Source organism: Albidovulum litorale (genome assembly GCF_025751495.1).
GTDB lineage: Bacteria > Pseudomonadota > Alphaproteobacteria > Rhodobacterales > Rhodobacteraceae > Albidovulum > Albidovulum litorale.
The window spans coordinates 904227-959610 of record NZ_JAOWKZ010000002.1 but is presented as its reverse complement, the minus strand read 5'-3'; the positions used below and the strand labels follow the sequence as shown (position 1 = coordinate 959610).

Here is a 55384-nt window from a genome sequence, read left to right as displayed (position 1 = left end):
CCTGAAAGATCTTCAGAAACAGGTAGCGCGTCAGATTGAAGGGTTCGAAGAGCGTAAAAAGCGCGAAGCGCTTGCTGCCATTGAAGAAAAGGCCAAAGCCCTCGGGTTTTCGCTGAATGAACTCGTTGGCGCTTCGACGGTTCGTAAAAGAAAACCGGCCAAGCCGAAATACGCCAATCCCGCCAACAAGTCCGAAACCTGGACCGGTCGCGGCCGCAAACCGCGTTGGGTCGAAGCTGCGCTGAAGGCCGGTAAAAAACTGGAAGATCTGGCGATTTAAACGCTATCTCGCAACCAGCGGATGAACAACCGGGCCGGCCGGCGGATCGAACCGGGAGGGGTGACTATATAATATCCCGGATTGTCTTCGTCGGAGTCGAATACGACGCGCAGCGCACCGGATTTAAGGTCTTCCTCAATCAAGGCTGCGCTGGTGATGTGAAGGCCGTAGCCTTGCCGCGCGGCTGAAAGGGCGAGTTCTTCGCTCGCGAACTCAGTAATGTTCAGATCAGCCGGATTAAGGCCAAGGCAACAATCAATCCAGTTGCGCTGTTCAGGCCAGTCGGGTTCAAGAACCCATGGCAGCCCGGCCATCACCGATCGGTCGACGGAACCTGTTGCGCCGACGATCCGAGGTGCACCCACGACCACATACCGCGCAGAGGTAAGGTATTCAGCCTCCACCCCGGGCCAATTCCCCGACCCAAAACGTATTCCAAGATCGATCCGTTCGCGCCTGAGATCCAGCACCTTGGCATCCGGCCTGAGAGAGATCGGAACCTCGGCATGATTGCTCCAGAACTGGCCGAGCCGGGGCATGAGCCAGTTCGTAGCGAATGTGGGCGTGACGGTGATGGTGACAGGGCGGTCTTCGCCACCCGCCATCAGCGCCGAGATGGTCGTCTGGATCGTGCCAAAACCTTCGTTAAGTGCCGATGCGAGTTGTGCGCCCTCCGGCGTGACCGCGAGCTTGCGGCCATCTCGGTTAACCAGTGCAAAACCAAGATAGGCTTCTAGCGCGCGGACCTGCTGCGACACGGCGGCATGCGTGACATTCAGGGATCGCCCCGCAGCACTAAAGCCGCCGAGCCGTACCGTGGCCTCAAAGGCCCGGAGTGCCGGTAGTGGCGGATAGTGAAGCCAGTCTATCTGATCCATATGTTACTCAGACTTACATATATGAAATCCTTCTGACTCTCAGATTAACGAAAAAACACGTATTTTTAAGACATGAAATTCAGATGGAGACAGAAAAATGTTAACGACACTGGCAGACACCTTCAGAATCGCCACCTTCCAGAACCGGCCGACCGAAACGAAGCAGCACTGCGTGGATCCGGCCGAGGAAATTCGCAAGCTGCGCTTTGAGGTGCGGCACCTCGATGACCACCTCCTCAGGGATATTGGCCTCGATCCAAATGATTTCGACGCAGACGAATGCCCGCCGGTCTGGCGGTGGTCACCCCGGTAGGCTTTCGGCCATGAGGCCGGCATGCCGTTCAAGAAAGGCCGCGCGCACCTCCGCCGGTGCGCGCGGTGCAATTGTCAGCCCCGCAACCGCCTGTTCCGGCGCACCGAAATACTTGTCGGCTTCGCGCCGGGTAAAGCCCGCGATCTGAACCGCCTCCAGCCAGGCCGAGATACGATCCGCGCGCTTGATCTTCTTCTTGATCGCGACCGGCAGCGCCGCTGGCAGGCCAAAGCGCAAATGGATCGCCGCCGTCAGCCGTTCGTCCAGCGCCCCATAACCTGGCCCGACCGCCGCTTTCACCGGGCTAATCATATCCCCGATCACGTATTCGGGCGCGTCATGCAAAAGTGCTGCAAGCCGCCAGCGGGCCGGGGCATCGGGATTGTCGCGTGTGAAGATTTCTTCGACCAGCAATGAGTGTTCCGCCACCGAATAGGGCCAGTCCCCGACCGTCTGCCCATTCCAGCGCGCCACGAAGGCGAGGCCATGGGCGATGTCCTCAATCTCGATATCCATCGGCGTCGGGTCGAGCAGGTCGAGCCTTCGACCGGAAAGCATGCGTTGCCACGCGCGAGCGGGTTTCTTCATCGCCGTCCTCCATCAGCCGAGACCTATGCCGGACCGCCGCAGGAGTAAACCGGCCGGTTGGAACCCGGACGCAACTCGCACGTTATCAGATGCGGTCTGACCGGAAAGAGGCACAATGAAACGCATCATCATAGCGTCACTGTTTGTCAGCGCTGCCGGAATCGCGGTGGCCGCAATACCTTTGGCAAATGATCCCACAGAGTCTTTCAAAGGACCGTCCGCGCTGCCGACTGTGCCAATCAATCTGAGTGTCTACGAAATGATCGAAGCGACCGGCGACAATCAGGATATTGCCGAGCCCTATTGCGACACGCATGCCACCCTGACCGGCAAGCTTTATTACGACTTTTACGAGACACTCGAAGATACAGCCAACCTCAATGGCGGGCGCCGGCTGGAGATGTGGCGGTCGGATATGCTCGGAACATGGACTCGCGTCTACGTGCGGTCGGACGGAATTGCCTGCGTCGCCGGAACGGGAACATTCGAGGGTTCCGGGGGCATACCGATGGATATGATCGAACAGCAAGACGTGTGATGATTTCGCCGTGTTGCTCCAACGCCGTGCCGATGGTAAGCGGGCTGGCGAAGCAAAGGAGCAACGCCGTGCCCAAGGATTATATCGTCAGAGACATCAACCTCGCGTCCTATGGCCGCAAGGAGCTTGATATCGCCGAAACCGAGATGCCGGGCCTGATGGCCTTGCGCGAAGAGTTTGGGTCAGCGAAACCGCTGAAAGGTGCGCGGATCGCCGGGTCGCTGCACATGACGATCCAGACGGCCGTTCTCATCGAAACACTAACCGCCCTTGGTGCCGATGTGCGCTGGGCCTCGTGCAACATCTTCTCGACCCAGGACCACGCCGCCGCCGCGATTGCTGAAAGCGGCGTTCCGGTCTTTGCGATCAAGGGCGAGACGCTGGAGGATTACTGGGCCTATACCGACAAGATCTTCCAATTCGAGGAAGGCACCGCCAACATGATCCTCGACGATGGCGGGGATGCGACGCTCTACATCCTGATGGGCGCACGGGTCGAGGCGGGCGAGACCAGCCTGATCGAAACGCCGACGAGCGAGGAAGAGGTCTGCCTCTTCAACCAGATCAAGAAGCGCCTTGCCGAAAGCCCCGGCTGGTTCACCAAGCAGCGCGACGCGATCAAGGGCGTGTCAGAGGAAACCACGACCGGCGTGCACCGGCTTTATGACCTGCACAAGAAGGGTCTGCTGCCCTTCCCGGCAATCAATGTGAACGATAGCGTCACCAAGTCGAAATTCGACAACAAGTACGGCTGCAAGGAATCGCTCGTCGACGGCATCCGCCGCGCAACCGATACGATGATGGCCGGCAAGGTCGCTGTCGTCTGCGGCTACGGCGATGTGGGCAAGGGCTCTGCCGCCTCGCTGCGTGGCGCAGGCGCGCGTGTGAAAGTGACCGAGATCGACCCGATTTGCGCGCTTCAGGCGGCGATGGACGGGTACGAGGTCGTCGTGCTGGAGGATGTCGTCGGCAGCGCCGATATCTTCATCACCACCACGGGCAACAAGGACGTCATCCGTATCGAGCATATGCGCGCGATGAAGGACATGGCGATCGTCGGCAATATCGGCCATTTCGACAATGAGATTCAGGTGGCGAGCCTGAAGAACCACAAATGGACCAATATCAAGGATCAGGTGGACATGATCGAGATGCCCTCGGGCGCACGGATCATCCTTCTGTCCGAAGGCCGACTTCTTAACCTCGGCAACGCGACCGGTCATCCGTCTTTTGTCATGTCGGCGAGCTTCACCAATCAGGTTTTGGCCCAGATCGAGCTGTGGACCAAGGGCGCGGAGTACAAGCCCGGCGTCTATATCCTGCCGAAGCATCTGGACGAGAAAGTCGCCCGGCTGCATCTGGCGCGGATCGGTGTGAAGCTGACGGAACTCCGCCCCGATCAGGCCGACTATATCGGCGTGACGGTGGCCGGGCCCTACAAGTCGGATCACTACCGTTACTGACCCTGGTTCTCCTCCAGGGGAGTTTTCGGCGGATTTTCCCCTCGATTCTGACGCCCTGCCGGGTTTTTCTTTACCCGGCGGGGCGTTTTGTCGTTTACTTCGGCCCGTTCGGGACCGTCCACTGGGCGGCCTGCATTTTCAGACCCAGATTGTGACAGTGGAGGGACCTGTGGGCAAAAGAGACGAACTGATCGCGAAATACGCGGACGACCTGAAGAGCAAATGCGGCATGACGCCGGATATGGCGCTGCTGACCAAGGTAACGATCGGCTGCGGCCCGTCGATCTACGATGCCGACGCGCAAACCGTGGCTGCGGGGCAGGACAGCGAACTTGAGACGGTTAAGAACAACTTCCTGATCAAGAAGCTGGGCCTCAAGGACGGTCCGCAACTGATGGCCGCGATCAATTCGGTGATCGACACCTATGGCCGGTCCGAGCGCAACAAGTACCGCGCGGTCGTCTATTACATGCTGGTGAAGCATTTCGGCAAAGAGTCGGTCTATTCCTGATCCTGGAACGCGGGCCGGATATTAACGGCCCGTTTCCATAACCGGCTGATTTTGAAGAGTATTATCGGGAAGATTTTCTTGCGCGAATCCGGCGCAGGGGTTAGCGTTATCTCAACAAGGCCAGTACGGCCGAGACCTTTTCAGTTTCACGCGTGGTGCGAAGGGAGCACGTGGGGTGGCAAAGGGTCCCGGTTGGGTGGCCGGGACCCTTTGTATTTCTTCAAAAGAACGACAGGACCGTACCGATGATGGTGCAGCCAAAGACGGCATAACCGCCGTCGATAAGAGTCAATTCCTTTGGCCGGTCCGAATAGGCGTAATTCGTGACAATCCACGGCAGGGTGATGAACGCTCCCATGCCGAACCCGGCCACAAGACCGGCACCGATGGTCTCGATCCCCGCCATTCCAAAAACATGCCGCATCATGCCGGTGACGATCAGCATCGCGATCCCGGCTATAACAAACGGTGCCACGCTCTTGTTGGCAGGTTTGCCGTCGGGGTCCACCGCGATTCCCGAGGCGGCGATCCACTGCTTCGCCCATTTCATGTACCAGAAAGCTCCGAACGCATAGGCCGCAGCGCCGGCCACGATCACACTGATGAGTTCCATGGCGTTCCCCTTTGCACGTCGCAACGCAAGGCCATCATGCCGCTGATTTTCAATCCGGTCTACAGTCCGCCAAGTTCCCGGATCAGCTTCCATTCTGCTTCTGTCACTGGCTGAACCGACAGGCGCGAATTCTTCACCAGCACCATCTCTGCCAGACGCGGATCGGCCTTGATCTCATCCAGCGTGACAGGGCGTTTCAGGGGCTCCACCGCTTTGATGTCGACGCAGTCCCAGCGCGGATCGTCGGTGGTGCTGTCAGGATGGCTGAGGGCGCAGACCTCGACCACGCCGACGACTGCCTTGCCGATATTGGAGTGGTAGAAAAACCCCCGATCACCGATCTTCATCGCCCGCATGTTGTTGCGCGCCTGATAATTGCGCACGCCATGCCATTCTTCGCCTTCCTCACCTTTGGCGACCTGCTGGTCCCAGCTCCAGGTGTCGGGTTCGGATTTGAACAGCCAGTACTGCATCAGCCGATCACCTTCTTCCACTCGGTCACAGTGACGCTTTCAAAGAGCCCCGCTGCCTTATAGGGATCGCCCGCCGCCCAACCCTCGGCCGCTGCAAGGCTGTCGGTTTCCAGCACGATCAGCGATCCGCACATCGCGCCGTTCTCGATAAAGGGTCCCGCCATCGCGACAATGCCGGTCTCTTTGATATAGGCCAGATGCGCGTCGCGGGTGTCGAGACGGGTCTGAAGCTGGCCGGGCTTGTCGCGGCAGATGATCGCGTAGAGCATGTTCATTCCTTTCTGAGCGGGCGGGCCAGAAGCGTGCTGACGGCCTCTGCCACGGTTATGTTCCGGTCGACGAGGGCGCCGACCATATTGGCGATGGGCATGTCAATTCCGCGCTTTTTCGCCAGTTGAGACACTGCTTTTGCTGTCGCAGCGCCTTCCACGGTGGTTGAGGGGTCGAACGCCTCCCCCTTGCCCAGCGCATGGCCAAAGCGGAAGTTGCGGGACTGGGTGGAGGTGCAGGTAAGTACAAGGTCGCCAAAGCCGGAAAGACCTGAAAGCGTCTCTGCCCGCGCACCGAGCGCCAGCGCCAGACGGTTCATTTCGGCAAAGCCACGGGTCATCAGCGCGGCACGGGCGCTATCGCCGAGTCCCGCCCCCATGACCACGCCCGCCGCTATGGCAACGACGTTCTTCAGCGCCCCGCCCAGCTCCGCCCCGACCGTATCGGAGGTGCGGTAAAGCCTGAGCACCGGTGTGGACAGTGCCCCCTGCAACTCTTCCCCCCGCGCATCGTCGCCGCAGGCTAGGGTCAGCGCGGTCGGCAGGCCCCGTGCGATATCAGCGGCGAAACTCGGCCCGGTCAGGATTGCTGGCACTGCCTTTGGGCAGGCTTCGCCGATGATCTGCGTTGGCCCCCTGCCCGAGGCAAGGTCAATCCCCTTGGCGCAACCGATCAACGCGCGCCCGTCGAGTGCAGCCCGATGCTGGATCAGAAGCCCCGCCATCTGCTGCATCGGGACCGCCAGAAGCAGGATCTCAGCCTGTGCAACAGACGCGATTTCCGCAGAAACAGACACTGTTTCGGGCAAATCGACACCCGGCAAACGCCGCTCATTCCGGCGTTCGGTCTGAAGCCGGGCCGCCTGATCCGGGTCGCGCGCCCAAAGCCCGACCTCCTGCCCTTCGCGCGCCAGAGCAACCGCCAGCGCCGTCCCGAAAGCCCCTGCGCCCAGAACCCCGATCTTCATGCCTTGGCCCCTTTCTTGCCCGAACCGAGCAAAGCCGGTTGTGACGTATCAAGCGGCCAGCGCGGCCGGGCGGCAAGGTCCATCCCGTCGAATAGCCCCAACCGAAACCGCTCGATCCCCGCCCAGGCGATCATCGCCGCATTGTCGGTGCAAAGCGCCAGAGGCGGAGCGGTGAATTTCAGGCCCGCTTCGTCGCAAACAGTCTCTAATCCGGCCCGAATGGCGGCATTTGCCGCCACCCCGCCAGCGACGGCCAGCACCGGTTCGGCAGGGTCCAATGTCAGGTACTCGGCCATGGCCCGGCGCGATTTTTCGGCCAGCACATCGGCGACAGCAGCCTGAAAACCGGCACAAAGATCGGCACGGTCCTGCACCGTCAGCCCGCCCTTTTCGGCCATAACTCCGTCGCGGGTCCGCAAAAGAGCCGTCTTCAACCCTGAAAAGGACATGTCGCAGCCCGGCCGATCAAGCAGCGGGCGTGGAAAGGTGAACCGCGCCGGATCGCCACCCAGCGCGGCGCGTTCCACTTCGGGTCCACCGGGCTGCGGCAGGCCGAGCAGTTTGGCGGTCTTGTCAAACGCCTCGCCCGGTGCGTCGTCAATGGTGCCGCCAAGGCGGGTGAAGCTGTCGGGGCCACGCGCGATCAGGAACTGGCAGTGCCCGCCGGACACCAGCAGCATCAGATAGGGAAAGGCCAGCCCGTCGGTCAGCCGCGGCGTCAGAGCGTGCCCGGCCAGATGATTGACCCCGATCAGCGGCAGCCCGCTTCCGGCGGCAAGTCCCTTGGCGCACATGACGCCCGACAAGACCCCGCCGATCAGCCCTGGCCCCGCTGTCACGGCGATGGCGTCCATCGACGTCAGCGGCAGGCCGGACGCAGCCAGAGCCTCTTCCACACAGAGGTCGATCTTCTCGGCATGGGCGCGGGCAGCGATCTCGGGCACGACGCCGCCAAAGGCGGCATGCAAGGCCGTCTGACCATAGACGACCGACGACAGGATCTGCCCCTGCCCATCCGCCAGCCGCACCACTGCCGCTGCCGTATCGTCGCAGCTGCTCTCAAGGCCCAGCACTGTTATCGTCTCGTTCATGGCGCTGCCGGTTGCGTGAGGCTCCATGGGCAGGTAACACCGGGAAAGATGCCGCACAATCCCGGGGGGATTTTGGACCAGGCCCGCCCGACCCTTCTGCTGACCCGGCCCGAAGCGCAATCGCGCCGCTTCGCGCAGGCATTCCGGGACCGTTTCGGGGCGGATTGGCCGGTTGTGATGTCGCCCTTGACCGAAATACGCACGCGCGATCCCGGCCCCATACCGCCCGAAACCGATGGCGTCATCTTCACCTCGCAAAACGCGGTGACTGCCTATGCCGCTTTGACCCCCCGGCGCGATGCAATCGCCTGGTGCGTCGGCGACCGCACCGCAGAGGCCGCGCGCTCGGCCGGTTTTTCGGTGCAGGTTGGTCCGGGCGATGCCGCCGGTCTGGTGAATGCGATCAAGGCAAGAAACGGCGGCACGCGATACATGTTTCCGCGCGGCGTTCATGTTGCCCGTGACGTTGCGGCCGAGCTGAATTCAGCCGGAATAGAGACTGTTTCGGTTATCGTATACGAACAGCTCGCCGTTGCCCCTACCCCGCAGGCCGAAAAATTGCTGGCATCCCCGGAAGCGGTGCTTCTGCCGCTCTTTTCGCCACGTTCGGCACGGATCGCGGCGGAACGTTTTGCCGGTTGCGCCGCTCACCTCCGCATCGCTGCCATGAGCGACGCAGTGGCCGAGGCCGCCGCGGATCTGAACCCAGGGACCCTCCGGATTGCGACCCACCCGGACGGTTCATCAATGCTCGACGCACTTGCCGCGCTTATTGCCGCACCGAACATAGCTTGAGGGCAAGGGCCCCGGCGTCTAAGCTGAGTTCAAGGGGCGGCTGCTGATCCTCCATCGCGTTGACTTGAAAAAGGAATACTCCGTGGCACGTTCAGGAAAGAAAACATCCGACTCGGCCACGGATACCGAAAAAGGTGATGCGGCCGAAGAAATGGCCGTGGTTGAGGGCGCAGAAACACCCCCCGAGCCGTTGAAGTCGGATGCAGAGGGTGAAGCGTCCGACATCTCCGCGACCGGCGCTGAAGACGAGGCGCCCTCTGATGAGCAGGTTGGCCCGGACACCGATCTTACCACCGAGGATGACGCGACCGGCGCGGATGTGATCGACGCCAGTCCTGAATCCAATCCGGAACCGGTTGAGCTTGCGCCCGAAGCCGTCACATCGGCCAATTCGGAAGCGGCAGCACCGGCGTCACGCAGCGGCTTCGGGGCAATGGTGCTCGGCGGTGTTGTCGCCGCCGGGCTCGGCGCGGCGGGGTCGGCTTTCGTCCTGCAGCGCTACTGGGCGCCGACGGACACCACGACCGAGCAACTGGCTGCGATCGCGGCCGATGCAAAAGTGCAGACCGATCGCATCGCCGCCCTGAGCGCCGAGATCGAGGCCATCCGGTCAGACCCGGCCGCTCAGACCGCGGCCGATGCACAGGCCGCCTTTGCAGAGCAGACCGGGCAGGACCTGCAAGCCCTGCGCGGGATGCTGGACGACATGGCGGCCCGGCTCGATACCGAATCGCAGCGCCTTGCATCCGTCGATGATCGCCTCGCAGAGATTGAAAAACGGCCGGTCGAAGGCGGTGCCGCGTCGGCAACGGCCCTTGAGGCTTTCGGACGGGAGATGGAGGCGCTGCGCGGAGAGATTGCGGCGCAAAAGGCTGATACCACCGCTGCGCAGGAACAGATTGCCGCCGCGGCCAGTTCGGCCACCGAACGGATCGAAGCGGCCGAAGCGGAAACCGCAAGGCTGCACGCGGAAGCCGCCGATGCGGCCCGTCTTGCGCAGGCGCGGGCCGCCATCGGGCGCTTGCAGGCTGCGCTGGACAGTGGAAAATCGCTGGAAGAGGGTCTGGCCGACCTGAAGGCGGCTGGCGTCGAACCGCCACAGGTGCTCGTCGATCAGGCCCAGGGCGTGCCAAGCCTTGCCGCCTTGCGTGACGGGTATCCTCCGGCAGCTCGGGCCGCGCTTTCGTCGTCGCTCAAGGAAACGGCTGGGGGCAGCACGATGGAACGCATAACCGCCTTCCTGCGCAGCCAGTCCGGCGCACGGTCGCTCAGCCCACGGGCAGGCGAAGATCCCGATGCCATACTGTCCCGTGCCGAGGCGGCTCTGGGTGCGGGCGATCTTGCCGCTGCGGTCAGTGAGATCGGGATGTTGCCGGAGGCCGGGCAGATGCATATGGCGGAATGGCTGGCGCTGGTCGAACGGCGGATGGCTGCGGTCGAAGCGGTGGCCGCGCTTGCGAGTGAAATGAAGTGAGGGCGACATGATCTGGTCCTTCATCAAGATCGTACTTTTCGTCGCCGCGGTTGCGGCACTGACGCTTGCGGTCGGGCACCTGACCGAAACCGGCAGCGGGATCCGCATGTCGGTTGGCAATATGGAATTCACGCTCGGGCCGGTTCAGGCGATCATCGCATTTCTGCTGCTGCTCGTCTCGATGTGGCTGCTTCTGAAAGTTCTTGGCTTCCTCGTCGCCGTTCTGCGCTTTCTGAACGGCGATGAAACAGCGGTCAGCCGTTACCTCGACCGCAACCGCGAACGAAAGGGCTTTCAGGCGCTGGCTGACGGGCTGATGGCGCTGGCTTCGGGTGAGGGTCGCGTTGCCATCTCGCAGGCGACGAAGGCCGAGAAATACCTGCAACGGCCGGAGCTGACCAATCTGATCATGGCGCAGGCGGCCGAACTTGCGGGCGACAGCCGAAAGGCTGGCGAGGTCTACAAACGCCTTCTGGCCGATGACCGCACCCGTTTCGTTGGCGTGCGGGGCCTGATGATGCAGAAACTGTCCGAAGGCGATACCGACACCGCGCTGAAACTTGCGCAAAAGGCGTTTTCCCTGAAGCCCAAGCATGAGGGCGTTCAGGACACGCTGTTGCAGCTTCAGGCGTCTGCCGGTGACTGGAAGGGCGCCCGGCAGGTGATCGGGACCAAGCTGAAACAGGGTCTTTTGCCGCGCGATGTGCATCGCCGCCGCGACGCGGTTCTGGCACTGCAGGAGGCGCGGGAAGTCTTCTCTGACGAGGCGACGATCGAAGCCCGCGAGGCGGCGATCGAGGCGAACCGCCTCTCGCCCGACCTGATCCCGGCTGCGGTCCTCGCCGCGCGGAGCTACATACAGAGCGGCAAACCCAAGAACGCGGTCAGGGTTCTGAAAAAGGCGTGGGCGGCACAACCGCATCCCGATCTGGCCGCCGCTTTCGCCGAGATAGCGCCGGATGAAACCCCGGCCCAGCGCCTGAAGCGGTTCGAGACACTCCTCTCCACGACCCCGGATCATGAGGAATCCCGTCTCATGCGGGCTGAGTTGAATATCGCGGCAGAAGACTTCCCCGCCGCGCGCCGCGCGCTTGGCGATCTCGCCGAAACCCACCCGACCTCCCGCAGCCTGACCATCATGGCGGCCATCGCGCGGGGCGAGGGTGAGGATGACGCGCTGGTGAGGGGCTGGCTGACCCGTGCGTTGACGGCAAGTCGGGGGCCTCAATGGGTCTGTGACAAGTGCCACGGCGTTCAGGCTGACTGGTCTCCGACCTGCGAGAATTGCGGTGGATTCGACACGCTGAGTTGGCGCGAATCCACACAATCGTCTGCACCGATGCCGAACGGAGCGGACATGTTGCCCCTCATCGTCGGAAAACCGTCTGAACCGGAAGCGGATTTAGCCGGGGATTCGTCAGAAACACCCGACGCCAAACCCGAAGACGACATCCTGATCCTCGACGAAGAGGTCGGTCAAAAAGCCCGAAATTAGGGCTACACACCCGGGCGCGATGATGCTATCAGCCCGCCACCAGGCCGCTGTAGCTCAGCTGGTAGAGCACGTCATTCGTAATGATGGGGTCGGGGGTTCGAGTCCCTTCAGCGGCACCACTTTCCCATACAGACAAGTCCGATGACATCCTGAAATGCCGTGTATTTTAGGATCTCAGATGATCACGCTGCCCCATGAAGTCCATAGAAGTCTGGTGAAATGCCCCCACTTTGGGGGCGTTTTCTGGGGGCATCGAGATGAGCCTGAAATGGAATGCCCCCAACCATGCCCATGCGGTCGGCTCAGACCTACACCGTCCCGGAGCTTGCCCGCACGCTGGGTGTGACCGGTGCGGTGCGCGGTTGGATCAGGCAGGGCCTGCCAGCGCTCAACACGCAGCGACCGACCTTGATCATGGGTAGCGAAGCCAAAGAATTTCTGACCGAGCGTAGGCAGGCGAAGAAGCGTCCTTTGCACCCTGATGAAGTCTACTGCCTGTCCTGCAAGGCACCGCGCAAGTTCTTCGAGAATATGGTGCAGTTGGAACAGCTTCCGGGCAAACCGGTCCGCATCACCGGCTTCTGCGCGATCTGCGAGGGGTCCGCTTCGCGCGTCGTCGGAGCGGCGCAGATCGGCGAGCTGGAAAGGTTCTTCGAGGTCAGCGGCAACAAGGACGAGGCAGCCTAATGGATACCTCGAACCTCTGTTCAAGCTGTCACTTCGAAAGGAGATATCATGCCCCGTAAGGTGAATGAAGAAAACGAACGCATCAAACGCGCCTACACCACCGACCTGATCAACGCGGTCGACCAACTCGCGCGCGGCGACCGGACGGGGAGGCCCGTGTCGATTGCGGAGGGAATGCAGAAATGCCTATCCGGGCGCCATGTCATCTTCTTCCGCAGGACCGAAGCCAATCTTGTCGTCGTGCGGATCCTTCATCAGAGCATGGATGTCGAGCGGCGCCTCTGAGATCCATCTCCGAACAATCTGACTCCGACTTTCTGCGTCGAACCAGAACGGCAGCAACGCGGGCTGCGACCGCAGCATCGCTGCAAGCCGCTGGATGTCGGCAAAGGGCCGAACGCGGCCCTTGTTCCATGCTGGGCGTAGGGCGCGGATACCTGAAAGATTTGGGGTTAGTTCCATGTCGGATCCTCCGATCCGCTATGGCCTCCCACAATGACAACCCAACGTTGACAGCGCATTTCATCACTAAATGCCGCGTTTGCTCCGAGGTCGAAAATGGGTCTCATTCTGAAATGAATCGACTCTCCATTTCGACCTCTTGTCGGCGCATCAGTTTCCAAGCCGTTTCCATGTGATCGAACATGATCGAGCGTGCAGTTTCCGCTTCGCCGTCGCGAAGAGCGGTAATGAGCTGGCGTTGGTGATCGCGGCCTTGCTTCCAAAGCTCGACATTTGGGGGAGAATAAAGGCGTCGATAGACCGTCAGATCGGTCAGCAGGTTCACCATGAAATCAATCACAAATCCAAGCAGAGGGTTCTTCGCCTGTGCGGCCAAGATTGCGTGGAACCGCAGTGAGGCAACGTGCTGTTCGCGTTCTTCATTCAGGGTCTTAGCGGGTTCGGAATACGCGGCAATGTTCGCCTCAAGCTGTTCCAGAACTTCTTCGGACAATTTTCCCGCCAGCGTCGCAGCCAGTTCAGGCTCCAGCGTCAGGCGCAGCTGGTAGATGTCTCCGATGGTCAAATTCTTGAAATAGAAGTAGTTGCCCAGCAAGGCCTTGGCGCGCTGTCGGCTGACTTCGTGCACAAAGCTGCCGCCGCCTGGGCCGGTGCGGGTCTTGATCAGCCCCTGCGCTTCGAGCACACGCATGGCCTCGCGGATGGTGCCCTTGGCCATGCCAAAGCGCTCAATCAGTTCGGCTTCCCCGGGCAAACGGTCCCCGGCCTGCAAACCCTGTTCGACGACCCAGTTCTTAATCGCTTCGGCGACCTGAACCGGGCGGCTGAGCTTGGGTTCAGTCTTGGAGCGGGTGGTGGCAGGCGGCAAACTGGTCGTCTCCCATTGGCTTGAGGTCTGGCTCGATTGTACGGCACTGGTCTGAGGCGCGCGCGCAGCGGCCAGCAAAGGCGCAGCCCGGTGGAGGGTTAAGCGGATCGGGCAGTTCCGTTCCTTTCTGTTCAGGTGCCTTGAGGGGCTTGCCCACGACCGGCGCGCTGTCAGCCAGAAGTTTTGTATAAGGGTGTCGGGGGTTTGCAAAGATGCTCTCTGCTTTGCCGATCTCGACCACGGCACCAAAGTAGAGCACGATGATCCGGTCGCTGACCGCTTCGACCACCGCGAGGTCATGGGTGATGAAGAGATAGGTCAGCCCGAATTGCGATTTCAGAACGGCCAACAGGTTGAGAACCTGCGCCTGCACCGAAACGTCAAGTGCGGAAACCGGTTCGTCCAGAATGATGATCCTGGGGTTGGCGGCCAGTGCGCGGGCGATACCGATCCGCTGCGCTTGTCCCCCGGAGAATTCATGCGGATAGCGGTCGAGAAACTCCTCGCGCAGGTTCACGCTGGCGAAGATTTCGCTGATACGCCGGTCGCGCTCTGCCTGCGCCATGCCATGAAGGCGTTTCAGCGGCGCTTCCATCACCTGGCGAATGGTCTTGCGCGGGTTGAGCGAGCTTTGCGGGTCCTGAAAGACATATTGGATCAGCTTGCCGAACTCCGCCGGATTGGCGTTATCGAGCGCGCGGCCTTCGATCTGGATTGCTCCTTCCGACGGCTCCAACAGCCCGACCAGCATCCGCGCCAGCGTGGACTTTCCGCAGCCGGATTCGCCGACGACGCCCAGCGTTTCGCCCGCCGCCACTTCGAAACTCATCGGCCGCACGGCACGCACACCGGGTGGGGTAGGGCCGAAGAACCGTGGTTTCATAGGGAAAGTTTTGGCGAGGTTGGTGACCTTTAGCGCGGGCATCAAATGGCCTCCTCCGGATAGAGGCACCGGACGGCGCGCGGTTCATTCCCCAGCAGCACGACTTCTGCTGCCCTGCAATTGTCCTGTGCCTTGTCGCAACGTGGAGCGAAGGCACATCCCGGCGGCAGGTCATCGACAACCGGTGGCAGGCCGGGGATGGCTGCCAGTTCGCGCCGTCCGCCTCCCAACTCCGGCACGCAGGCGATCAGGCGTTTGGTGTAGGGATGCGCGGGTGCGTCGAGTACGGCCTTGGTGGGACCTTCCTCGACGATCCGGCCCGCATACATCACCGCCACCCGGTCGCAAAGCTGCGCCACGACGCCGAAGTCATGAGTGATGAAAATGATCGCCAGCCCCCGGTCACGGCGCAGGTCGTCGAGGAGCGAGAGGATCTGGGCCTGCACGGTGACATCCAGCGCGGTGGTAGGTTCGTCGGCAATGATCACATCGGGTTCATTCGCCAGCGCCATGGCGATGCCGACTCGCTGTCGCATGCCGCCCGACATTTCGTGGGGAAAGTTGTCCACCCGAGCCTCCGCATTGGGGATGCGCACATCTTTCAGCAGCCTAATGGCGCGGGACCGGGCCTCGGCAGAGCCGATCTTGTGGTGCGACTGGATTGCCTCGGCGAGTTGCTGCCCGATGCGATAGAGGGGATGCAGGGTAGAAAGCGGGTCCTGGAAGATATAGGCCACCCGGTCACCGCGCTTCCGGCGCAGGGTTTCGTAGGGCGCGCCGATCAGGTCCTCGCCCTGGAACCGCACCGCGCCGCCGGTGATCACTCCGGGTGGCGAGGCGACAAGCCCCATGACCGAAAGTGCAGTGACGGATTTGCCTGAGCCGCTTTCGCCGATCACGCCCAGACATTCTCCGGACTTCACTGCCAGTGAGACGCCCCCCACAGCGCGGTAGATGCGGTTACCCACGTGGAACTGGGTTTCTAGCTCTTGAATGGCCAGAAGATCGTCGGTTGCGGCGGGGATGTCGCCCTGACGCTCCACAAGCGTGGTTGCCCGCGGCCGCGACAAGGCGCCCGAACGCAACCGGGGATCGAGCGCATCGCGCACGCCGTCGCCCAGCAGGTTGATGGACATGACGATGAGGAAAATCATCACCCCCGGCACGATGGAGGTGTGTGGATGCGAGATCATCGCTGAACGTGCCTCACCCAGCATTGAGCCGAGATCGGCTTGGGGGGGTTGTGAGCCAAGGCCAAGGAAGCTGAGACCGGCGGTTTCCAGAATCATCCAGCCCACCGTCGTCGACATGGCGATCACAATGACGGGCAGAACATTGGGCAGGAGTTCGGTCAGGATGATCCGCGTGTGCCCCATACCCGCCAGCCGCGCCGCGTCGATGAATTCATGTCCCGCAAGACCGACGGTGATGCCGCGAATGTTGCGGGCAAAGAAGGGCACGTTGACGGCGGCCACGGCAATCAAGGCGTTCATCAGCCCGGGGCCGAGGGCGGCAACGATGGCCAGTGCCAGCAGGATGTAGGGAAAGGCCATCAGCATATCCACGCCGCGCATGATGATATTGTCGGTGCGTCCGCCGAAATACCCCGCAACAATGCCGATGGCCGAGCCGATGGTGGCGGCAATCAACGCAGCGGCGACACCGATAGCAAGAGAAAGCCTCGTCCCATGCAGCAAACGGCTGAGCAGATCGCGGCCAAGATGATCTGTGCCCAGAAGGTGGCCTTCGGTGAACGGTCGCTTGAACCGGTCGGCGGTGGCGGTGATGTCGGGGTCGTGCAAGGGCAGGATCGGCGTGACGAGCACCAGAAGCAGGATCGCCCCCAGCACCACCGCGCCCATGGCGGCCAGACGATTGCGGAACAGGAGTTTCAGAAACGTGCTCATGTCTTGATCCTTGGATCAAGCAGGCTTTGCGCCACGTCCACCGCGATATTGAACATGACATAACAGGCCGCAACGAAGACAACGCCGCCCTGAACCAGCAAGAGATCGCGCTTCAGGATTGCTTCGACCAGCATCCGCCCCACACCGGGCCATTGAAACACGATTTCAATGTAGACCGCCCCCGACAGGACGAACCCGGCCTGAATGCCGAGAACCGGGATGATCGACACCATGGCCGCACGCAGCGCGTGACCCATGATCACGCGGCGTTCCGGCACACCCTTGGCGCGCGCCGTGCGGATATAGTCCTGCCGCAGGACCTCCAGCATCGCCGAACGTGCAAGCCGCGCAATGACGCCCGTCGCCACCGCCGCCAACGCGAGCGCAGGCATGATCAGGTGGTTGAGAAGATCGGGCAGGTCCCCGCCGCCATAGATCGCGTACATCCCCGATACGGGCAGCCAGCGCAGGTTCACCGCGAAGAGCAGGATCATCATCATGCCAAGGAAAAAGGACGGCACCGAGATGCCGATCAGTACGATGAATGTGATTGCCTTGTCTGCAAGGCCATACTGGCGCGCGGCCGATACCACACCCGCCAGCACGCCAAGAACCGAACACAACACAAACGCCGTGCCGGCCAGAATAAGGGTTGCAGAGAAACGCTCGACGATCTCGTCCAGAACGGGGCGGTTGAGCGAAAAGGAGCGCCCGAAATCGCCGGTCAGCATGTTGCCGAGCCAGATGAAATAGCGCTGGACCATCGGCTTATCGAGGCCAAGGTCACGGTTCAGCTTTTCGACATTTTCAGGGGTGGCGTATGAGCCGAGAATTGCGGTGGCCGGATCGCCCGGAATGAGCGACATGATCAGAAAGACGATGATCGTGATGCCCAGAAGGACCGGGACCGCAGAGATCAGACGTTTCAGGATGTAGCCGCCCATCATTGCCCCGCGCATGGTTTCTCCGGGGCCGACAGGACGGCCCCGGAGCGTTTAGCTTCAGTTCTTTACCACGCCTTGCAGGTGCAGCAGGAACGACGGCTCAAGCCCGAAGTTCTCCACCCGGTCATTGGTTACCGCGTTCTGCTTCCAGTTGGCGACAAAGACCCAGGGCGCATCTTCCTGCACAATCTCCTGCATCTCGCGGTAAAGCCGTGCGCGTTCATCCTGATCCGTCGCCGTACGGGCGGCGTCCAGAAGTTCATCGACCTTCGGGTTGGCGTAGTAGCCCGAGTTGAAGCCCCCCTTGTCAGGCCAGGCCTCGGACCGCAGCGCCAGATAGGGCAGCGTGTCGGGGTCATTGGTCATCCAGGCCATTTCAGCCATGTCCGCCTTGCCCTCCAGCCCCGGGTTCACTTCGCCCAGGAAGGTGTTCCACTCGTAGGTTTCGATTTTCACGTCAAAGCCAACGGCCTGAAGGTCCGCCTGGATCGCAGTGCCCATCGGCACCGGATCAAGCATACCGGAACCGCCCTCGGTGACATAGAAGGTCAGCGTTGCCCCATCAGCCCCGGCTTCAGCGATCAGCGCCTTGGCCTTTTCGGGATCGTAGGGATAGGGATCGAGCGCTTCGTTATAGGCCCAGGCAAAGGCGGGAGGAGTCGGACCAGCCGCCACGCTTGCCGTGCCTTCCAGCACGTCGTTCACGATCGCTTCCTTGTTGATCGCATAGTTTGCGGCCTGACGTACGCGCTTGTCGGCAAACGGGCCTTCCTTGGCGTTCAGGATCAGGAACCATACGTGCGGCCCGGCCTGTTCCGCAACGCTGAAGCCACCGCCCGAAAACTGGCCCAGCGATGTCGGTGGCACTTCAACCATCATGTCGATACCGCCCGCCAGCATTTCGGCCACACGGGTGTTGGCGTCGGTGATCGGGCGGAAGACGACGGCTTGCGTACCAGCGGCTTCTCCCCAATAGCCGTCATTCCGTTCAACGACTACGGCCTCGTTCGAGCGCCACTCGGCGAACTTGAAAGGACCGGTGCCGGACGGGTTGCGGCCGAACTCCTTGCCGTGCGCCTCGACGGCGGCAGGCGACACGATCAGACCGGTGGGATAGGCAAGGTTCGACAGGAAGGGTGCGTAGGGCGCGTTCAGCGTGAACTTCACTGTCATGTCATCAACGACCTCGGTCGACTGAACCGCACCAAAGAAGAACGACAGCGGGAAAGGCCCCGTGTCGTGATAGGGGTGATTCTCGTCCAGCATCCGGTCAAAGTTGAACTTGACTGCCTCGGCGTTGAAGGGCGTCCCGTCGTGGAACGTCACGCCATCACGCAGGGTAAAGGTGTATTGGGTGCCGTCCTCGCTGATGTCCCAACTGGTCGCCAGCGCCGGCTCCACCTCCAGTGTGCCCGACTTGTAGCGGGTTAACCCCTCGTAAACATTTACGAGAATGCGGAAATCGTTGACGGCCGTCACGGCCGCGGGGTCGAGCGATTTCGGTTCTGCAATCTGGCCGACGATCAAGACGCCGGGCGGGGTTTGTGCAACGACCGGCCCACCCAGACCGCCGATCAAGAAAGCGGCCCCAACGGCCGCGACGAGGCCCCTTCGGGTCCAGGAAAGCAGTGGCATTTCTTATTCTCCCTGTTGGTGTTCTGGTCGCATATTTATCATGATAATTTGCAATCGTCAATTTATCATGATAAATGGATGACTCCAGTTTAAGGTGCGATATGACGTTCTCGATTCTAGCGCGCGACCAAAAGACAGGTTCCATCGGAGGGGCCGCTGCAACAGGCAGTCTTTGTGTTGGTGGATGGGTTTTGCGCGGAGAACTCGCCGCAGGCATGTCCGCCAGCCAGGGCGCCGCGCCCTCGACATTCTGGGGGGAGGAAGTCTTGCAGCAGATGCGCAACGGCTCCGCGCCCGAACAGGCGGTTAACGACGTGACGTCCCGCGACAGAGGGCGGGCGTATCGGCAACTTTCGGCGATGGACCTAAGCGGCAACGTCGCCGCCTATACCGGGGACAAGAATGAGGATGTGAAAGGCAGCCTGACATTTCCGGGCGGAATTGTATCAGGAAACATGTTGGGAAGTGACAGTGTACTGAGCGCGATGGAAACCGCGTTCACCAGTTCTGGCGATGCATTCGAGCGCCGATTGATCAATGCCTTGAAGGCCGCCCATGACGCGGGCGGCGATTTTCGGGGTCTTCTCTCGGCTGCGATACTCGTCCTCCATCCTGATCGTCCTCCGTTGACCTTGAGGATCGACTACCATGCCACGGACCCGATTGGTGCGCTGGAGCAGCTCTGCCAAAAGGCTACGTCCGGCGACTATTACGATTGGGCACAGCAAGTTCCCGTCACATCCGACAAGGAGCGCATCCTTGACTGATTGGGGGGCACGCGCCGAAAGCCTTCTGAACGAACTCGCAACCTGCTCTGAGCCGGGTCCGGGTGTGACGCGTCTTCCCTTCACGCCAGAACACCGGGCGGCGATTGATCTCCTTCAGATGCATATGGAGGCGGTGGGTTTGACCGTTGCGCTTGACCATGCCGGAACGCTGATTGGCCGACTCGAAGGTCCACCCGGATCGAAAACGCTGCTGATGGGATCACATCAGGACTCAGTACGCGAGGGCGGCGCCTACGACGGGATCATGGGCGTCGTGCTGCCGCTTCTGGCCTTGGCAAAGCTTCGGTCAGACGGGATCAACCTGCCATTCACGGTCGAGATCCTGGCCTTCGCCGACGAAGAAGGCGTGCGGTTTCCAACGGCCCTGATCGGCTCGCGCGCCCTGGCGGGGACGTTCGATGCCGCTGTGCTGACCATGACGGATTCGCAGGGGGTAACGCTTCAGGAGGCGATGACAGGCTTCGGGCTGAACCCCGAAGTAGTGGGAACGCTCGTACGCAATCCCGATGACGTGTTGGGTTTCGTCGAAACTCACATCGAACAGGGACCCGTTCTTGAGCGCGACGACCAGCCCCTTGGCGTCGTCACGGCGATTTGCGGCATTGAACGGCATCAAATTGAGATAACAGGCGAAACCGGCCATGCGGGCACGCTGCCCATGTCCGGACGGCGTGACGCGCTTGTCACCGCAGCCGCCATCGTTACCGAGGTTGACCGGCTGGGACAAACCACCCCCGACCTCCGCGCAACCGTCGGCGCTCTGACCGTTGAACCGAATGTCGTCAATGCGGTGCCGCGCCGAGTGACCATGACAGCCGAGTTTCGTTCGCCGGACGACGCGTCCCGCTACGCCGCGGGCGAAGCACTTCACAACTTCATGCAGAAACTGTCCACAGACCGAAGAACTGCGATCAAAGCCAAGAAGACCTATTCCCAGATAGCGCAGCCTTGCGACAACTCATTGTCCGCCCAACTGGCTGCCGCTGCAAAGAAATTCGGCGCGTCCGGCCTTGTCCTGCCGTCGGGCGCTACACATGACGCATCGGCCATGGCGGATCTGTGCCTCATTACAATGCTTTTTGTCAGGTGCCGAGACGGTGTAAGCCACACGCCTGAAGAATTCGCCACCAAAGATGACATGGGCGCGGGAATCCTTGCTTTGACATCGTTCCTGACGGAATTGGATCACTATAATTGCCAAGAAAACTAACACCAGCCCACGCTGCTTATCGCTGTTGAGACAAGCATTTGCATTGAAGCGAATGTCAGACTTCAGGTTGCAAGCGCAGCATAGCGACCCCCACGGCGAAGGTTCGAAATGGGCCGGAAGCGTCAGTGCAAAGGTCTACGCGGAGCCTAGATACGCCGGATCTTAAACCAGATCGGATAGTGGGAGAATTTCGCGCCAACGCAACGATTGGGGGCATTATTGGGGGTCTTTTTATCTGACCGCATTTTTTACGTACACTAAATCAATACCATAGCGTTGCAATCAAAGTCCCTTAAGCGCACCAATTCTCTCCGGAAAACTTCGGCCATAGGTGGTGGAACTTGGGCCCACAGAGCTGGATATCCAGCTTTCTCACACCCAGGTGTTATAGCTTTCACATTCCGACCCATTGACAGACAGCCGCCCGTTTGATTGCAGCTCAGTGCCGAAGCCATGGAGTCATACGCGGTCGAACCGAACGGTTGCGTATCTCGCAGTTCTCGCAACGCCGAAAGCGACCGCGGAACTGTCGCACGTCCTATTAGTCAATCCGCCCCTGGAAGTCTGATCAACGGCGCAGACTTCACAGCACCTTGACGCGCAGCCTCGACAATGCGCTCCGCCGCCAGATCCACTCCGTTTTCCGGAACCATGCGACTCTCGTTATCTTTTAGCCTGCCGCACATCTCCCTATCCTCAAGCGCTGACTGCATCGCTGCTGTCAATTCATCCGCCGTCCAGTGCGCGCGATGGAGCCGCCTGCCGGTCCCGGTTTCCACTGCACGGCGTGCATTGTCGTGGCCGTCCCAGCAATAGGGCATGATGAGCGACGGGACGCCGTAATAGAGCGCTTCGCAAAAGCTGTTGTTGCCGCCGTGGTGGATGAAGAGATCCGCCTCGGCCACGACGCTCGGTTGCGGGAACCATTGATCGAGAATGACGTTGTCGGGTACGGCCCGGTAGGCGTCCCGGAATGCCCCGACATTGACGAGGAAACGGGCAGGGAACTCGGCAAAGACGACGATCAGCCGCTTGATGAGTTCGGTGTCCAGCGCCCCGAGGCTGCCGAAGGATACATAGATCAACGGCCCCTCACCCGCAGCGAATTCCGGCACCTGGTAAGGCGCTTCCTGTCGCACGCAGCCTTCGAGGAATGTAAAGCGCGCCGGGTCGAGCTGGTGCTGTCGGTCATAGCGCAGGACTGAAGGGGCAAGCAGCAGATTGTGCCATGGCGAGGGCTCGAGGAACTGACCTTGGTCGAGCGGCGGCAAACCATGGCGGGAGCGGAACTTGTTATAACGGTGATGAACGGGCCCGACCGCTGAATTGTAACGCTCGACGAAGGTTTGCCAGTGCAACCGGTCATCCGCCGGGAGACCGGATAAGTAGGGCGGTACATTCGGGTCGGGCAGCTCTGTTTCAGCGCAGGAGATCACCCGCACCCACGGACATCCCGCGCGCACGATGGCCGGAAACATCACGACATTATCAAGAACCACCGCATCGGGTCTGAGCCGTTGCAGGAGGGCGAACAGCGGCGCCTCGGCCTGTTCTGCGGTTTCCACGATCGCATCCCAAGTGGGCGCGACATAGGTCTCGATCTGGTCCGCCGGGTCGAGATTGAAATGCGGCTGGTGGCGACTGATGAAATCTTGCCAATAGGTTTCCGGCACCGGGGCGTCGGCCAGCGGCAGATGGTATTCCTGAAAGCCGTATTCAGCGAAGACGCCCGAAAATCCCGCGTGGCAGATAAAGACCGGTCGAGCGCCGCGCGCCTTCAGCGCCCGTGCGATGCCGACGCAGTTCAGCGCGGCGCCGAAACTTGCTTCGGGGAAAAGCGCGATTGTGGGACCGATGCTCATTCCATCACCCCTCGCGCGGCTTGGCGCGGATGGCAAGCGGCGGCACGCCGCGGTTTGCGGCTCTCGGCCGCTGGTTGCGCGACAGGCGCAGGTGCACGCGCAGCAGATCGGCGGCGACTGCGACCTGATCGCTTTCCAGATGATCGAGAATATGAAGGTGTTCCAGCATCGCCTGCCTGAGCCGTACGACATTACTGCGCACTGCCGCGCCCGGCAAACCGCGCAGTCGATGATGGGCCGCCAAAGCGTCGCTGACGAAGCGGTTTGAGGCCCCGCGCGCAATCAGCATGTGGAACTCCAGGTCAAGCTGGCGGAAGCGGTTGCCATCCAGACGGTCGTCCGGCTCTGCCAGAAGCGCCACCATCGCACGGCGCAACGCGGCGGCGCGGTCGTGATCGAGCGAGAAGCCTGGCGTCGTCAAGGCGGCGGGTTCGAGAATCAGCCGGAAATCGAGACTGTCGGACTGCGATTCCAAGCTGTCAGGAAGGTTTGCGAAAACCCAGGACTGGCCCGGTGCGCGCGAAACAAGGCCGTCCTCGGCAAGGGTGCCAAACGCCTTTAGGACCGTGCGGCGGTCCGAGTCATAGCGGCGCATCACCTCGCCCACCGTCACGGTTTCGTCCAGTCGACGCGCGGCGCGGTCGCGGATGATACGTGCGGCAAGCTCTGCTTCTTTGGGGTCGGGCAGTGGCTCAGCGAAGGCGCCGGTCAGCGACACCCCCTTTGCCAGCCTGTAGCCCTGATCTGCCTCATGTTCGACAAGCCCCTGTTCTGTCAGGAGTTTCAAGGCGGCACGGACAGGTGTCCGCGAGACGTTGCACTGCGTGGCGAGATACTGTTCGGGAAGATGCGCGCCCGGTCCCAAGCCCCGTTCGCGTGCGACATCGAGAATCCGACGCGCGAGATCAAGGTGGTTCTGGCGCGGTCGTGGTGAAGCGGTTTTTCCGCCGTTGCTCTGCATCATTCTTTCTTCCCGACGGGCAGCATCAGCGCCGCCTTGGGTATTGACGTATTTTTTCGCTCAATAATACTATCGGGTCAAGGCGATCAGCCAAGAGTCGTCCTGAATTGGTTCAAAATCGAAAAATAATACCGACTGATCTCGGTCGGCATCCAACAGAAGAGGACCTGAAATGACACAACAGACCCCTCATTTCCGGCTATTGCTGGCCGGTGTGGCCGCCGCTGGTCTTTCCGCCGCCGGCCCGGCTTCGGCCGAACTCGTGATCTCGAACTGGGATGGCTACATGGCGCCCGACGCGGTTACGGCTTTCTCCAGCGAAACCGGCGAGGCCGCCGAGATGGTCGTCCACGCCACCAACGAAGAGATCATGGGTAAACTGATCGCCTCAGGCGGCGCGGGTTATGACGTAGTGTTTGTGTCTTCGCCTTTCGCGGAAGTGCTGCACAACCTTGACCTTCTGGAGCCGATCGACGCGGGCAAGGTGCCGAACCTTGCAAACCTCTATCCCGAGGCGGCCGCCTTGCCGCACGATCCGGGCAACAGCTTCTCGGTGCCCTATGCCTGGGGCACGACGGGGCTGTGCTACCGTTCCGATCTTGTATCGCCGGAGCCGACGTCCTGGAACGACCTGCTCCATCCGGCCGAGGCGCAGGCGGGCAAGGTCACGCTGCTTGGCACCGACCGCTGGCTTCTGGCCGCCGGGTTCCTCGCCAAGGGCTATTCGGTGAACGAAACCGATCAGGCCAAACTCGATGAGGTCGAGGCCGACCTGATCGAGGCAAAGAAGACGATGCTCGCCTTCGACGACACGACCTTCTATTCGAAGCTCGTCTCGGGCGAGGCGACGCTGGTCCATGCCTGGGATGGTTGGTGCAACTACGGCATCGCCGAGAACCCGGACATCAAGTTCATGATCCCGTCAGAGGGCTCCGACCTCTGGGTCGACACGATGGTGGTGATGAAGGCGTCCGAAAACAAAGATGGGGCGTTCAAGTTCATCAACTACATTCTCGACGCCAAGAACCACGCCTGGGCGGCGGAGAACATCCTCTACAAGGTGCCAAACAAGCCGGCGATGGAGAGCCTGTCGCCTGACATGGCGGGGGCTTTCCCCAATATGGGCATGGCGCCAGCTGATCTCGTCGCGCTGGAGCAGCTCCGCGACGTGGGCGAGGCGAGCCGCGCCTATGCCAAGGCCGTCAGCGCGATCAAGGCCGCGCAGTGACCTGAGGGGCGGGGCCACCCGGCCCCGCCCCCTTTCCCAAAAAAGACCCCTCGCGTGCAAAGCCCGAATACCCGCTCGACCCTTCTGATGGCGCCAGCCTTGATGTGGCTGACCGCGCTCATGGTCGTTCCCTGCGGGTTGATCCTTGCGCTCGGCTTCTTCCGGCGCGGGCTTTATGGCGGGATCGACTACACCTTCACGCTGGAAAACTTCGCGCTGATCGTCGATCCGCTCTATGCCGGAATCTTCCTGACCTCAGCGCGGATCGCGGGGCTTGCCACGCTGATCGCTGTCGTCATCGGCTACGGCGCCGCCTACGCGATCGCCGCCGCGCCGCGTCACCGCCAACCTCTCTTGCTCTTCCTCGCTGTGCTGCCCTTCTGGTCGAACTACCTGATCCGCACCTATGCCTGGATCGTGCTTCTGAACCGCGAGGGGCTGATCACACAAGGCTTGCGGATGCTGGGATATGAGGGCGAGCCGCCCTCCATGCTCTACACCGAAGGCGCGGTGATCACCGGCCTTGTTTACAACTACCTGCCCTTCGTGATCCTCGCCTGCTACGCGCCGCTTGCCCGGCTGAACCCGGAACTTGCCGAGGCGTCGCGCGATCTCGGCGCCTCGGCCTTTACCACGTTCCGCCGCGTGATCCTTCCGATGACCGTTCCGGGGATCGCAGCAGGCGTGGTCTTCGTCTTCGTCCTGTCCATCGGCAACTTCATCACCCCCGCGCTTCTTGGCGGCGGGCGGTTCCAGATGATGGGCAACCTGATCTACGCTCAGTTCCTGACCGCGAACGACTGGCCCTTCGGGGCGGCGATCTCGATGGTGCTGATCGCGATCATGATGGGGCTTCTGACGCTTCAGGCCATCGCCGCCGAGAAGGGCGCGGGCGAAAGGCGGGAGGGCACCGATGGCTGACCGTTCGCCCGCAACCCGCCGAAGCCTTGCCGTCGTTCTCGTCGCGGTCTTCGCCTTTCTCTACATCCCTATCGCGACCCTTGTCGCGCTCAGCTTCAATGAGGGTGGCCTGCCCACCGCCTGGACCGGATTTTCGGTCAAGTGGTACGGCGCATTGATGGCGAACCGCGACATCCTCTCGGCCGCTCTCAACACGCTGATAGTCGCGATGATCTCGACAGCCATCGCGGCGGTTCTCGGCACGCTGCTCGCGCTTGGGATCGAAACCCGGCGGCGAAAGGGCCGCGCCTTGGAGGCGCTGGTCTTCGCGCCGATGATCATTCCCGACATCGTGCTCGCCATCGCGCTTCTGAGCTTCTTCTCGCTCCTGAAAGTGCCGATGGGGCTGCACACGATCATCCTTTCCCATGTCGTCTTCAACCTGGCCTTCGTCTCGGCGGTAGTTCGGGCGCGGCTCAAGAGCTTCGACTGGTCGGTGACGGAGGCCTCGGCGGACCTCGGCGCATCGGGCTTCACGACGTTCCGCCGGGTGACGCTGCCCCTGATCCTGCCCGCCGTGATCGCCGGCGCGCTTCTCGCGTTCACGCTGTCGGTCGACGAATTCATCATCGCCTTCTTTACCGCCGGTGCCGGTCGCGCCTCCACCACCCTGCCGATGCAGATCTTCGCCATGATCCGCTTCGGCGTGACGCCCGAAATCAATGCGTTGGCAACCTTGGTGATGATTGTCTCGGTCACCGCACTGACTCTGTCGCAGCGGCTGAACAGGGGGGTGATCGCACCATGACCGCGCTTCTTTCGATCAACGGTGTGACGAAGCGGTTCGGTGCGGTGACGGCCGTCGACGGATTGTCGCTCGACATCATGGAGAATGAGTTCTTCGCGCTTCTCGGCGCGTCCGGGTCGGGCAAGACCACGCTGCTGCGGATGCTGGCGGGGTTCGAGACGCCGGACGCGGGCGCGATCCTGCTGGACGGTAGGGACATTTCGCGCGTACCGCCCAACCGTCGGCCGGTCAACCTGATGTTCCAAAGCTACGCGCTCTTCCCGCATATGACGGTGGAGGGGAACATCGCCTACGGGCTGGAAATGGAACGTCTACCCCGGTCCGACATCGCGTCGCGCGTTGGCGAGATCATGGAGATCACCGAGCTTTCGCCGATGGCGAAACGCAAACCCGACCAGCTGTCGGGCGGCCAGCGGCAGCGTGTCGCGCTCGCCCGCGCGCTGGTGAAACGGCCGCGGCTCGTGCTCCTCGACGAACCCTTGGGCGCGCTCGACAAGAAGCTGCGGGCGGCGATGCAGCTCGAACTCAAGCGGCTGCAGCATGAGGTTGGCATCACCTTCATCGTCGTCACCCATGATCAGGAGGAGGCTTTGGTCATGGCCGACCGCGTGGCAATCCTGAAGGACGGGCGGCTGTTGCAATGCGGCACCCCGCATGAGGTGTACGAACATCCCGCGAACCGCTTCGCCGCTGATTTTATCGGCGTGATGAATTTCATTGAAGAGGGCGGCCGCACGCTCGCCATCCGCCCCGAACGCATCCACCTTTTCCCCGACAGCGCCGACCGCACGGTCGAGGGGCGCGTTGCGGCGCGGGCCTATCACGGGCTCGACCTGCAGCTTCACGTCGCAACCCCTTTGTCGCCGAAACCGCTTCTCGTCCGCCTCACGGCCAATGCCGCCGACCGGAGGCCGGTGGCCGAGGGCGATACCGTCACGCTCGGCTGGAACGACGCCGATACACGTCAATTCAACGATTAGAACAGGGAGACAACCATGGCCCAGAAAACCTTCGCCTTCTTCCCCGAAGCCGCCTTTGGCCCGGCGCTGAACTCCGTTGGTATCGCGCAAGCGGTCGAAGCGCTCGGCCACAAGGCCGTGTTCCTCTCCGATCCGGGTTTTGTCGAAGTCTATCAGGGTTACGGGTTCGAAGCGCATCCCGTGGCCTTGTCCGAACCGATGCCGCCCGAGCAGATGGCGAAGTTCTGGGAGGACTTCATCAACGGCCACATCCCGAATTTCCGCAAGGCGCCGATCGACCAGATCGACAACTATGTGAAGGATTGCTGGGAGGCGATCGTCGACAGCGCAAAATGGGCGCAGAAAGACCTGCCGGGCGTGCTGGCCAAGGTGAAGCCCGACGTCATTGCCGTTGACAATGTCATCCTCTTCCCGGCGATCAAGCAGTACGGCGTGCCATGGGTCCGCGTCATTTCCTGTTCCGAAAACGAGATCGAGGAGGAAGGGATCCCGCCGCACCTCTCGGGCTGCGGCGAGAATGACACGGCCTGCCACAAGGCGTTCCGAAACAAATTCAACAGCGTGATCAAGCCGATCCACGACGATTTCAACGCATTCCTCGCCGAATGCGGCGAGGATGCCTATCCGATCGGCCAGTTCTTCGAAGCCTCGCCCTATATGAACCTCCTCCTCTACCCCGAGCCGGTAAAGTTCCACCGCGACGTGCCGCTGGACCCAGGGCGGTTCCAGTATCTCGAAGGCTGCGTCCGGAAAGAGGAACCCTATGAGGTTCCGACATTTGCCAAGAACAACGACGGCCCGCTTCTCTACGTTTCCTTCGGCTCGCTCGGTGCGGGCGACACCGACCTTCTGAAGCGGATCATCGCGGCGCTGGCGAAGTCGCCGTACCGGGCCCTCGTGAACATCGGCGACTATGCCGCCGAATATTCCGACCTGCCCGGCAACGTGCAGGTGGCCGGCTGGTTTCCGCAGCCCTCGGTCATTCCGCAAGTCGATGCGGTGATCCATCACGGCGGCAACAACTCGTTCACCGAATGCCTCTACTTCGGCAAGCCCGCGATCATCATGCCCTATGTCTGGGACGGCCACGACAACGCGACAAGGGTTCAGGAGACAGGTCACGGCTTCAAGATGCCGCGCTACGACTGGACGGACGCGGAGCTTCTGGCGAAGATCGAGACCTGCCTGACCGACAAGGCGATGGCGGCGAAGCTTTCCGCAACATCCAAGCATATGCAGGCGCAGAGCGGTCCGGCCAAGGCTGCGAAGCTTCTGGAAGGGCTCGCGAAGTGAGTTCGGCGCCGCATCTTCACGACGCCTCGACAAGGGCCGATCTGGTCGACTGGGGCGCCCAGCCTGACGCCATTTCAGGCACCTCGCGATCCTCGGGCAAGCTCGTCCACAAGGGGCCGGGGAACCGCCCCGAAATCGGCATCTGGGTCTGCACCCCGGGCCACTGGCGGCTCTCCATACCGCGGGACGAGTTCTGCAATTTCGTCGCCGGTCGGGCCACCTACCGCTCCGATACGGGCGAGGTGATCGAGGTCACGCCGGGCACCGCCGTGATGTTCCCCTCCGGCTGGACGGGGGAGTGCGAGGTGCACGAAACCATGCGCAACACTTATTACCTTTCGGATCGCGAGGCCAACGAATGACAACGCCCAACTGGCCCGACGCGGCCGAAGTCACGCTCGACGACTGGGGGCCGAGCAAGAACGTGATTGAAGGCGCGCCGCACCTTTCGGGCAAGGTGATGCATGCCAACCCGGACAGGTCCAGCGAATGCGGCCTCTGGTCTTGCACGCCCGGCAAGCGGCGCGTCACCATCCCCTCGGACGAGTTCTGCTACTTCGTCTCGGGGCGGGGCATGTATGTCGCCGACGACGGGCAGGAAATCCCCATCGCCCCCGGTGCAATGGTCTTCTTCCCCGCCGGCTGGACCGGCCTATGCATCGTCACCGAAACCGCCACCAAGGCTTTCATGAGCCGCTAGGAGCACCATGACCACCACACCTTTGATGCGCAAACCGCTGGACCAGACCGACCTCGTCGACTGGGGCGTCATCCCGACGATGATCGAGGGGGAATCGCGGATCTCGGGCCGGCTCATCTCGCGCAATCCCGACGGGTCGAGCGAATGCGGCCTCTGGATCTGCACGCCCGGCAAGTGGTTCTGCCACGTCACGAAGGACGAGTTCTGCCACTTCCTCGAAGGCCGCAGCACCTATGTTCATGAAAGCGGCGAGGTGATCGAGATCACGCCCGATACCGCCGCCTTCTTCCCGCAGGACTGGAAAGGCACCTGTACCGTCCACGAGACCATCAAGAAGGTCTACATGATCCGCTGAGGTTCCGATGCCGTTCGATCCCACCCGCCCCGCCTTCTTCGTCACGCCCGGTTTCCGCCCCATGGCGGGTGACCCTCGCGAAGTGATCGACCCCGCGACTCTGGAGGTCGTCGGCCGGATCGCGGAGGCGGGCGACGACGAGATGGCCTCGGCCCTCGACGCCGTCGGCGCGGCGCAGGCGGCATGGAAGCGGGTCGACGCGAAGACCCGGGCGAGGGTCCTGCACCAACTCGCCAACACGATCGAGACGGCCGACCACCGCCCCGCCGCAATCCTGATGAGCCGCGAGATGGGCAAGCCCTATCCGGAGGCCATCGGCGAGATTGCGAACTGCGCGCCGATCTTCCGTTATTATGCGGAAATGGCGCGGGACGAGGCCGGAAAGGTCGCGGGCACAACGCAAGCCGGATCGTTCCAGTATGCGCGTTACGAACCGCTTGGCGTGTCGGTCCACATCATGCCCTTCAACTTCCCCGTCCTTCTCATGTGCTGGACGGTCGCGGCATCCCTCGCCGCCGGGAACGGCTGCATCGTCAAACCGGCGCCTGTGACCACGCTTTCAACGCTTGAATTCATGAAGTGCTTCCGGGACCTGCCCGAAGGCCTTGTTGCCTGTCTGCCGGGCGGCGCTGCTCTGGCGGAGAAGCTCATCGCCTCGTCCCGCACACATGCCGTCGCCTTCACCGGCTCAGTCGCGGCGGGCAAGGCAGTCGGGATGGCGGCGGCCGCTGCGATGAAGCCCGCGGTGATCGAGGCGGGTGGCAGCGACCCGATGATCGTCTGCGAAAGCGCGCCGCTGGATGTTGCGGCGGCCGGCGCCGTGACGGCTGCATTCCACCTTTCGGGACAGGTCTGCACTTCGGCCGAGCGGCTTTACGTGGTCGATGCCGTTCATGACGCTTTCGTTGAGGCTTTTGCTGAAAAGACGCGCACATTGCGGGTCGGCAATGGCCTGATGAAATCCGAGATCGGACCGCTCGTTTCCGAGGCCGCGCGCGACCGGGTGGCGGCGCTTGTTGAAGACGCAATCGCGAAAGGCGCGGAGGTCGTCACCGGCGGACGCGTGCCGCCCGATCAGAACCGGGGCTGGTTCTACGAACCGACCATACTTACCGGCTGCAAAGAGGATATGGCGCTTCTACAATCCGAGTGTTTTGGCCCCGTCGCCGCCGTCGTCCGCGTCCGCGACTTCAACGACGCCGTCGCGCGTGCCAATGCCTCCCCCTTCGGACTGGGCGCCTCTGTTTTCACCACCAACTTAAATGAGGCAATGGACTCCGCCGAACGGCTGGACGCCGGGATGGTCTGGGTCAACAACCCGCTCATCGACAACGACGCCCTGCCCTTCGGCGGCTGGAAGGCCTCCGGCCTCGGTCGCGAACTCGGACGACAGGGGCTCGACGCCTTCAGACGCACGAAGATGGTCATCATCGACCACAAGCCGGTTATTCAGGACTGGTGGTATCCCTATCCCGATGATTGGTTTCTGGACGGCGGCGGCCGATCCTTGGGTTGATGATGACTTGTCGGTGGAAGAATTCGCACCCGCCGAAAACTGTGATCGGATAACTGGGCCCGAAACGCTACACTAGCAGCGACCAATCGGGAGATGTCTTATGGGTTTCAAGCCGTTTGTTTTCAGCGCTGCGCTTCTGATCGCTACGCCCCTTTGTGCCCAGGATGCCGCGCTCGTGATCGGCAACGAGAATTACCGAAATGCCTCGAACATATCCGCCGCCGATGATGCGCTGGATGCCGCCGTAGCGCTCGAGGAAACGGGTCTGGTCGTGCGCAAGGGCAGCGACCTCGACACAGCCGCGATGCGCGCGCTTCTGTCCGAGCATTATGGCGATACAACAGCGCCGGGACGCACCGTGATCCTGCTGGCAGGGCACTTCGTCCATGCAGTCGGTGAAACCTGGTTCCTTGGGACCGAGGCACGGCTGCCGGGTCTGGCTTCGGCCGATGGCGCGGGTTTGCCCCTGTCGACCATTCTTGCCATTGCGGCCGAACGTCCCGGAAAAGCGGTGGTGTTGCTGGGAACGGAGGAGCGCCGCATTGACCCCGGTCGCGGGCTGTCGCCGGGAATTGGTGCGCTCGACATTCCGCAGGGTGTTACGCTGATCAGTGGCGAGGCTGACGATATCGCCGAATTCGCAGGCGACGTCGTTGCCATCCGCGGCCTTACGCTGGCCGCGCTGGCCGAGCGTGCACAGGGCCTGCGGGTCGAAGGTTATCTTGGGGACACGGCACCGTTCCTGCCTGCGGCGGAAGTCGCCGGGCCACCCGCGCCTGCCACGACCTCCACCGCGGCGGAAGCCGGTTTGGAAATCGAACGCGAATTGTGGGAAACAACGCGTGAGATCGACACGAAGCTGGCCTACGAATCCTATCTGCGCCGCTATCCAGACGGGCTCTTTGCCGATGCGGCGCGCCGGGCGATCACCGAGGCCGACGATCCGGTGGCGCAGGCCCGCGCGGCCGAGGAGGCGCTTCGTCTGTCGCGAGATCAGCGCCGTCAAATCCAGCGCGATCTTTCGATCCTGGATATCGACCCGAAGGGCATAGACGGACTGTTTGGTCCCGGCTCGCGCAATGCGATCGGGACATGGCAGCGTCGGAACGGACACGAAACGACCGGCTATATCACCGCTCCGCAGATGGCGGCCCTTGCCGCGCAGGCCGAAAAGCGCGCGGCCGAACTGGAAGCCGAGGCGACCGCACGTCAGGCCGAACAAGAACGGCTCGACCGGCTCTACTGGGACCAGACCGGCGCGGCGGGTGACGAGGCGGGGCTCAGGGCCTATCTCAGGCGCTACCCCGACGGGCTTTTCGCTGAACTGGCGCAGGAGCGACTGAAGGTCTTCGACGATGCCCGGCGGGAACAGGCCGCCGCCGCAGATCGCGCGGCATGGGATGTTGCCGTGCGGACCAATACGGCAGCAGGCTACCGCCGGTACCTTGCAGATTATCCGCAGGGCGCCTTCGCCGACGAGGCAAAGCTGATGCTGGCAGAACCCGACACGACGGCAGCAGACACGGCGGCGCAGGAGCAGGCTGCGAGGACCGAACAGGCGCTTGGGCTGAACGGGGTAATGCGCTCAATGGTAGAGCAGCGGCTCGCCGCGCTTGGGCTGAAACCCGGCAAGGCGGACGGTGTCTTTGACGACGATACAAGGCGCGCGCTCAGACGGTATCAGCAGGCCCGGAACCTGCCAGTCACCGGCTATCTGACCCAGCAGACTGTTGCCCGGCTTCTGGTCGACTCGCTCTGATTAAAGCCAAAAACGTTTGCTCGGGGCAGCAGCGTATGGGACGCTGTTGGCAGAGGGGTGCGCCATGCTCAAGACCATTCGGACCATCTGCCTTGTCTACCTCATCGCGGCTCCTGCGGTCGCGCAGGAGACCGTATTCATCATCCGCCACGCCGAAAAGGAGCTTTCCGGCGATGACCCCGCCTTGACCGAGGCCGGTCGTTTGCGAGCTGCGGCCTGGGCGGAAATGCTAGGGTCTGCAGGGATCGGTATGATTGTCACATCGGATACGCGCCGCGCGCGCGAAACCGGGGGCCTGATCGCCAACATTCTGGCCGTTCCCGTGACCGAACACGACTGGAGGGATACTGCAGGGCTAATCGACATTCTTGGCTTTGACCACGAAGACGACATCGTTCTGGTCGTCGCCCATACCGAGACGATCCCCGGGATCCTGTCGATGCTCGGCGTGTCTGATCCTCCGGAGATCCCCAAGGACGATTTTGCGAACCTTTTCGTCGTCCGGCCTGTGGGCGGCGACACAGCGGCATTGACGCATCTGCGTGTGCCGTGACATGGGCGGCCGAGACCCATGGCCACCAAAGGAAAAAGCCGCCGGACTACCGGCGGCTTTTCACAAAGCTCTTGTGCCACTCAGCCCTGACGGGCCTTGAAACGGCGCTGCGTCTTGTTGATCACATAGACGCGGCCCTTACGGCGCACGATCTGACAGTCGCGATGGCGCAACTTCAGCGAGCGGAGCGAGTTCTTGACCTTCATCGGTCTTCTCCTATTCGCGGCGCGCGTCGCGCCTGTTGAAACTCAAATGCCCCCGAATCGGGGGCGGATGGTGGGCGGTACTGGGATCGAACCAGTGGCCACTACGATGTCAACGTAGTGCTCTACCGCTGAGCTAACCGCCCGTTCCGTCAACGATTCCGACGCGCTGGCCCTATTGGGTGCGCGGTCGCAACCGCTTCGGTCCCGGGTCTATAAAAGGAGTCGGTGCGGCTTTCAAGGGGTTTCGGCGTGCAGTTGTTTGTCGCTATAGTCGGCCTATTCGCAAGGAGCGGCCATGACCGGTTCGCCACATGATTTGACCCTGCCCCTACGACGCCTGACCAGCGTCGTGTTCGCCTCGCCGCATTCAGGCCGCGACTATCCGGCAGGTTTTCTCGAAACGTCGATACTTGACGAACATTCCATCCGATCGTCCGAGGACGCTTTCATCGATCAGCTTCTCGACGGCGTGGTGGCGTTCGGGGCGCCGCTGCTTACCGCGCGTGCGCCGCGGGCCTATGTCGATGTGAACCGCGCCGCGGACGAGATGGACCCGGCATTAATCGAAGGTGTGAGAATCGCGGTTCATAATCCCCGCGTCGCCTCGGGTCTTGGAGTCATTCCTCGCGTTGTTGCCGGTGGTCGTGCCATTTATCGCGGCAAACTGCCCCTGTCCGAAGCCGCCACGCGGATCGAACAGGTCTGGCATCCCTATCACGACTGCTTGCGCCGCCTGCTTGACGACGCCCGTGCGACCTTTGGTCAGTCAATTCTGATCGACATGCACTCAATGCCGCATGAAGCGATGGATTCCATCGCCTCGTCCGGCATTAAGCGCCCCGAAATCGTCCTTGGCGACCGGTTCGGTTCGGCGGCGGCCCCTGACATCGTGGACCGGATCGAGGCGGCTTTCGAATCGGCGGGTTTCCGCACCCAGCGTAATGCGCCGTTTGCCGGGGCATACATTACCCAGACCTATGGCCGCCCCTCGCGCGGGATGCATGCAGTTCAGATCGAGATGGACCGGTCCCTCTACATGAACGAGCGCGAAATCCGGCCGAACGGCAACTTTCTTGGCTTCAAGCGGATCCTGACCGGGATACTCGCTGAGATCGCCGAGATCGGTCGCGGCAAATCGTCCACGATGCCGCTGGCGGCGGAATGATCACCTGAGCGACCGGCCCTTGACGATCGCGTCGGGGCCGAACCTTGCCCGGATCGCATCGGTGGCACGTTCCGCACCCGCCCGTTTCGCCGCCTGAGGGTCGAGCAGGTCGGGCGTCAGATCCGCCTCACCCGCAGACACGATATCCGACAGGCCGACACCGATCAGCCGGTAGGCATCCCGCCCCTTGACCTGCGCCAGAAGGTCGGCCGCCTCGCGGTAGAGCCGGTCGGCGATCTGGGTCGGCTCGCGCAGGGTATGGCGCCGTGTGATCGTGGTGAAATCGGCGCGCTTCAGCTTCAGCGTCACGGTCCGCCCTGCCAGCCCTTTGGCCTTCGTCCTGTCGGCGACCTTCTCGGCCAGTCGCCAGATGTGACCATCGAGAAGATCACGGTCGGCGATATCCTCATCGAACGTGGTTTCGGCCGAGATCGACTTCATCGGCTCATGCGGATTGACGCGCCGGTAATCCTCGCCCCGCGCGAGATGCCAGAGCCGGTCGCCGATCTGGCCAAAACGGTGGTGCAGGTCCTTGCGGTCCCATCGGGCGAGATCGTCGAAGGTCCGGATACCCGCCGCGTTCAGATGTTCCTGGGTCGCAGCACCAACCCCCCAGATCATGCGCACCGGCTTGCCCTTCAGGAACGCCGCAGTGTCACCTTTGCCGATGATCGAAAAACCGCGCGGCTTGTCGAGGTCCGAGGCGATCTTGGCGAGGAACTTGTTATGGGACAGGCCAACCGATCCAGTCAGCCCCAGTTCCGACTCCATCCGTTTCAGAAGGCGGCACAGGAGGACCGCAGGGGGCGCCTTGTGCAGCCGCTCGGTGCCGGTCAGATCGAGGAACGCCTCATCCAGCGACAGGGGCTCAATCACCGGCGTCAGTTCGTCCATCAGCGCGCGGATCTGGCGCGACACGGCGGCGTAGTGACTGCCGCGCGGCTTGACCACGACCGCCTCGGGGCAAAGTTTCAGCGCTTGAAACATCGGCATCGCCGACCGCACGCCCTTGATCCGGGCGAGGTAGCAGCAGGTGGAGACGACCCCCCGCTTGCCGCCGCCGACGATGACCGGCTTGGCGCGGATCTCGGGATTGTCGCGTTTCTCGACCGACGCATAAAAAGCGTCGCAATCCATGTGCGCGATGGAAAGCGAGAAAAGTTCAGGATGCGACAGGATGCGCGGTGACCGGCAGGCCGGGCAGCGCGTGCCGGTCTCGAACATGTGCAGGCAGTCGCGGCAAAGGGCTTGCATGATGGCGCGATTATGCCCCAGTCGCACGCGCGGTTGAACAGGTCTTCACATGACCCCTGCCGAAAGGAAATCCTGCAGCCGGGTGCGCAGATAGGGAACGGCACGGGCATGGGTCACGAAGACCCCGATCTCCATCATCTGCCATCCCTGCCCCTCATCCCCGAAAACGACCCTGTCAACCTCGCCGGGTTCGATCCGGCCACCGAAGAACGCAGCGCGGCCACCGGGCTCGTGTTTTGACGCATAGTCGCGCCGCCAGATCAGCCGGGATTTCGGCAAGACCAGCCCGAATTCCTCGCGCAACTCGCGCAGAACGCAGTCTTCGGGGCCTTCAGATCCTTCACGCCCGCCGCCGGGCAGATCCCAGAACCCGGGAAAGGCAATCCCCTCCCGGTCGTCCCTGAGACAGGTCAGCACCCGTCCGGCCCCGATCAGCGCAAGCTTCGCGCCGACGAAGCCGGAATCAGTTGTCATTGATGTCGCTGTCCCAGACCCTGATCTGGCCACGCCGCACGCCCACGACCTTGCGCAGGAAGAGCCATGCTGCAAGCGATGCCACGGCGAATACGAGCAGCAGCACCGCGAGCGAACCGCCGAGGATTCCGGCCCAAAGAAGAAGTCCGGTCAGCGCCGCCCCGATAGCAAAACCCAGAAGGATAAATCCGGGGATTACCACTTCGAGAATGCCGAGAATCGCCCCGGCGATCATCCAGACCCACCATAGCTGCCAGAGCATTACGACCGTCCCTTCAGCATCTTAAACGCATCGCCAAAGGCCTCCAGCGCATTGGCGGGCACGATCACGGTCTGCTTGCCTGCCCCCTGCCCGACCGCCGTCAGCGCTTCCACCTGCTTCAGAGCGACCTGATACTGTGCGGCCTCGATCCCGTTTTCACGGATCGCCTTTGCCACCACCTCGGTCGCATAGGCCTCGGCCTCGGCCGAGATGCGGCGGGCCTTGGCTTCCTGCTCGGCCGCGTAGAGGTCGGCATCGGCGGCCAGTTCGACTGCGCGCTTCTTGCCCTCGGCCTCGGTCACATGCGCGCGGCGAGCGCGCTCGGCGTTCAGCTGTTGCAGCATCGCGGCGCGCGTCGCCTCATCAAGGTTCACGTCCAGCACTTCGGCCCGCGTGACCTCGATCCCCCAGTCATCGACCATCGCCGCGACCTGCTCACGCACCTTGGCGATCAGGTCGGCGCGGTTCGACTGGACCTGGTCAAGTTCCATCTTGCCGATCTCGGACCGAACGATGCCGGCGACCGTCGTGGCAATGGCGCCATCCACATCGCGGATCCGGTAGACGGTCTTTTCCGGTTCGATGATGCGGTAAAAGACCGACGTTTCCACCTTCACCAGCACGTTGTCGGAGGTAATCGCATCCTGCAACGCATTCGGAAGCTGGCGTTCAAGAATAGAAATCTTGTGCGCCACGCGATCGAGGAACGGCACGATGAAGTTGATCCCCGGCCCGAGGACGGCGCGCAGCCGCCCGAACCGTTCCACGACATGCTTTTCCGACTGCGGCACGATCCGCACGCCAAGCATGACGCAGATGATGATGAATACCGCCAGAGCGATCAGCACGCCGTTGCCGCCGATCAATTCTCCCAGAACCTGCTCTAAATCCATTTCCGTCCCCCGGATCAAATGTCCCGCGGACGTGACTATGCCCGCAGGACCCGCCGGTGAAAAGCCCTTGCAGCCGCGTACGGAGTCAATCCGGCTAGCCGAAAGCTGTTCCAGTCAGTCAGGATGTATTGCCCGACATCTTAATCGCCGCTTTTCCAGCCCTGATCGCGGTGGCTGCCGTCGCAATAGGGTTTGATACCCGATTTGCCGCAACGGCAAAGCACGTATTTGCGGCGGCACGCGCCTTCGCCAGGATGGGGTTCGGCAATGTCGGCCTCGCGCACGTAGTAGGGGCCATTGCGGGCGACCTCAATCCGGGCCCGGTCGGCGACGAGATGGGTGACCGCATCGCCCAGCGCCAGTGCCAGCGCACCCGAGGGGCAATGGGCAATCACCGATTCCACCGCATTGCGGCTGCCCTTGTCAGGTTGAACCCATGGCTTCTGCGCTGGGTTGAAGACTTCGGGCGCGATGCGGCCGCATTCGGCGGCGTGGGAACAGATGAGCGGGTTGTAGGTGACCGTCACTTCCTGACCTGCGTACCGCAGGATGCGGTTCACCCCGGACGGCGTGCCGCCCGAGCTTTGAAACCCATTGGTCTTGTGACTGCCATCGCAAAAGGGCTTGGTCTTGCTGCCGCCACAACGACAAAGCGCGACGACCGGCTTCACCTCCAGCGGTTGACCGTCGGGGCCCGTGAGTTCATCCAGCCCCTTGATGACCAGCGGGCCGTTTTCCCGCGTTTCGATTACAACCTTGACGTCATCGTCCATACCACCCTCCACGCCTGACGTGTCCCCACCGTCGGGCGGATGGGGAGGCAGGTCAAACAAAAGTTGCGTGAGCGGGCCGGGTCACCAGATCTGCGGGAAGGCTACCGGCGTGCCCGGGCTCCAGGTCAGGTCCCGCGCCGAAAGCTCCACCTCGAACCCCGCAGAAAGGCCTGCAACGGCTCGCAAACCCGCCAGAAGCGCGCCGGTGCTAAACGCACCAAGGATCTCCATCATGTCGTCGGTCAGCCCGGCGGCAACGGCCGCATCCGCAATGCGCAGATGCGCCGCGGTCTGGCGGGCAAGGCGTGCCTCATGCGCCTCGAATACTCCGGTGGCCCGGCCCAGCGCCTCGGGGCCGAGTAGCTGCATCAGATACATCAGCCGCTTGGCTTCCTGCACCGCTGAGCGATGCGCCTCATGCGCCTGCGAGACAAGCGAGACAGTGTCGGTATTGCCGCTGACCGCCTTGCGGAGGTCCATGAAACGGTGGGATTCGCCGGTCGTCAGATAACGGTGCGGGCCGTATTCCGGGGGAATAGTGGATTGGCCGAGAAAGACCGGGGCAAAAGGCGCGGCGATGGCGCCGGTCGCGGCATGCCACATCATGTAAAGCGCCGGGTCAGACGGGGACAAAAGGGGTACGACCTGACCGTAACCGGCGGTGTCGCCGGTCAGCTTTTCGGTCCTGACCGCCCATATGACATCAGCGAGGTCGATCTTTTCGGGTCTTGCGGCGCGGGCCTGCATTTCGGCCTCGATCCACCGGACACCCTCCCACCGGCCCTTGCTGTCGCCATAGATCGTGTTGGCATTGAAGGCGCCGTCGTCATACCAGCCCATCTCACGGGCGAAGCTGACGAAGTTCGGCGACCAGAGGAAATCGGGGGGATCCGGCTCATTCACCGGCACTTCCAGCACGTAGCCGGGACGCGAGGCGCGGATGCTGTCGGGACCCAGCCGTTCGGCCACCCAGAGCCCCTTGCCCCCCGCGAACTGGATCATCACCCAGGCCTCATCGGCATCGGCGAAGAGGTGCGAGTTGCCACCATATGTCGCCTCGCCATGGTCGGCGATGAGGGCGGCGCAAATCTCCACCGCCTCACGCGCCGATGTGGCGCGTTCCATGACGATCCGCGCGAGGTCTGAATAGTTCAGGCCGGTCTGGTCTTTCGGCGTCATCGCGATCAGTTCGGCCCGCGAGGTCGACCAGACATCGCGCACGGCTACGCCCGCTGCGTTCAACCCGCCATTGGTGATGGGGGCCGGCACGCCGAGATAGTAAGAATAGCTGACCCGCATATGCCTGAGCGTGCGCTTGACCTGCGGGATCTGTGTGCGTCGGCCCGGCATGTCCGCCTCCGGTCCCACGCCCACCTCAATCATCGTGCCCGGGCCATGATCGGCTGCCGGAATGATTTCCAGCCAGTGCGAGGACGGTTCGTCGCCGTAACCGCCAAGCCAGGCATGGCCGGTGGCCGAGTGGTTCTTGCCGATATAGATGGCGTAACTCACACCAGTGCTCCGACCTTCTTGTTTTCTACCTGATAGACCCGCGCGCCCCGGCGCCAGGTCTGTTCCACTCTGATCGTGTCGATCCTGTCGGGTCGGTCAAGGGGGCTGGCGTCCAGTATGACGAGGTCAGCGAGTTTGCCGGGTTCGATAGAGCCACGCTCATCTTCCTGAAAGACCTGCCAGGCCGCGTCGATCGTGTGGGCGCGCAGCGCCGAAAGGGCGCTGATCTTCTGTTCCTCGCCCAGTGTGCGGCCACCATGCGTCACACGGTTTACCGTCGTATGGATCAGGTGGAGCGGTCGGGTGGGCGTGACCGAGGCGTCGTTGTGGATGGTAAAACGCACACCGGCCTTTTCGGCCCAGCCTGTGGGCGAGATATTCTGCGACCGCTCCGGTCCGAGCAATTCGGAATAGTGCTGGTCGCCCCAATACCAGACATGGGCGGGGAAGAAGCTGACCGTCACGCCGAGTTCGGCGCAGCGCTCAAGTTGGTCTTCGCGCATCACCTGCCCGTGGATGATTGTATGGCGGTGATCGGCGCGCGGATTGGTTGCCAAAGCCGCCTCGATCGCATCGAGATACATGTCCGACGCTGCATCGCCGTTGCAATGGGTGTGGATCTGATAGCCCATGTCGTGGAGCTTCCGAACCTCGGCGAACAGCGTGTCGCGCTCCATATAGGCGAGGCCTTTGTCGGGCACCTTGCCGGGCGCCCCGGTATGGTAGGGTTTGGTCAGCCAGGCCGTACGCATCAGGAACGAGCCGTCGGTCAGCAACTTGCGGGGGCCAAGCGATATGTTGGCGCCCGGCCAGTTGCGGCAGAGGTTCGAGGTTGAAAAACCCGGCTCTATCTCCGCGACCGGCAACAGAACGAGGTCGATGCCGGGATCTCCCTGACTTGCCACATCGGCGAACAGCTCCAGAAGTGGCAGGGCTGTCCAAGAGTTTTGCGCGAGCGCGACACCGTGGGCGAGGTACTCCTCGCGGGCGGCATCGAAGCTGCGTCGAAAACTTTGTTGGTTGATCAGGAAATGGGTATCCCCCATCTCGCCCATCGCGCTCAGGCCCTCTATGCCACCGGTCAGACGGCCTGCCGTATCGCGCAGGAACCGTCCGCCTGCCGGGTCGGGCGTGCCTTCGCTGATCCCTTGATGCGCCAGAGCCATCGAATTCGCGACACCGCAGTGGCCCGATGTGTGAATGACCCACACCGGATGGTCCCGCGAAACTGCGTCCAGCTCATCGCGGGTTGGCATGCGGCCTTCAGCCAGCAATGTCTCGTCCAAAGCTGCGCCCATGACCCATTCGCCTTTCGGGGTCTGGGCGGCCTTGGCGCTGAGCCGCGCGAAGACATCAGCGAGAGATCGACACTCCCCGCGCGGGGGCGATGCAAGATCGGCCCGCAGGAGCGTGACAAAGGCCGAGTCCGGGAAGTGCCCATGCGGGTCGATGAAGGCTGGGATGAGGGTGCGGCCTGCAAGGTCCACCTCATCCGCCCCGGGCAGGGCTGCACGGACATCGTGCAGGTGTCCGACCGCAACGATCCGCTCTCCGTCGATCCCAACCGCTTTGGGCGTGGAATTGGCATCGTCCAGCGTCAGGATCGTTCCATTGGTGAAGATCGTGGCACTCATGACGCGGCGGTTTCTTCCTGGACCCAGATTTCCGGGAAATGGCAGCGATGGGCACCCATAGCCCGCGCCGTCCACACGGGCATCTCTATGGAACAACGCGGCTGCACGAAGGGGCAGCGGGTGTGGAATTCGCAGCCCTTCGGGCGACGCAGGATCGAGGGCGGTTCGCCCTGCAATTCCACCCGCATCAGTTGCGCGTCGGGATCAGGCTCGGGGTTCGCGGCCAGCAGGGCCAGCGTGTAGGGGTGCTGCGGGCGGGCAAACACCTCTTCGGTTGGGCCTTCCTCCACCAGCTTGCCCAGATACATGATTCCGACCTTGTCGGTGATGTGGCGCACGACATTCAGGTTGTGGGTGATGATCATTATGGCCAGGCCGAGTTCATCCTGAAGACGCGCCAGAAGGTTCAGCATCTCACCCTGAATCGACACGTCGAGCCCGGCAGTGGGTTCGTCGGCGATCAGCAGTTTCGGATCGAGCGCCAGTGCCCGCGCAACACCCACCCGGCGGGCCTGACCGCCGGAAATCTGATAGGGGTAGCGCGCCGCGAATTCCGGCGGCAGGCCGACCATGGTCAGCAGGCGCTTCGCCTCTGCCTCAAGGTCGCGGTCGCCCATGCCCTGAATGCGGAAGGGTTCGGTGATCAGAGACTTGATCGTCAGGCGGGGCGACAGCGATCCGATCGGGTCCTGAAACATCATCACGATTTCGCGGCGCAGCTTGCGGAACTCTGCCTCCGGCAGGTCGACGAGTTCCTGCCCGCGATAGAGGATCGAGCCTTCGGAGGCATGGTGAAGCCCCGCGACAGCCCGGGCCAAAGTGGTCTTGCCCGACCCGCTTTCGCCGACGATGCCATAGGTCTTGCCCTCTTCTATGTCGAGGCTGACACCTGACACCGCGTCTATGGTTCCGGCGGAGGAAAAAACACCACCGCGGAGGCGGAAGCGGACGAAGACGTCACGGATCTGAAGCAGCGCGCTCATGCGGTCACCCTTTCTGCAATAAGGTGGCAGGCGGCATGATGGCCGGGGCTGGCGGTTCCCATCGCGGGCCGCGTTACACATGCGTCATGGCGCTTGTCGCAGCGCTCGGCGAAGATGCACCCCTTCGGCAGGCTGACAAGGTCGGGGATATTGCCGGGGATCGTCGGCAGGTTGCGGGTCCTGACCTTGATATGTCCGGGGTCGCATTCCAGCAAAGCGCGGGTGTAGGGATGCGCGGGATTGTGAAAGACGTCGCGGACGCTGCCGCTTTCCACCACCTCGCCCGCATACATCACCACCACCTCGTCACAAAGCTCGGCAATGACGCCGAGATGGTGCGAGATGAAGAGGATCGAACAGCCGATCTCATCCTGCAATTCCCGCAGCCGCTTGATGATCTGCACTTCCAGCGTGGCGTCGAGCGCGGTCGTGGGTTCATCCGCGATCAAGAGCGACGGTTTCGCCATCAGCGCCATGGCAATCGCGATGCGCTGGCGCATGCCGCCGGAAAACTCGAACGGATACTGGTTCAGCCGTGCCTCCGGGTCGGGAATGCCGACAAGCGCCAGCATCTCGGCCGCGCGTTTCAGCTTGTCCGCCTTTGACAACTTGTCGCGATACTGGATGTCCACCATCTGCCGGCCCACGGTCAGAACCGGGTTGTGGGTCTGCATCGGATCTTGAAAGACCATGGAAATCTCGGTCCCGCGCAGGGCGCGCATCCCGGCCTCGGACCGGCTGAGAAGGTTTTCGCCCTTGAACCGCACCTCGCCCGAACCGACCTTTGCGTTCGGGGCCATCAGCCGGATGATCGAGGAAATCAGCGTGGACTTGCCGCAGCCGCTTTCACCGACGATGCCAACGATCTTGCCCTCGGGGATCGTCATCGAGACATTGCGCAGGGCCTTCAGCGCGCCGCGCGGGGTGGCATAGCTGACCGATAGGTCACGGATGTCGAGAACGGCCATCACTTGCCCCCCTTGCCACGAAGCTTCGGATCGACCACGTCGCGCAACGCCTCACCAAGGAAGGTGAAACCCAGCGTCGTCAGGATCAGCGGAATGCCCCCGGCGACAATCAGCCATGGCGTGTTGCGGATGAGCGAATAGCCGTCATTCAAGAGCGAACCCCAGGACGGCGTGGGCGGTTTTACCCCCATACCGAGGAAGCTCAGGCCTGCCTCAAGCCCGACGACCGTCGGGATGTCCATCGCAGCCAGGACCGCGAGGGGCCCGAGCACGTTCGGAACGATGTGGATCGTCATGATCCGTGCGGTGGAAGCGCCCAGCGATTTCTCGGCGGTGATGAACTCGGCTTCCTTTAGCGACTGCGTCAGCGTGCGCACCACGCGGCCATAGGTCGGGATCGATGTGACCATGATAACAAGGATCACGGTATTCAGGCTCGGCCCCACCAGCGCGACAACCGCCAACGCGAACATGACGGTCGGGAAGGACCGGACCGTATCGAAAAAGAGCACGATCAGGTTGTCCAGCCATTTGGGCCCGTAGCCCGCGATCATGCCAAGGATCAGGCCGATGGCGATGGCCCCCGCGATTGTAGGCAGGGCGACCTGAAGGGCCACGCGCCCGCCCCAGATGACGCGGCTGAACGTGTCGCGGCCGATCTGATCGGTGCCCATAAGATGGGTAAGGTTCGGGCTTTGAAGCCGATCGGGAATGTTCATCGCGATCGGGTCATAAGGTGCGATCCATGGCGCGAAGAGCGCGGACGCGACGATCAGCGTCACGATAATCAGCCCGGCAAGACCCAACGGGTCACGAACGAGGTGATGAAAGATCTCGCCCAGTTCGGAACGGGGCTTCGGCAATGATACGGCTGTGTCTGTCATGATCCCGGCCCCCTATTTCCCGGCCCGGATACGCGGGTCGAGGATGGCATTGACGATGTCTGCTAGCGTCGTGGAGGCCACGAAGATGAGGGTGGAGAAAAGCACCGATCCCATCACCACCGGGTAATTGCGGGTGGTGATACTGTCGATCACCAGCTTGCCAAGTCCGGGGCGGGAAAAGACGATCTCGGTGAAAACGGCGGCAGACAGCAGGAAGCCCATGCCGACGCCGATCACGGTGACTGTGGGCAGGATGGCAAGCCGCAGCGCATAGCCGAAGGTGATCCGCCGCTCCAGCAGGCCGAAGGCGCGGGCGGTACGGATGTGGCCTTCGCCCATCACCTCCAGCATAGAGGCACGGACAAGCCGCGCGATATAGCCGACCCAGCTGAGGCCGATGGCAAGACTGGGCAGGACGAGGTGGTGAAGCTGATCGCCAAAACCGCCGGGCTCCCCCGCGCCGATGGCCGGGAACCATTGCAGTTTCACCGCGAAGAGCAGCAGCGAGTAAAGCGACACGACGAAGGCGGGCACGGCGATGACCGATACCGACAGGACGCCGGTCAGCCGGTCGCCCAGCGAATTGCGGTTGACCGCCGAGTAGCAGCCGAGCGCGATGCCCAGCACCGCCGACCAGAGGATCGAAACGAAGATCAGCGTCAGCGTGTAAGGAATCTGGCCGAATACGATTGTCGTCACCGGACGGTTCGAAAACACATCCATCCCCAGATCGCCGCGCAGCATGTTCAGAAAGAAAAGACCGATCTGGACAGGCAACGGTTTGTCGAGCCCCATCCGGCTCTCAAGCGCCGCCCGCATCTCGGGCGTGGCCTTGGGACCGAGCATGGTCGAAACCGGATCGCCCGGGATCATGTGGATGATCAGAAACAGAAGCGTCACGGCCAGCACGGTGATCACCGCCGCCAATCCGAGGCGCCTGATAATGTAGTTCAGCATGATCTCCTCCCCGCGAGACAGCCGATTCCTGAAGGGTGGAAGGGGCGCGGGCGAACCCACGCCCCCTCCGTCCGCAGGGAGGTGTTATACCGCGCCGAAGTAGCGGTAGAGCGGCAATCCATCCGGCCGCAGCGCCGGGACGACGCCGTTGCGATAGATGACCGGCGTCGATTCATGAGTGATGAACTTGTAGGCGCCGCTTTCTTCCATCAGGTCCTGGGCGCGGGCATACATCGCCGCGCGCTTGGCCTGATCGCCTTCCGACTGGGCGGCAAGGTGCAGTTCGTCGAACTCTTCGTTCTTGAACCGCTCCCAGTTCCAGATGCCTGCCTGTTCAGTGATGAACCACGAGGTCGCGTAGTACGGGTCCGGCGTCATCGAATAGCGGTTCAGCACCAGTTCGACGTTCTCGTCGTTGCCCAGTTCCCAGAACGTCGCGCCTTCGTGCAGGCTGATGTCCAGGGTGATGCCGATAGCGGCGAGGTTGGCCTGAATGATCTGCGCCGCCGTGACGTTCGCGGATTTGTTCAGGACGCTGATGGTCAGCGAGACGTTGGTTTCGCCCGATTCCGCCATCAGAGCCTGCGCCTTCTCCAGATCAGCAGCGGTACCCGTCAGCGAGGCTTCGCGGTGGCCCGGCAGACCCGGCGCGATGATGCCGGTCGACGGCTCGGCCGCGCCGAAATAGGCGCCCGCCATGATCGAGGGCACGTCGATGGCATACTGGATCGCCTGACGGAGTTTCAGGTTCGCCATCTTCGGGTTGTCGAGGTTCATGCCGACCCAGACATAGTAGAGCGACGGGTATTCATCGAGCGTCGCGCCGTCGATGGGCGAGGATTTCAGGCGTTCGACGGAGTCGAGGCTGACGCGCGTGAAGTCGATCTCACCGGCCTCGAACGCGATCTCGGCGGCCTTTTCATCGTCAATGTGGTAGATCTGAATCTCGTCATAGACGGGCGCTTCGCCCTTCCAGTCCGGGTTGCGCTTCAGCGTGGTCTTCTGCTTCGGCTCCCAGCCGGCATGCAGGTAGGGACCCGAGGTCGCGACCGGCTGGGTGTCGATCTTGCCGCCGACGCTTTCGAAAGCGGCCTTCGACACGATATTGCCCGCGATATAGGGCAGCGTGATCGACCAGAGCGGCTGGAACGCGTTCTTCAGCACGATGGTGCCGGTGCGTTCGCCCGTAACTTCAACGTGGTCCAAGGGGCCCCAGTCGGGCTTGTTGGTGGATTCCAGCGCGTCGTCGATGATGCGCTCGAACGAGAATTTCACGTCTTCGGCGGTCATTGCGCCAAAGCCGTTCGTAAACCCGATATCGTCCCGCAGCGCGAAGTTGATATGGGTGTCGTCCACCTGTTCGACCATCGTGGCGGCGTCAAGCTGCCATCCCCATTCGCGGCCCGGCTTGTACTGGATCAGCTTGTTGTAGATCGCGGCGTGAATCTCTTCATCCACCACACCCTGGCTGAAGGCCGGGTCCATGGAGCGGATGTCGGCATAGGTGCGGGTCTTCAGCGTGCCGCCGGCGGCGAATGCCGGACGCGGCAGGGCAAGCCCGGTGGCGGCCATCGCGCCAAGCGCGGTCGCGCCTTTCAGGAACGCGCGGCGGGGCAGGCCCACGCGGCTCCAGGAGATATTCTGTTTCGTCATGTCGTCCTCCCTGAGTTAAGTTGGCGGTCACTCAGCGCACCAACTTTCTCCTCGATTCTAAATCCCGGAAGGACGTCCGGAACAATTTCGCGCCACTACGCGATATGACGCGATTTTAAGCTTTTATAGCTTAAAGTCGCGAACTAAACTGGCCATGTCATGTTGACGGGGAGTGTGATGACGGAATCCGTGCTGGCATCCAATCTGCGCCTGCTGTGTTCGACCGAATCGTCGATATCCGAGACCTGTCGTCGCATTGGCATCAACCGGCAGCAGTTCAACAAGTACCTGAACGGTTCATCGCAACCCTCGGCAGCCAATCTCCGGCGCATTTCGACCTACTTTGGTGTCCGCCCGGCTGAACTGCTGTTGCCGCCGGATGAGTTCGAGGTGCATCCACTTGTCCAGCCGCGGCTGAAAACCGCACCGATGGATACCCAATTGCGCGGCTTCGACAGTGCCTTTGCCGGGCAAACACTGGGACTGCGCCGATATCTTGGCTACTACCTCAGCTATTTCGAAACCGAGAGCTGGGCCAACTCGGTCATTTGCGCGCTTGTCCGGCTGAGCGTGAAAGACGGCATCGTGCATTGCAAATCGCTGGAGAGGTCCGTCGATGACAAGGACGGGACACTTTACCTGTCGAAATATGATGGCCGGGTCGCGCTTCTGGGCAACCGCATCTTCGTGATGGAGTTCCAGGAACTCGCCCGCGATGCTCTGGTGGAGACAGTGCTGCATCCGATCGGGCGCGGCCAGCTGTCCTATCTGCGCGGCACGACATTTGGTATCACAAGCAGGCACCGCACCCCCTTCACCGCCCCCATCATCTGGCGCTATCTCGGCACGAATATCGACCTGCGGGCAGCAATGAAAAAAGTCGGGCGATATGACATCGGCTCTGCCCAGCTTGACCGGCGGGCGATGACGATCCTGGCTTCGGGTCAAGATTGAGGCCGTGCCCCTAAGCTGGATTGTGATGACCAAAAAAGCCCATCAGACGGCCGCGAGATGTTTCAGACAGCGGATTAGAACCGCCTGATCCTGTTCGGAAAGAGTGCGCGTCAATTCGGCGTTGAACCTTTGCGCCGACCGGGAAAGATCGGCATAGGCCGCCTGTCCCTTCTTCGTCAGCCCAAGAAACTCCTGCCGCCGGTCGGCTTCGTTGCCGGTACGGACGAGAAATCCGAGCTGTTCCAGACGCACCACGGCGCGGGAAATCTTGGTCTTGTGCACCCCAGCCCGCGCGCCGATCTCGGTCGCCGTCATCGTGCCGAAGCGGCCGAGATGCGCCAGCACCCGCCATTCAGTCCGCAGCATGCCGTAGCGGTCCTTGTAGATCTTCTGGAATTTCAAGCCCGTCTCTTCCGCGGCGCGGTTCAGAAGGTAAGGCAGGAAGCTGTGCAGGTCGAATTCGGTATCTGGGGTCATCGGCAAATCTCCTGTTGTTAGTTACAAAATCAACTATTACGAATGCAACCATTATCTGGAGGGCCTTGCCATGACCGACCATACCCAAGCCGGGTTCCACCAAGCCGCGACGCCTTGCGGTACGACCGAAGGCTACATGCCGGGCTTTGGCAATGATTTCGAGACGGAGGCGCTGCCCGGTGCCTTGCCGCAGGGCATGAACAGCCCCCAAAAATGCAATTACGGGCTTTATGGCGAACAGCTTTCCGGCACCGCTTTTACCGCGCCTTCGCATCAGAACGAGCGGACCTGGTGCTACCGCATCCGCCCCTCGGTCAAGCATTCTGCGCGGTACGAGAAGATCGCGCTTCCCTATTGGAAGACCGCGCCGCATGTCGTGGAGGATGTGATCTCGCTCGGCCAGTACCGCTGGGACCCTGTCGCGCATTCGGACCAGCCTTTGACATGGCTGACGGGGATGCGAACGATGACGACGGCGGGCGATGTGAACACGCAGGTCGGCATGGCCAGCCATATCTATCTGGTGACCGCCTCGATGGAGGACGCCTATTTCTACTCCGCCGACAGCGAGCTTCTGGTCGTGCCGCAGGAGGGGCGGCTCAGGTTCTGCACGGAACTCGGCATCATCGATCTGGAGCCGAAAGAGATCGCCATCCTGCCGCGCGGATTGCTTTATCGCGTGGAACTGATCGACGGTCCCGCGCGCGGCTTTGTCTGCGAGAATTATGGCCAGAAGTTCGAACTGCCCGGCCGTGGCCCCATCGGCGCGAACTGCATGGCCAACCGGCGTGACTTCAAAACGCCCGTCGCGGCCTTCGAGGACCGTGAGGTGCCCTCGACCGTCACGATAAAGTGGTGCGGCCAGTTTCATGAAACCAAGATCGGGCATTCGCCGCTCGATGTCGTGGCATGGCACGGCAACTACGCCCCGGTGAAATACGACCTTCGGACCTATTGCCCGGTAGGTTCGATCCTTTTTGACCACCCCGATCCGTCGATCTTCACTGTACTCACCGCACCCTCGGGCGTGCCCGGCACCGCGAATATCGACTTCGTCCTGTTCCGCGAACGCTGGATGGTGATGGAGGATACGTTCCGCCCGCCCTGGTACCACAAGAACGTGATGTCGGAACTGATGGGCAACATCTACGGCCAGTACGACGCCAAGCCGCAGGGTTTCGTTCCGGGCGGAATGTCCTTGCACAACATGATGCTGCCGCACGGGCCCGACCGCGAGGCGTTCGAGAAGGCGTCGAACGCGAACCTTGGGCCGGACAAGCTCGACAACACCATGTCCTTCATGTTTGAGACACGCTTTCCCCAGCACCTGACCGAATTCGCCGCGAAAGAAGCGCCGCTGCAGGACGACTACATCGACTGCTGGACCTCGCTTGAAAAGAAGTTCGACGGCACGCCGGGCCGGAAATGAGGCTCTATTCCTACTGGCGATCAACCGCGTCCTACCGCGTGCGGATCGCCCTGAACCTCAAGGGCGTGGCTTTCGACACCGTTCCAGTGAACCTCGTCGCCGGGGAACAACGCAGCGCGGACCATACCGCACGGAACCCCGCCGGGCTGGTCCCCGCGCTGGAACTGGCGGACGGTACTGTCCTGACCCAGTCGCTGGCGATCATTGACTGGCTGGAGACGACGTGCCCCGAACCGCCCCTCCTGCCCGCCGATCCCATTTTGCGGGCGCGGGTGATGGCGGCGGCGCATCTGATCGCGATGGATATCCATCCGGTCAACAACCTGCGTGTCGTCCAGCATCTGGGCGCAACCTTCGATGCAACACCCGAGGACAAGGCCGCATGGATGTGCCACTGGATGGCGCTTGGTTTTGACGCGCTGGAACGTATGGTCGATCCGGCAACGCCCTTCGCCTTCACTGATGCCCCAACGCTCGCCGATATTTGCCTTGTCGCGCAGATTTACAATGCGCGGCGCTGGGGGTTGAACCTTGCCCCATGGCCGCACCTGACCGAGATCGACGCGATGGCAAGCGCCCTGCCCGCCTTCGCCAAGGCCGCGCCCGAGGCGCAGCCCGACGCCATCCAGACCTGAGGACCGACATGACACTGATGAAATCCTGGATCGAAAGCGCCAACGCCCCCGACGGAGAGTTTCCGCTGAACAATCTGCCCTATGGCGTGTTTTCAACGGAAGGAACCGAGCCCCGCTGTGGCGGCGCTATCGGCGACATGATCGTCGATCTCACCGCTTTGGAGGAAGAGGGCATCCTGACAGCGACCGATGACCCGGTGCTGGACGTGCCCTTCTGGAACGACTTCATGGAGCTGGGGCCGGAGGTCTGGGACGCCTACCGGGCGAAATTGCAGACGCTGCTGGCCGACGGCACCGACCGGGTGGCGGAACCCTATCTTGTGCCGATCGCAGAGGCGCAGATGCACCTGCCCTTCCTCGTCTCGGAATACACCGATTTCTATGCCGGGCGGCATCATGCCGAGAATGTCGGCACCATGTTCCGGGGCAAGGAAAACGCGCTGCCGCCGAACTGGCTGTCGATCCCCATCGGCTATAATGGCCGCGCTTCTTCCGTCGTCGTCTCGGGCACGCCGGTCCGGCGGCCTTGGGGGCAGGTGAAAGGCCCGGATGACGACCTGCCCCGCTTCGCGCCCTCGGCCCGCTTCGATATCGAACTGGAATTGGGCGCAGTCGTGGGACTGCCCTCTGAAGGGCCGGTGACAGTGGCTGAGGCCGACCGGATGATCTTTGGCTATGTCCTTCTGAACGACTGGTCGGCCCGCGACATTCAGGCCTGGGAGTACCAGCCACTCGGCCCGTTTCAGGCCAAGGCGACGGCCACGACGATATCCGCGTGGATCGTCACCCGCGCCGCGCTGGAACCGTTCCGTGTGACGACCCCGGACCGCACCCGCCCGCTTCTGCCCTACCTGACAGAGCCCGGGCCAATGCTTTATGACATCGACCTTGCCGTGACACTGGCCCCCGAGGGCAAGACGCCCACCACGATCGCGCGGACCAATTACCGCGAGATGTACTATTCCGCCGCCCAACAACTGGCGCATCACACCACATCGGGTTGCCCGATGAACACCGGCGACCTGTTGGGCTCCGGCACCATTTCGGGCCCAACGAAAGAAAGCCGCGGCAGCCTGCTGGAGCTGAGTTGGGGCGGGAAAGAGCCGGTTTCACTCGAAACCGGCGGCACCCGCAGCTTCATCGAAGACGGCGATACGCTGACCCTGACCGGTCACGCGCAGGGCGACGGCTACCGCATCGGTTTCGGCCGCTGCGAAGGTCAGCTCCTGCCCGCGCTGAAAGATCCCTTCGCCCGGTCATAGCCCGACAGTCGATCAAAGCGGCGGGAGCCTTGCCCTTTCGCCGTGACCCAAATACTGCTGCCAAGGGCTTTCCCGTTCGCGCAACCGAGGCAGGCATCATGACCAAAGACCGCCGCAACCGGGCCTGGTATGGCAAGCACGACAAGGATGGGTTCATCCACCGGTCGTGGATGAAGAACCAGGGCTTTCCCGACCATGTCTTCGACGGCCGACCGGTCATCGGCATCTGCAACACATGGTCGGAACTGACCCCCTGCAATTCCGGCCTTCGCGAGCTTGCCGAAGGCGTGAAGCGCGGCGTGTGGGAGGCCGGCGGCTTTCCGGTCGAATTCCCGGTCATGTCACTGGGTGAGACCCAGATGAAGCCCACAGCAATGCTCTTCCGCAACCTTCTGTCGATGGATGTGGAGGAATCGATCCGCGCCTATGGCATGGACGGCGTCGTCCTTCTGGGCGGCTGCGACAAGACCACGCCGGGGCAGCTCATGGGGGCGGCCTCGGTCGATCTGCCGACGATCGTGGTGTCGTCCGGCCCGATGCTGAACGGCAAGTGGCAGGGGCAGGACATCGGTTCGGGCACCGATGTGTGGAAGTTTTCCGAGGCGGTGCGCGCGGGCGAGATGACGCTTAAGGACTTCATGGCCGCCGAGTCGGGCATGAGCCGGTCGAAGGGCGTCTGCATGACGATGGGCACGGCCTCCACCATGGCGTCGCTCGTCGAGGCGATGGGGATGAGCCTGCCGACGAATGCCGCCCTTCCGGCGGTGGATGCGCGGCGCATGGCGCTCGCCCATATGACCGGACGGCGGATCGTCGGAATGGTCGAGGAGGATCTGGTCCTGTCAAAGGTCCTGACCCGCGAAAGCTTCGAGAATGCAATCCTCGCCAACGCCGCCGTGGGTGGGTCCACCAATGCGGTCATTCACCTCTTGGCGCTGGCCGGACGGGTCGGCGTGCCGCTGGTGCTCGACGATTTCGAAGTCGGCTCCGACATCCCGCTTTTGGTCAACTGCATGCCGTCGGGCAAATACCTGATGGAGGATTTCTGCTACGCAGGCGGGATGCCGGTGGTGCTGCGTGAACTCGGCGCAAAACTGCGCCCCGCCAAGACCGTTCTGGGCGGCGATATCTCGGCCTATGCCGAAGGGGCGGAGTGCTGGAACCGCGACGTGATCCGGAGCTTCGCCGACCCTGTGAAGCCTGCGGCGGGAATTCGGGTTCTGCGCGGCAATCTCGCCCCGAAGGGCGCCATCGTGAAACCCTCTGCCGCGACGCCTGCGCTGCTGGAACACGAAGGGCCCGCCCATGTCTTTGAATCGATCGAGGAGATGAAAGCCAATATCGACCGCGACGACCTGCCTGTGACGGCCGATACGATCCTCGTGCTGAAGGGCTGCGGCCCGAAGGGTTATCCCGGCATGCCCGAGGTCGGCAACATGCCGATCCCCGCTGCGCTTGTAAAACAAGGCGTGCGCGACATGGTGCGGATATCGGATGCGCGCATGTCCGGCACCGCCTTTGGTACCGTGATCCTGCATGTCAGCCCCGAGACTCAGGCGGGCGGGCCGCTCGCGCAGGTGAAAACCGGTGACCGGATCCGCATCTCGGCCAGCCGGGGGGAGCTGACGCATCTGGTGGAAGAAGACGAGCTGAAGCGGCGGCAGGCGGCATGGTCCCCCGCGCCCCCGCATTACACGCGCGGTTACGCAAAGCTTTACACCGACAGCGTCATGCAGGCCCATGAGGGTGCCGATCTCGACTTCCTCGTCGGCAAGGATACAAGACCGGTCACGAGGGAAAGCCACTGATGTGGGATACGGCGCAAAAGCTCTCGACAGCGGACGGAAGTGACGCATGAAACCTTCGGCGATCTATCCTGATCTGAAAGATGCATCGGTCTTCATCACCGGCGGCGGATCGGGGATCGGCGCGGCCCTGACAGAGGGCTTTCTGCGGCAGGGCGCGCGGGTGGCCTTTGTCCAGCGGTCGGACGGTGCGGGTTTTGCCGGGCAGATGGAGGCCGAAACCGGCATCCGGCCGCTTTTCATCCCGTGCGACATTACCGATACCGGGGCGTTGAAAGCGGCCGTCGCCGCGGCGAGTGAGGCGCATGGGCCGGTGACGGTTCTGGTCAACAACGCCGCCAACGACCAGCGCCACGCGACCGAGGATGTCAGCGAGGATTACTGGGACCGCGCCATCGCCATCAATCTCAAGGCCTGTTTCTTTGCCGCACAGACGGTCCTGCCGGGTATGCGCGCGGCGGGTGGTGGGGCAATCATCAACATGACCTCGATCAGCTACATGATGGGCAATGCGGGCTACCCGATCTACACGACTGCGAATTCCGGCCTGAACGGCCTCACGCGCTCCCTTGCCCGGGAATTCGGGCCCGACGGCATCCGGGTCAATGCGCTCGCGCCGGGTTGGGTGATGACGGACAAGCAGAAAGCGATGTGGGTGACACCCGAGGGGCTCGCCACCCATCTCGACCGGCAATGCCTGAAAGAGACGCTCGCGCCCGAGGACATCGTTGGTGGCACGCTGTTTCTGGCGTCATCGGCATCGCGGATGATGACCGGGCAGGCGTTGGTGATTGACGGCGGCGTGGTGGTGACGGGATGAGCGGGGATATCGCATGGATCGGCCTTGACTGGGGCACGACGCATCTGAGGGCCATGCTGGTCGGCAAGCCGGGAGAGGTCCTGCATGAACTCGCCTCTGCCGACGGTGTCGCAACCCTTGGCCCCGACGGATTCGAGCCTGCGCTTCTGGCACTGATCGGACCCTACCTTCCGCCCTCCGGCAGCGTGACCATGATCGCCTGCGGCATGGTCGGCAGCAGCATCGGCTGGCGCGAGGCCCCCTATCGCCCGGTGCCCTGCGCGCCGCTCGACGCCGCCGCGGCCGCCACCGTACCGGTGAACGACCCACGCCTGAGCCTGAAAATCCTTCCGGGCC

At 62.4% G+C, this 55384-nt stretch carries 59 protein-coding genes and 2 tRNA genes (2 of these 61 only partly in view); 32 read left to right on the top strand and 29 right to left on the bottom strand.

Annotated elements, in window-relative coordinates:
* Positions 1-280, top strand: the 3' portion of a protein-coding gene (locus tag OEZ71_RS10595; protein ID WP_263739912.1) for an H-NS histone family protein. The gene continues 35 nt to the left of window position 1, outside the view; the window shows 280 of its 315 coding nt (coding positions 36-315); its start codon lies off the left edge, out of view; its stop codon occupies positions 278-280.
* Here the strand turns inward: OEZ71_RS10595 and OEZ71_RS10590 are convergent.
* The gene (locus OEZ71_RS10590; RefSeq protein WP_263739911.1) at positions 277-1158 is read right to left on the bottom strand and encodes a LysR family transcriptional regulator; all 882 of its coding nucleotides are present in this window, start codon (positions 1156-1158) and stop codon (positions 277-279) included. The genes OEZ71_RS10595 and OEZ71_RS10590 overlap by 4 nt on opposite strands.
* Positions 1159-1255: 97 nt before the next feature.
* Between OEZ71_RS10590 and OEZ71_RS10585 the strand changes: the two genes are divergently transcribed.
* On the top strand, positions 1256-1471 hold the full coding sequence (locus tag OEZ71_RS10585; protein ID WP_263739910.1) for a hypothetical protein: 216 nt from the start codon (positions 1256-1258) through the stop codon (positions 1469-1471).
* On the opposite strand, the gene OEZ71_RS10580 is transcribed toward OEZ71_RS10585, so the two are convergent.
* Positions 1460-2059 (bottom strand): HD family hydrolase, encoded by a 600-nt coding sequence (locus OEZ71_RS10580; protein WP_263739909.1) that lies wholly within the window; start codon positions 2057-2059, stop codon positions 1460-1462. The genes OEZ71_RS10585 and OEZ71_RS10580 overlap by 12 nt on opposite strands.
* Before the next feature lie 115 nt (positions 2060-2174).
* Between OEZ71_RS10580 and OEZ71_RS10575 the strand changes: the two genes are divergently transcribed.
* The 3 genes from OEZ71_RS10575 (at position 2175) to OEZ71_RS10565 (ending at position 4571) form a co-directional block, all read left to right on the top strand.
* The gene (locus OEZ71_RS10575; protein ID WP_263739908.1) at positions 2175-2597 is read left to right on the top strand and encodes a hypothetical protein; all 423 of its coding nucleotides are present in this window, start codon (positions 2175-2177) and stop codon (positions 2595-2597) included.
* A 68-nt stretch (positions 2598-2665) separates the two neighbouring features.
* Positions 2666-4060 (top strand): adenosylhomocysteinase, encoded by a 1395-nt coding sequence (ahcY, locus tag OEZ71_RS10570; protein WP_263739907.1) that lies wholly within the window; start codon positions 2666-2668, stop codon positions 4058-4060.
* A 169-nt stretch (positions 4061-4229) separates the two neighbouring features.
* Positions 4230-4571 (top strand): DUF2853 family protein, encoded by a 342-nt coding sequence (locus OEZ71_RS10565; RefSeq protein ID WP_263739906.1) that lies wholly within the window; start codon positions 4230-4232, stop codon positions 4569-4571.
* Between the two features lie 220 nt (positions 4572-4791).
* On the opposite strand, the gene OEZ71_RS10560 is transcribed toward OEZ71_RS10565, so the two are convergent.
* Genes OEZ71_RS10560 through tsaD form a run of 5 tightly spaced genes read right to left on the bottom strand, consistent with a single transcriptional unit; the run spans position 4792 to position 7985 of the window.
* Positions 4792-5184, bottom strand: a complete 393-nt coding sequence (locus OEZ71_RS10560; protein WP_263739905.1) for a DUF1761 domain-containing protein — start codon at positions 5182-5184, stop codon at positions 4792-4794.
* A 59-nt stretch (positions 5185-5243) separates the two neighbouring features.
* A complete protein-coding gene (locus OEZ71_RS10555; protein WP_263739904.1) occupies positions 5244-5657 on the bottom strand; it encodes an EVE domain-containing protein in 414 nt (137 codons plus the stop codon).
* Positions 5657-5926 (bottom strand): YciI family protein, encoded by a 270-nt coding sequence (locus tag OEZ71_RS10550; protein WP_263740003.1) that lies wholly within the window; start codon positions 5924-5926, stop codon positions 5657-5659. Before OEZ71_RS10550 ends, OEZ71_RS10555 begins: the two co-directional genes overlap by 1 nt.
* A gap of 2 nt (positions 5927-5928) precedes the next feature.
* Positions 5929-6894: an NAD(P)H-dependent glycerol-3-phosphate dehydrogenase gene (locus OEZ71_RS10545; RefSeq protein ID WP_263739903.1), complete on the bottom strand. Its 966-nt coding sequence runs from the start codon at positions 6892-6894 to the stop codon at positions 5929-5931.
* On the bottom strand, positions 6891-7985 hold the full coding sequence (gene tsaD, locus OEZ71_RS10540) for a tRNA (adenosine(37)-N6)-threonylcarbamoyltransferase complex transferase subunit TsaD (RefSeq protein WP_263739902.1): 1095 nt from the start codon (positions 7983-7985) through the stop codon (positions 6891-6893). Before tsaD ends, OEZ71_RS10545 begins: the two co-directional genes overlap by 4 nt.
* 72 nt (positions 7986-8057) lie before the next feature.
* Between tsaD and OEZ71_RS10535 the strand changes: the two genes are divergently transcribed.
* The 6 genes from OEZ71_RS10535 (at position 8058) to OEZ71_RS10510 (ending at position 12721) form a co-directional block, all read left to right on the top strand.
* Positions 8058-8780: a uroporphyrinogen-III synthase gene (locus OEZ71_RS10535; protein WP_263739901.1), complete on the top strand. Its 723-nt coding sequence runs from the start codon at positions 8058-8060 to the stop codon at positions 8778-8780.
* 82 nt (positions 8781-8862) lie between these two features.
* Complete coding sequence (locus tag OEZ71_RS10530; protein ID WP_263739900.1) at positions 8863-10254, top strand: COG4223 family protein; 1392 nt, start codon at positions 8863-8865, stop codon at positions 10252-10254.
* Positions 10255-10261: 7 nt separating this feature from the next.
* Complete coding sequence (locus OEZ71_RS10525) at positions 10262-11749, top strand: heme biosynthesis protein HemY (protein ID WP_263739899.1); 1488 nt, start codon at positions 10262-10264, stop codon at positions 11747-11749.
* A 43-nt stretch (positions 11750-11792) separates the two neighbouring features.
* Positions 11793-11868: transfer RNA gene (locus tag OEZ71_RS10520), tRNA-Thr, on the top strand.
* A 166-nt stretch (positions 11869-12034) separates the two neighbouring features.
* On the top strand, positions 12035-12436 hold the full coding sequence (locus OEZ71_RS10515) for a helix-turn-helix domain-containing protein (RefSeq protein ID WP_263739898.1): 402 nt from the start codon (positions 12035-12037) through the stop codon (positions 12434-12436).
* A 48-nt stretch (positions 12437-12484) separates the two neighbouring features.
* A complete protein-coding gene (locus OEZ71_RS10510) occupies positions 12485-12721 on the top strand; it encodes a type II toxin-antitoxin system RelE/ParE family toxin (protein WP_263739897.1) in 237 nt (78 codons plus the stop codon).
* Positions 12722-13001: 280 nt separating this feature from the next.
* Here the strand turns inward: OEZ71_RS10510 and OEZ71_RS10505 are convergent, their stop codons facing one another.
* Genes OEZ71_RS10505 through OEZ71_RS10485 form a run of 5 tightly spaced genes read right to left on the bottom strand, consistent with a single transcriptional unit; the run spans position 13002 to position 19135 of the window.
* On the bottom strand, positions 13002-13766 hold the full coding sequence (locus OEZ71_RS10505) for a FadR/GntR family transcriptional regulator (protein WP_263739896.1): 765 nt from the start codon (positions 13764-13766) through the stop codon (positions 13002-13004).
* Entirely contained in the window at positions 13735-14694 is a 960-nt protein-coding gene (locus OEZ71_RS10500) for an ABC transporter ATP-binding protein (protein WP_263739895.1), read from the bottom strand. The genes OEZ71_RS10505 and OEZ71_RS10500 overlap by 32 nt, the downstream gene beginning before the upstream one ends.
* Positions 14691-16556, bottom strand: coding sequence for a dipeptide/oligopeptide/nickel ABC transporter permease/ATP-binding protein (locus OEZ71_RS10495; RefSeq protein ID WP_263739894.1), 1866 nt, complete (start codon positions 16554-16556; stop codon positions 14691-14693). The genes OEZ71_RS10500 and OEZ71_RS10495 overlap by 4 nt, the downstream gene beginning before the upstream one ends.
* The gene (locus OEZ71_RS10490) at positions 16553-17500 is read right to left on the bottom strand and encodes an ABC transporter permease (protein ID WP_263740002.1); all 948 of its coding nucleotides are present in this window, start codon (positions 17498-17500) and stop codon (positions 16553-16555) included. The genes OEZ71_RS10495 and OEZ71_RS10490 overlap by 4 nt, the downstream gene beginning before the upstream one ends.
* Before the next feature lie 57 nt (positions 17501-17557).
* Positions 17558-19135, bottom strand: a complete 1578-nt coding sequence (locus OEZ71_RS10485; RefSeq protein ID WP_263739893.1) for an ABC transporter substrate-binding protein — start codon at positions 19133-19135, stop codon at positions 17558-17560.
* Positions 19136-19209: 74 nt separating this feature from the next.
* Between OEZ71_RS10485 and OEZ71_RS10480 the strand changes: the two genes are divergently transcribed.
* Entirely contained in the window at positions 19210-19902 is a 693-nt protein-coding gene (locus OEZ71_RS10480) for a DUF1028 domain-containing protein (protein ID WP_263739892.1), read from the top strand.
* Positions 19895-21133, top strand: a complete 1239-nt coding sequence (locus OEZ71_RS10475) for a Zn-dependent hydrolase (protein ID WP_263739891.1) — start codon at positions 19895-19897, stop codon at positions 21131-21133. The genes OEZ71_RS10480 and OEZ71_RS10475 overlap by 8 nt, the downstream gene beginning before the upstream one ends.
* A 545-nt stretch (positions 21134-21678) precedes the next feature.
* Here OEZ71_RS10475 and OEZ71_RS10470 read toward each other — a convergent pair.
* Positions 21679-22995, bottom strand: coding sequence for a glycosyltransferase (locus OEZ71_RS10470; protein WP_263739890.1), 1317 nt, complete (start codon positions 22993-22995; stop codon positions 21679-21681).
* A 4-nt stretch (positions 22996-22999) separates the two neighbouring features.
* Positions 23000-23959 carry a GntR family transcriptional regulator gene (locus tag OEZ71_RS10465; protein WP_263739889.1) on the bottom strand — a complete coding sequence of 320 codons (960 nt, stop codon included), beginning with the start codon at positions 23957-23959 and terminating at the stop codon, positions 23000-23002.
* 169 nt (positions 23960-24128) lie between these two features.
* Here OEZ71_RS10465 and OEZ71_RS10460 point away from each other — a divergent pair, with 169 nt between their 5' ends.
* The 11 genes from OEZ71_RS10460 to OEZ71_RS10410 all read left to right on the top strand — a co-directional run bounded on the left by OEZ71_RS10460 (position 24129) and on the right by OEZ71_RS10410 (position 34048).
* Positions 24129-25184 carry a polyamine ABC transporter substrate-binding protein gene (locus OEZ71_RS10460; RefSeq protein WP_263739888.1) on the top strand — a complete coding sequence of 352 codons (1056 nt, stop codon included), beginning with the start codon at positions 24129-24131 and terminating at the stop codon, positions 25182-25184.
* An 87-nt stretch (positions 25185-25271) separates the two neighbouring features.
* Positions 25272-26105, top strand: coding sequence for an ABC transporter permease (locus OEZ71_RS10455; RefSeq protein WP_263739887.1), 834 nt, complete (start codon positions 25272-25274; stop codon positions 26103-26105).
* Positions 26098-26892 (top strand): ABC transporter permease, encoded by a 795-nt coding sequence (locus OEZ71_RS10450; protein WP_263739886.1) that lies wholly within the window; start codon positions 26098-26100, stop codon positions 26890-26892. Before OEZ71_RS10455 ends, OEZ71_RS10450 begins: the two co-directional genes overlap by 8 nt.
* Positions 26889-27872, top strand: coding sequence for an ABC transporter ATP-binding protein (locus OEZ71_RS10445; protein ID WP_263739885.1), 984 nt, complete (start codon positions 26889-26891; stop codon positions 27870-27872). The genes OEZ71_RS10450 and OEZ71_RS10445 overlap by 4 nt, the downstream gene beginning before the upstream one ends.
* 15 nt (positions 27873-27887) lie before the next feature.
* Positions 27888-29165, top strand: coding sequence for a glycosyltransferase (locus OEZ71_RS10440; protein ID WP_263739884.1), 1278 nt, complete (start codon positions 27888-27890; stop codon positions 29163-29165).
* The gene (locus OEZ71_RS10435; RefSeq protein ID WP_263739883.1) at positions 29162-29527 is read left to right on the top strand and encodes a cupin domain-containing protein; all 366 of its coding nucleotides are present in this window, start codon (positions 29162-29164) and stop codon (positions 29525-29527) included. Before OEZ71_RS10440 ends, OEZ71_RS10435 begins: the two co-directional genes overlap by 4 nt.
* Positions 29524-29865 (top strand): cupin domain-containing protein, encoded by a 342-nt coding sequence (locus OEZ71_RS10430; RefSeq protein ID WP_263739882.1) that lies wholly within the window; start codon positions 29524-29526, stop codon positions 29863-29865. Before OEZ71_RS10435 ends, OEZ71_RS10430 begins: the two co-directional genes overlap by 4 nt.
* Positions 29866-29872: 7 nt before the next feature.
* Positions 29873-30220 (top strand): cupin domain-containing protein, encoded by a 348-nt coding sequence (locus tag OEZ71_RS10425; RefSeq protein ID WP_263739881.1) that lies wholly within the window; start codon positions 29873-29875, stop codon positions 30218-30220.
* Between the two features lie 7 nt (positions 30221-30227).
* Positions 30228-31736 carry an aldehyde dehydrogenase family protein gene (locus OEZ71_RS10420; protein ID WP_263739880.1) on the top strand — a complete coding sequence of 503 codons (1509 nt, stop codon included), beginning with the start codon at positions 30228-30230 and terminating at the stop codon, positions 31734-31736.
* Between the two features lie 100 nt (positions 31737-31836).
* Positions 31837-33495 (top strand): peptidoglycan-binding domain-containing protein, encoded by a 1659-nt coding sequence (locus OEZ71_RS10415; protein ID WP_263739879.1) that lies wholly within the window; start codon positions 31837-31839, stop codon positions 33493-33495.
* 64 nt (positions 33496-33559) lie between these two features.
* A complete protein-coding gene (locus tag OEZ71_RS10410; protein WP_263739878.1) occupies positions 33560-34048 on the top strand; it encodes a phosphoglycerate mutase family protein in 489 nt (162 codons plus the stop codon).
* Positions 34049-34128: 80 nt separating this feature from the next.
* Here OEZ71_RS10410 and ykgO read toward each other — a convergent pair whose 3' ends face one another.
* Positions 34129-34254, bottom strand: a complete 126-nt coding sequence (ykgO, locus tag OEZ71_RS10405) for a type B 50S ribosomal protein L36 (RefSeq protein ID WP_263739877.1) — start codon at positions 34252-34254, stop codon at positions 34129-34131.
* A gap of 68 nt (positions 34255-34322) precedes the next feature.
* A tRNA-Val gene (locus OEZ71_RS10400) sits at positions 34323-34397 on the bottom strand.
* A 152-nt stretch (positions 34398-34549) separates the two neighbouring features.
* On the opposite strand from OEZ71_RS10400, the gene OEZ71_RS10395 reads away from it, so the two are divergent.
* Positions 34550-35419, top strand: a complete 870-nt coding sequence (locus OEZ71_RS10395) for an N-formylglutamate amidohydrolase (protein WP_263739876.1) — start codon at positions 34550-34552, stop codon at positions 35417-35419.
* Here OEZ71_RS10395 and OEZ71_RS10390 read toward each other — a convergent pair whose 3' ends face one another.
* From OEZ71_RS10390 to OEZ71_RS10335, 12 genes are all read right to left on the bottom strand, one after another.
* Entirely contained in the window at positions 35420-36673 is a 1254-nt protein-coding gene (locus OEZ71_RS10390; protein WP_263739875.1) for a DNA polymerase IV, read from the bottom strand.
* 45 nt (positions 36674-36718) lie between these two features.
* Entirely contained in the window at positions 36719-37147 is a 429-nt protein-coding gene (locus OEZ71_RS10385; protein WP_263739874.1) for an NUDIX hydrolase, read from the bottom strand.
* The gene (locus OEZ71_RS10380) at positions 37137-37409 is read right to left on the bottom strand and encodes an NfeD family protein (protein ID WP_263739873.1); all 273 of its coding nucleotides are present in this window, start codon (positions 37407-37409) and stop codon (positions 37137-37139) included. Before OEZ71_RS10380 ends, OEZ71_RS10385 begins: the two co-directional genes overlap by 11 nt.
* Positions 37409-38302 (bottom strand): SPFH domain-containing protein, encoded by an 894-nt coding sequence (locus tag OEZ71_RS10375; protein WP_263739872.1) that lies wholly within the window; start codon positions 38300-38302, stop codon positions 37409-37411. The genes OEZ71_RS10380 and OEZ71_RS10375 overlap by 1 nt, the downstream gene beginning before the upstream one ends.
* A gap of 140 nt (positions 38303-38442) precedes the next feature.
* On the bottom strand, positions 38443-39075 hold the full coding sequence (locus OEZ71_RS10370; RefSeq protein WP_263739871.1) for a CDGSH iron-sulfur domain-containing protein: 633 nt from the start codon (positions 39073-39075) through the stop codon (positions 38443-38445).
* Positions 39076-39156: 81 nt separating this feature from the next.
* Entirely contained in the window at positions 39157-40587 is a 1431-nt protein-coding gene (locus tag OEZ71_RS10365; RefSeq protein ID WP_263739870.1) for a C69 family dipeptidase, read from the bottom strand.
* On the bottom strand, positions 40584-42221 hold the full coding sequence (locus OEZ71_RS10360; RefSeq protein ID WP_263739869.1) for an amidohydrolase: 1638 nt from the start codon (positions 42219-42221) through the stop codon (positions 40584-40586). The genes OEZ71_RS10365 and OEZ71_RS10360 overlap by 4 nt, the downstream gene beginning before the upstream one ends.
* Positions 42218-43204: an ABC transporter ATP-binding protein gene (locus OEZ71_RS10355; RefSeq protein WP_263739868.1), complete on the bottom strand. Its 987-nt coding sequence runs from the start codon at positions 43202-43204 to the stop codon at positions 42218-42220. Before OEZ71_RS10355 ends, OEZ71_RS10360 begins: the two co-directional genes overlap by 4 nt.
* Positions 43201-44172 carry an ABC transporter ATP-binding protein gene (locus tag OEZ71_RS10350; RefSeq protein ID WP_263739867.1) on the bottom strand — a complete coding sequence of 324 codons (972 nt, stop codon included), beginning with the start codon at positions 44170-44172 and terminating at the stop codon, positions 43201-43203. Before OEZ71_RS10350 ends, OEZ71_RS10355 begins: the two co-directional genes overlap by 4 nt.
* On the bottom strand, positions 44172-45056 hold the full coding sequence (locus OEZ71_RS10345) for an ABC transporter permease (RefSeq protein WP_263739866.1): 885 nt from the start codon (positions 45054-45056) through the stop codon (positions 44172-44174). The genes OEZ71_RS10350 and OEZ71_RS10345 overlap by 1 nt, the downstream gene beginning before the upstream one ends.
* Positions 45057-45068: 12 nt before the next feature.
* Positions 45069-46013 carry an ABC transporter permease gene (locus OEZ71_RS10340; protein WP_263739865.1) on the bottom strand — a complete coding sequence of 315 codons (945 nt, stop codon included), beginning with the start codon at positions 46011-46013 and terminating at the stop codon, positions 45069-45071.
* Positions 46014-46097: 84 nt separating this feature from the next.
* The gene (locus tag OEZ71_RS10335; RefSeq protein ID WP_263739864.1) at positions 46098-47666 is read right to left on the bottom strand and encodes an ABC transporter substrate-binding protein; all 1569 of its coding nucleotides are present in this window, start codon (positions 47664-47666) and stop codon (positions 46098-46100) included.
* Between the two features lie 177 nt (positions 47667-47843).
* Here OEZ71_RS10335 and OEZ71_RS10330 point away from each other — a divergent pair, with 177 nt between their 5' ends.
* Positions 47844-48620: a helix-turn-helix domain-containing protein gene (locus tag OEZ71_RS10330; protein WP_263739863.1), complete on the top strand. Its 777-nt coding sequence runs from the start codon at positions 47844-47846 to the stop codon at positions 48618-48620.
* Positions 48621-48662: 42 nt separating this feature from the next.
* Here the strand turns inward: OEZ71_RS10330 and OEZ71_RS10325 are convergent, their stop codons facing one another.
* The gene (locus OEZ71_RS10325) at positions 48663-49097 is read right to left on the bottom strand and encodes a MarR family winged helix-turn-helix transcriptional regulator (RefSeq protein ID WP_263739862.1); all 435 of its coding nucleotides are present in this window, start codon (positions 49095-49097) and stop codon (positions 48663-48665) included.
* Between the two features lie 70 nt (positions 49098-49167).
* Here OEZ71_RS10325 and hmgA point away from each other — a divergent pair, with 70 nt between their 5' ends.
* From hmgA to OEZ71_RS10295, 6 genes are all read left to right on the top strand, one after another.
* Positions 49168-50526: a homogentisate 1,2-dioxygenase gene (gene hmgA, locus OEZ71_RS10320; protein ID WP_263739861.1), complete on the top strand. Its 1359-nt coding sequence runs from the start codon at positions 49168-49170 to the stop codon at positions 50524-50526.
* Positions 50523-51161 carry a maleylacetoacetate isomerase gene (gene maiA / locus OEZ71_RS10315; RefSeq protein ID WP_263739860.1) on the top strand — a complete coding sequence of 213 codons (639 nt, stop codon included), beginning with the start codon at positions 50523-50525 and terminating at the stop codon, positions 51159-51161. Before hmgA ends, maiA begins: the two co-directional genes overlap by 4 nt.
* Before the next feature lie 8 nt (positions 51162-51169).
* On the top strand, positions 51170-52423 hold the full coding sequence (fahA, locus tag OEZ71_RS10310) for a fumarylacetoacetase (protein WP_263739859.1): 1254 nt from the start codon (positions 51170-51172) through the stop codon (positions 52421-52423).
* 98 nt (positions 52424-52521) lie between these two features.
* Positions 52522-54231: an IlvD/Edd family dehydratase gene (locus tag OEZ71_RS10305; protein WP_263739858.1), complete on the top strand. Its 1710-nt coding sequence runs from the start codon at positions 52522-52524 to the stop codon at positions 54229-54231.
* Positions 54232-54277: 46 nt separating this feature from the next.
* Positions 54278-55048, top strand: a complete 771-nt coding sequence (locus OEZ71_RS10300) for an SDR family NAD(P)-dependent oxidoreductase (protein WP_263739857.1) — start codon at positions 54278-54280, stop codon at positions 55046-55048.
* Positions 55045-55384 carry the 5' portion of a 2-dehydro-3-deoxygalactonokinase gene (locus OEZ71_RS10295; RefSeq protein ID WP_263739856.1) on the top strand. The gene runs 575 nt beyond the window's last position, so the window shows 340 of its 915 coding nt (coding positions 1-340); its start codon is at positions 55045-55047; its stop codon lies off the right edge, out of view. Before OEZ71_RS10300 ends, OEZ71_RS10295 begins: the two co-directional genes overlap by 4 nt.

Excerpts from the sequence above, each read along its gene's own strand:
- OEZ71_RS10590 (WP_263739911.1), bottom strand. The coding sequence starts at position 1,158 with ATGGATCAGATAGACTGGCTTCACTATCCGCCACTACCGGCACTCCGG.
- OEZ71_RS10585 (WP_263739910.1), top strand. The coding sequence starts at position 1,256 with ATGTTAACGACACTGGCAGACACCTTCAGAATCGCCACCTTCCAGAAC.
- OEZ71_RS10580 (WP_263739909.1), bottom strand. The coding sequence starts at position 2,059 with ATGAAGAAACCCGCTCGCGCGTGGCAACGCATGCTTTCCGGTCGAAGG.
- OEZ71_RS10575 (WP_263739908.1), top strand. The coding sequence starts at position 2,175 with ATGAAACGCATCATCATAGCGTCACTGTTTGTCAGCGCTGCCGGAATC.
- OEZ71_RS10560 (WP_263739905.1), bottom strand. The coding sequence starts at position 5,184 with ATGGAACTCATCAGTGTGATCGTGGCCGGCGCTGCGGCCTATGCGTTC.
- OEZ71_RS10555 (WP_263739904.1), bottom strand. The coding sequence starts at position 5,657 with ATGCAGTACTGGCTGTTCAAATCCGAACCCGACACCTGGAGCTGGGAC.
- OEZ71_RS10550 (WP_263740003.1), bottom strand. The coding sequence starts at position 5,926 with ATGCTCTACGCGATCATCTGCCGCGACAAGCCCGGCCAGCTTCAGACC.
- OEZ71_RS10545 (WP_263739903.1), bottom strand. The coding sequence starts at position 6,894 with ATGAAGATCGGGGTTCTGGGCGCAGGGGCTTTCGGGACGGCGCTGGCG.
- tsaD (WP_263739902.1), bottom strand. The coding sequence starts at position 7,985 with ATGAACGAGACGATAACAGTGCTGGGCCTTGAGAGCAGCTGCGACGAT.
- OEZ71_RS10525 (WP_263739899.1), top strand. The coding sequence starts at position 10,262 with ATGATCTGGTCCTTCATCAAGATCGTACTTTTCGTCGCCGCGGTTGCG.
- OEZ71_RS10515 (WP_263739898.1), top strand. The coding sequence starts at position 12,035 with ATGCCCATGCGGTCGGCTCAGACCTACACCGTCCCGGAGCTTGCCCGC.
- OEZ71_RS10510 (WP_263739897.1), top strand. The coding sequence starts at position 12,485 with ATGCCCCGTAAGGTGAATGAAGAAAACGAACGCATCAAACGCGCCTAC.
- OEZ71_RS10495 (WP_263739894.1), bottom strand. The coding sequence starts at position 16,556 with ATGAGCACGTTTCTGAAACTCCTGTTCCGCAATCGTCTGGCCGCCATG.
- OEZ71_RS10490 (WP_263740002.1), bottom strand. The coding sequence starts at position 17,500 with ATGGGCGGCTACATCCTGAAACGTCTGATCTCTGCGGTCCCGGTCCTT.
- OEZ71_RS10485 (WP_263739893.1), bottom strand. The coding sequence starts at position 19,135 with ATGCCACTGCTTTCCTGGACCCGAAGGGGCCTCGTCGCGGCCGTTGGG.
- OEZ71_RS10480 (WP_263739892.1), top strand. The coding sequence starts at position 19,210 with ATGGATGACTCCAGTTTAAGGTGCGATATGACGTTCTCGATTCTAGCG.
- OEZ71_RS10470 (WP_263739890.1), bottom strand. The coding sequence starts at position 22,995 with ATGAGCATCGGTCCCACAATCGCGCTTTTCCCCGAAGCAAGTTTCGGC.
- OEZ71_RS10465 (WP_263739889.1), bottom strand. The coding sequence starts at position 23,959 with ATGATGCAGAGCAACGGCGGAAAAACCGCTTCACCACGACCGCGCCAG.
- OEZ71_RS10460 (WP_263739888.1), top strand. The coding sequence starts at position 24,129 with ATGACACAACAGACCCCTCATTTCCGGCTATTGCTGGCCGGTGTGGCC.
- OEZ71_RS10455 (WP_263739887.1), top strand. The coding sequence starts at position 25,272 with ATGGCGCCAGCCTTGATGTGGCTGACCGCGCTCATGGTCGTTCCCTGC.
- OEZ71_RS10450 (WP_263739886.1), top strand. The coding sequence starts at position 26,098 with ATGGCTGACCGTTCGCCCGCAACCCGCCGAAGCCTTGCCGTCGTTCTC.
- OEZ71_RS10445 (WP_263739885.1), top strand. The coding sequence starts at position 26,889 with ATGACCGCGCTTCTTTCGATCAACGGTGTGACGAAGCGGTTCGGTGCG.
- OEZ71_RS10440 (WP_263739884.1), top strand. The coding sequence starts at position 27,888 with ATGGCCCAGAAAACCTTCGCCTTCTTCCCCGAAGCCGCCTTTGGCCCG.
- OEZ71_RS10430 (WP_263739882.1), top strand. The coding sequence starts at position 29,524 with ATGACAACGCCCAACTGGCCCGACGCGGCCGAAGTCACGCTCGACGAC.
- OEZ71_RS10425 (WP_263739881.1), top strand. The coding sequence starts at position 29,873 with ATGACCACCACACCTTTGATGCGCAAACCGCTGGACCAGACCGACCTC.
- OEZ71_RS10420 (WP_263739880.1), top strand. The coding sequence starts at position 30,228 with ATGCCGTTCGATCCCACCCGCCCCGCCTTCTTCGTCACGCCCGGTTTC.
- OEZ71_RS10415 (WP_263739879.1), top strand. The coding sequence starts at position 31,837 with ATGGGTTTCAAGCCGTTTGTTTTCAGCGCTGCGCTTCTGATCGCTACG.
- OEZ71_RS10410 (WP_263739878.1), top strand. The coding sequence starts at position 33,560 with ATGCTCAAGACCATTCGGACCATCTGCCTTGTCTACCTCATCGCGGCT.
- ykgO (WP_263739877.1), bottom strand. The coding sequence starts at position 34,254 with ATGAAGGTCAAGAACTCGCTCCGCTCGCTGAAGTTGCGCCATCGCGAC.
- OEZ71_RS10395 (WP_263739876.1), top strand. The coding sequence starts at position 34,550 with ATGACCGGTTCGCCACATGATTTGACCCTGCCCCTACGACGCCTGACC.
- OEZ71_RS10390 (WP_263739875.1), bottom strand. The coding sequence starts at position 36,673 with ATGCAAGCCCTTTGCCGCGACTGCCTGCACATGTTCGAGACCGGCACG.
- OEZ71_RS10385 (WP_263739874.1), bottom strand. The coding sequence starts at position 37,147 with ATGACAACTGATTCCGGCTTCGTCGGCGCGAAGCTTGCGCTGATCGGG.
- OEZ71_RS10380 (WP_263739873.1), bottom strand. The coding sequence starts at position 37,409 with ATGCTCTGGCAGCTATGGTGGGTCTGGATGATCGCCGGGGCGATTCTC.
- OEZ71_RS10375 (WP_263739872.1), bottom strand. The coding sequence starts at position 38,302 with ATGGATTTAGAGCAGGTTCTGGGAGAATTGATCGGCGGCAACGGCGTG.
- OEZ71_RS10370 (WP_263739871.1), bottom strand. The coding sequence starts at position 39,075 with ATGGACGATGACGTCAAGGTTGTAATCGAAACGCGGGAAAACGGCCCG.
- OEZ71_RS10360 (WP_263739869.1), bottom strand. The coding sequence starts at position 42,221 with ATGAGTGCCACGATCTTCACCAATGGAACGATCCTGACGCTGGACGAT.
- OEZ71_RS10355 (WP_263739868.1), bottom strand. The coding sequence starts at position 43,204 with ATGAGCGCGCTGCTTCAGATCCGTGACGTCTTCGTCCGCTTCCGCCTC.
- OEZ71_RS10350 (WP_263739867.1), bottom strand. The coding sequence starts at position 44,172 with ATGGCCGTTCTCGACATCCGTGACCTATCGGTCAGCTATGCCACCCCG.
- OEZ71_RS10345 (WP_263739866.1), bottom strand. The coding sequence starts at position 45,056 with ATGACAGACACAGCCGTATCATTGCCGAAGCCCCGTTCCGAACTGGGC.
- OEZ71_RS10340 (WP_263739865.1), bottom strand. The coding sequence starts at position 46,013 with ATGCTGAACTACATTATCAGGCGCCTCGGATTGGCGGCGGTGATCACC.
- OEZ71_RS10335 (WP_263739864.1), bottom strand. The coding sequence starts at position 47,666 with ATGACGAAACAGAATATCTCCTGGAGCCGCGTGGGCCTGCCCCGCCGC.
- OEZ71_RS10330 (WP_263739863.1), top strand. The coding sequence starts at position 47,844 with ATGACGGAATCCGTGCTGGCATCCAATCTGCGCCTGCTGTGTTCGACC.
- OEZ71_RS10325 (WP_263739862.1), bottom strand. The coding sequence starts at position 49,097 with ATGACCCCAGATACCGAATTCGACCTGCACAGCTTCCTGCCTTACCTT.
- hmgA (WP_263739861.1), top strand. The coding sequence starts at position 49,168 with ATGACCGACCATACCCAAGCCGGGTTCCACCAAGCCGCGACGCCTTGC.
- maiA (WP_263739860.1), top strand. The coding sequence starts at position 50,523 with ATGAGGCTCTATTCCTACTGGCGATCAACCGCGTCCTACCGCGTGCGG.
- fahA (WP_263739859.1), top strand. The coding sequence starts at position 51,170 with ATGACACTGATGAAATCCTGGATCGAAAGCGCCAACGCCCCCGACGGA.
- OEZ71_RS10305 (WP_263739858.1), top strand. The coding sequence starts at position 52,522 with ATGACCAAAGACCGCCGCAACCGGGCCTGGTATGGCAAGCACGACAAG.
- OEZ71_RS10300 (WP_263739857.1), top strand. The coding sequence starts at position 54,278 with ATGAAACCTTCGGCGATCTATCCTGATCTGAAAGATGCATCGGTCTTC.